This is a genomic window from Neobacillus niacini, assembly GCF_031456445.1.
Lineage (GTDB): Bacteria > Bacillota > Bacilli > Bacillales > Cytobacillaceae > Neobacillus > Neobacillus niacini_I.
In genome coordinates this window covers 1-50,128 of record NZ_JAVDUQ010000041.1, presented here as the reverse complement: position 1 = coordinate 50,128, position 50,128 = coordinate 1, and the positions used below count along the sequence as shown (strand labels likewise).

Below are 50,128 nucleotides of genomic sequence, written 5' to 3'. Positions count from 1 at the left end.
GAAACTCCCTTTCTTTTCCCCTTTTATGAAAAAACCTGCTCAGGCGGGCATTGAAACTCCTTTTCTTTTCCCCTTTTATGAAAAAACCTGCTCAACCGGGTAATGAAACTCCCTTTCTTTTCCCCTTTTATGAAAAAACCTGCTCAGGCGGGCATTGAAACTCCTTTTCTTTTCCCCTTTTATGAAAAAATCCGCTCAGGCGGGCATTGAACCACCCTTTCTTTTCCCCTTTTATGAAAAAATCCGCTCAGGCGGGCATTGAAACTCCTTTTCTTTTCCCCTTTTATGAAAAAATCCGCTCAGGCGGGCAATGTAACCCCCTTTCTTTTCCCCTTTTACAGAAAAATCCGCTCAACCGGGCAATGTACCCCCCTTTCTTTTCTCCTTTTACAGAAAAATCCGCTCAGTCGGGCAATGAAACTCCTTTTCTTTTCCCCTTTTATGAAAAAATCCGCTCAGGCGGGCATTGAAACTCCCTTCTTTTCCCCTTTTATGAAAAAATCCGCTCAGGCGGGCATTGAAACTCCCTTTCTTTTCCCCTTTTATGAAAAAACCTGCTAAACCGGAGCAATGAAACACCCCCAACCTTAAAAACAAAAGAACGGCCCCCTAAAATGGAGCCGCCCTAATCCAACAACCTTATGCTGTTGTATAAACCTCTTCTTTATTTTCATGACGAATCGTTGCTTGTGCTGCAGCTAATCGTGCTAGCGGCACACGGTACGGTGAACAGCTCACATAATCCAAGCCAGTTCTGTAGCAAAAATCAATCGAGCTCTTTTCACCGCCATGTTCACCACAAATACCTGTTTTCAAGGAAGGCTTTGTGCCACGGCCAAGCTTCACGCCCATTTCAACCAATTTACCCACGCCGTCCTGGTCAAGCACAGCAAACGGATTCTCCGGAAGCACCTTATGCTCAATATATGCCTGCAAGAACTTACCCTCTGCATCATCACGGCTGTAGCCAAAAGTTGTTTGCGTTAAATCATTCGTTCCAAATGAGAAGAAATCCGCTTCCTCTGCAATCTGATCTGCCGTTAATGCCGCACGTGGAATCTCAATCATCGTACCGATTGTGTAATCAAATTGTTTTCCAGTTTCCTCTTGAACACGGACCCCAGCATCAACCACCAATTGACGCATTTCTTTCAATTCGTTCACATGTCCGACAAGCGGAATCATAATTTCAGGCTTTACTTCCATTCCCTTGTCAGCAAGCTTGGCCGCTGCATAGAAAATCGCTTTTGCCTGCATTTCGTAGATTTCCGGATAAATCATCCCCAAACGGCAGCCGCGGTGGCCGAGCATTGGGTTGAACTCATCCAATTGGCGAACCTTTTTAAGCAATAATTCTTTTCCCTTCAACTCAGCTGATCCCGGATTTAAAATTTGCAGCTTCGTTACTTCCACTAAAAGCTCTTCTTTATCCGGCAAAAATTCATGTAATGGCGGGTCAAGTAAACGAATCGTAACCGGATGCCCTTGCATAGCTTCAAAGATTCCTTCAAAATCGCCCTGTTGCATTGGTAATAACTGATCAAGAGCTTCCATACGCTCAGCGTAGTTCTCTGCCAAAATCATTTTTTGCACAATTGGAATTCGCTTCAGATCCATGAACATATGCTCAGTCCGGCACAATCCGATTCCTCCTGCACCAAAGTCAAACGCTTTTCGAGCATCCTCTGGATTATCCGCATTCGCACGCACACCGATTTTGCGTTCTTGGTCTGCCCATGCCAATAATAATTGGAATTCATCAGATAGTTCAGGATCGATCATTGGAATTTCACCCAGCATGATCTCACCTGTTGAGCCATCAATCGTAATCGTTTCACGATATTTTACTACCGTTTCACCAACTGTAAATTGCTTCGCTTTTAAATCAATTTTCAATGGCTCACAGCCGCAGATACAAGCTTTCCCCATACCCCTTGCCACAACGGCTGCGTGGCTGGTCATGCCGCCGCGGCTTGTTAAAATCGCCTGAGAGGCAACAATACCGTGAATATCATCCGGTGTCGTTTCCGGACGGACAAGAATCACTTTTTTACCTTCATTGCCAAGTTGTTCAGCTTCATCTGCATCAAAAACTACCTGGCCTGTTGCCGCACCTGGTGATGCCGGCAAGCCTTTTGCTAACAATGTACGTTGGTATTTATCATCAATGCGGCGGTGCAACAATTGGTTTAGCTGATCTGGATCCACGCGAAGCAACGCTGTCTTTTTATCAATAATTCCTTCTGACACCATTTCAACCGCAATGCGGATGGCTGCCTGCGCTGTCCGTTTTCCGTTACGAGTTTGCAAGATAAATAGTTTGCCGCGCTCAACGGTAAACTCAATATCCTGCATTTCTTGGTAATGCTGCTCCAAGCGAATACAAGTTTCAGTGAATTGCTGGTAAACTTCCGGCATTTCGTCCTTTAGTGTCGCAATTGGCTGCGGTGTACGAATTCCAGCCACAACATCTTCACCTTGTGCATTGATTAGATATTCTCCGTATAGAACATGTTCACCAGTTGAAGGATTTCTTGTAAACGCAACCCCTGTACCCGAGTCGTTACCCATATTTCCGAACACCATACTTTGAATATTAACAGCAGTTCCTAAATGATCCGGGATTTTGTTTAAGCGGCGGTAGACAATCGCACGCTGATTATTCCAGGAATCGAACACGGCATTAATCGCTAAGAAAAGCTGCTCTTTTGGATCCTGCGGAAACTCTTTTCTCTTATGCTTTTTGACGATTGCTTTATACCCGACAATGACTTCCTGCCAGTCTTCTGCACTCATTTCAGGGTCAGAGGTATAGCCTTTATGCTCACGAACTTCTTCTAAAAATTGTTCGAAATAATACGTATCGATATCTAACACAACATTGCTGAACATTTGAATGAAACGACGGTACGAATCATAAGCAAACCGAGGGTTGTTCGTTAACTTTGCCATACCCAAAACGGTTTCATCATTCATACCAAGGTTTAAAACCGTATCCATCATTCCCGGCATCGAAAATACAGAACCGGAACGTACAGAAACGAGTAATGGATTTTGCGGATCACCCAATTTTTTTCCCATTTTTTCTTCCAAACGGCTAAGCGCTTCTAAGCTCTGAGCCTCTACTAAAGCAGGAATTTTTTTGCCAGATTCATAGTATGCATTACAAGCCTGTGTAGAAATCGTAAATCCATAAGGAACCGGAAGACCAATTCGCGTCATTTCCGCTAAATTTGCGCCTTTTCCTCCCAGCAATTCTTTCATATCGCCATTTCCCTCATGAAACAGGTATACGTATTTTTCCATCGATTAAAAGCTCCTCTCTTTTTTCAAAATATCTAAAATAAGACCGGCTGTTTCCTCTACTGCCTTATTGGAAACATCAATAATCGGGCAGCCTACACGTTTCATAATTTTTTCCGCATGCTCTAGTTCGTCCAATATTCGTTCAAAGCTCGCATAGCTGGCCTTCGAACCAAGTCCTAGTGCTTTTAAGCGTTCTTTCCGGATTTCATTTAATTTATCCGGAGAAATAATTAAGCCAATACAATTACGGCGTGGTATTTCGAATAATTCGTCTGGCGGCGGAACCTCTGGAACCAATGGAACATTCGCTACTTTAAAGCGTTTATGAGCTAAATACATGGAAAGCGGTGTCTTGGATGTTCTTGATACGCCTGTTAACACGATATCTGCCTTGGTAATTCCCCGAGGATCACGTCCATCATCATATTTAACCGCAAACTCGATGGCCTCAATTTTCCGAAAATACTCCTCGTCCAATTTTCTCATCATCCCCGGCTGGTGATGCGGAGTTTTATTAAATCTGGTGGTAAATGCATTTAATAAAGGGTTTAATAAATCGACTGCATAAATCCCCTCTTCCGCAGCCCGTTGATCCAAATAATCCTTTAAGGCAGGAACAACAATGGTATAAGCGATGATGGACTGACCCTCTTTTGCTAATAAAATAACATCCTCTATATCTTCAAAATCCTCCACATAGGAATTGCGGCGGATTTCCACATGACCCCCATTAAATTGTGTTGCCACCGCTTTGACCACAAGCTCAGCTGTTTCACCAACTGAGTCAGATACAACATAGACCACTTCTTTCTGCTCCAAAATTCCTGCCACTCTCCTCAATCAAGTTTTTGTTCCATTATTTCAAGGTATGCCCGTGTAATTGTGGTCTTCGTGATCCGACCTACCAGTAAATATGTATCATCCTCCATTTCCTTCACAACAGGTAAGGAATCAATATGATTATTAATCATCTTTTTTGCTGCTTCGAGTAAGGTTTCCTCCGGGTGAATCGTGACGATGTTCGGCATGCGTGTCATGATGACACTAACTGGCAACTCATTGAGGTTTTGATTTCCGATCGCTGTTCGAAGCAAATCCTTCCGAGAAATGACCCCTGCTAAGTTTCCATCTTCATCCACCGCATAAAGTGTGCCGACATCCTCTAAAAAAAGCTGAACTATGGCGTCGTAAACAGAGGTTGATTTTTCGACAACAATCGGATGGGCTTTAAAATCACTTACCTTTTGATGTAAAAACTTTTCAGCATGCTGCTTTACTTCTAATTCCTGATTATAAAAATAACCAACCCGGGGTCTTGCATCCAAATTGCCGGACATTGTTAGAATGGCTAGGTCTGGCCTTAGTGCTGCCCTTGTTAACGATAGCTTCTCGGCAATTTCTTTTCCGGTAATCGGTCCGCTTTGTTTCACAATTTGCAAGATTTCATCCTGCCGTTTTGTCAGTTTAATAACTTCCGCCCTCCTCTCAAAAAATAGGTACTATTCTGACGGAGTTGTTTAAATGTGTTATACTTATTTACATATAGTATATTACATTTAGTAAAAATGCGAAACATTAATTTATACTTTTTTTCGACAAAATTCAAAACAATTGAAAATTTTTCATTAAAAAAGCTCCCTTAAAGAGGTGAGCTCACTTTTGACAAACCGGGCAATAGAATGATTTTCTTGATGATATGGTTGTTTTTTAATCGGTGTCTGAAAGCGAAAACAAGGTTAATTTTCACGATCATAAGCCTTGCAAAACCAATAAAAATGAACGCAAAAAACCGGATTTTCCTGGAGAGACAAAATCCGCTTGAAAGCCAAAAAAATGTCCTTCCAGCAAAACTCTGGAAGGACATTTTTTCTAACCGGATCCGGTTTTCTTCTATTTAATAATGCTCTTCTTCAAACGAACATTCTTTAAGCGGGATTACCTTTGTTTTATGCGCAATTTTATATCCAAACCATACGACTAAAAAGATTGGTAATCCAATATAAGAGACGGCTGCACCGTACCAATCAATTTTATCTGCCGTAAAGGCTTGATAGTTTTGGCCAAGAATAATAATGATACACATCGCCAGTGCCAGCAGCGGACCTAATGGGAACCATTTCGCTCTATACTTAAGTTGATTTAGGTCTCTTCCCTGTGCAATATAGGCTTTTCTAAAACGGTAGTGGCTAATCGCAATACCGAGCCAAGCAATAAACCCGGTTAAGCCGGAAGCATTTAATAACCAAGTGTACACTTGATCCCCAAAAATCGACGTTAAAAAGGCCAAAGCCCCGATAATAGTCGTTAAAACAAGGGCATTCATTGGAATACCGCGCTTGTTTACATTTTGCAAAAATTTTGGTGCCTGGCCATCCTTTGCCATCGACCAAAGCATCCGTGTTGCGGCATATAATCCAGAAGATCCACAGGATAAAACGGACGTTAAAATAACAGCATTCATGACTGAAGCGGTAAAGGCAATACCTGCTTTCTCAAATACGAGAGTAAACGGACTCACCGCTATGCTATCAACATCTCCGCCTAATAGCTGAGGGCTTGTAAATGGAATGACGAGACCAATAACGGCAATGGCGCCAATATAGAATAATAGAATACGCCAAAATACTTGTCGGATGGCTCTTGGTACGTTTTTACTAGGATTTTCACTTTCCCCCGCGGCAATCCCGACTAGTTCCGTTCCTTGGAACGAAAAACCGGCGATGAAGAAGATACTTAATATTGACATAAAGCCGCCATGTACGGGGGCATCTCCGATCGTAAAGTTTTTAAACCCAAGAGACTCGCCGCCAAAAATACCGAAAATAGTCAGTAAGCCGACGCCAATAAAAACGATAATCGTAATTACTTTAATTAATGCAAACCAATATTCTGACTCACCGTAACTTTTAACGGATAAGGCATTTAATAAAAACATAAGTCCTAAAAACAGTACGCTCCACACGATGCTTGGAACATCCGGAAGCCAAAATTTCATTATAATAGCGGATGCGGCGATTTCAACTGCAACGGTTACTGCCCAGTTAAACCAATAATTCCACCCAAGTGCAAAGCCCAATGCTGGATCCACAAATCGGCCGGCATACGTCGCAAAGGATCCGGAAACCGGCATGTGGGTAGCCATTTCCCCAAGGCTTGTCATTAAAAAATATACCATAATTCCAATTAATCCATACGCCAGCAGTGCACCACCCGGTCCCGCAGTATGTATAGAGGCACCTGTCGCCAAAAAGAGACCAGTCCCGATGGATCCGCCAATCGCAATCATCGTCATGTGACGTGCTTTTAGATTACGTTTAATGGTGATTTCTTCACTATTATGAAATTCCTCTTTTACCTCTTTAATAATTGCCATCCACTTCCCGCCTTTACTATCGGAATATAAGTTTAATATTTTATACCTTTTACCCTATTATTTTTCCTTCATGATCCCTTCCTTTCTATATTTTTAAATTGATTGGGTTATAAAAAAACCGGACAAGACATCAATCTTCAATAAAGGGGTTCGACTTACGAATATTCCTTACGAAGTGTCCAATGTCTGTCTGGTTTTAAATAAAATGATGTAAAGGGACCACTCTTTTTCACCGTATGTAATCGCTTACTTAATTAACGACAGTAAAACGAAATTCCCACCGTCCTCATCCATTATTATATGGACTGAAAAATATCGTGTCAAGATAACTTTGTAAATTTTCAAAAAAATAAATATATTAAAAATACTATTTGACTATAAATTATATAAAAAAAAGATAGATAAATAAAAGGGCATTACATATTAGTCATATTTATCTTTAGGTTAGGTAAGTGTAACATTTGATTTTTAAAGGACCACAACATTTTATATATGTCTAAAATGTTGCGGTCCGATTTGTTTTCTATACGCACACGATAGCGAGTATTCGGGAGAAAATCGTATTAAACTGAGGGAGTTTAAGTGTTATCTTTCACAAAATATTAAATAAAATTTAATTCTAAAAATTCATCAGTTTCTATAAAACCAAACTTCTTATACACTGGTCTACCCATTTTTGATGCTCCAAGCCAAATTTTCGAAATACCTGAATTCTTAACTTCATCAACTAATTTAGTTAACAGCTTTGTTGCGATTCCTTGCCCACGATAATTTTTATTCGTATACATATTTGCGAAATATGCTTTTTTTCCAGTCTTATTGGTATAACTAGGTGGAAATTCATAAAAAATTACTGCACCACAAGCTATTATTTCTTCATTATCTTCCACTAGCCATTGTATTAAAGTACCATCGCTTAGTTTATTTTTAAAGAAAACAGATAGGTCCGTATCAATATCTATATTCGGTTCTATCCCCTCATCAACTAATTGGTTTTTTCTTAACTCAACTAATTTTTCAATATCATCGATATTTGCTTTACGATATATCAACTTCTAACAACTCCTTTATAAAATCTCAACTGACCAGTCAATAGTTTATTTAATCTCTTATTTTACCATTGTATCTTAAAAAAAATCCTTCGTTTAAATTCAAACGAAGGTCGAGATGGAATAAATTCAATTAAATCTTATTACTTTCTTCGTGCAGATAAGAAAACGTTTTGTGCCGCTCTCACTCCCGCACCAGGTTCAAATGGATAGGAAAAATCCTGTAATCCTGCTTCGATAAGGGAAACAGCCTCAAGAATATCGCTCGGGAAGCAATAGCCCATATGCCCAAACCTGAATATTTTACCTTGCAGATGGCCAAGCCCGCCGGCAAAATCAAGATGATATTTCTTCTTTAAATGTCCTAAGAAGGTGGAAAGTTCCAATCCTTCTGGTGTTTGGATAGCCGTGATCGTTGGCGAGGCAAACTCATCACTTGTCAATAATCCAATTGAAAGGGCCTTCATGGCTTCACGTACCATATTTTTCATTACTTCATGTCGTTCGATGGTTTTTGAAAATCCGCCCTCCTCTTCAATTAAGTCACATACTGCTGAAAGTCCCATAATCAATGAAATCGCAGGTGTGTTAGGTGTCATCCCTTTTGAAGCCCACTCACGATAGCTCATTAAATTTAAATAATACGAGGGTGTCCGATTTGTCTCGATCACTTTCCAGGCCCTTTCACTTACGCTTAAAAGAGCTAGACCCGGTGGAAGCATAATCGCTTTTTGTGATCCTGTCACGAAAATATCGATGCCCCATTGGTCCATTTCGGCAGGGGCACCGCCAAGACAGCTCACTCCATCGACAATAAAAAGAGCATCAGTATAAGTGCGCACCACCTCGCCCAATTTATCGATAGGGTTTAAGATCCCGGTAGAAGTTTCATTATAAGTCGCAAAAACGGCTTTAATGTTGGATAAAGGCTTCAAAAATTCAATCAGGTCTACTTCCGTACAAGCCTCGCCCCAATTCTTTACAAGCTTATGTACATGAAAGCCGTATTTCTCACAAATTGAAACGAAGTAATCACCAAAGGCGCCAACCGTGATGACGACTACTTCTTCTCCTGGAGAAACGGTATTTACCGCTGCCGCTTCTAACGCAGCTGTCCCCCCTGATGGCAGAAGCAAGATATCTTGCTTTGTCCCGAAAATAGGTTTCACACGGTGAGTTGTTTCTTGATATAAATTGACGAATTCCTCCGTACGATGGCTAATCATATCCTGGGCCATGGCCAGTTCTACTTTTTTAGGAATTGGAGTTGGTCCAGGATGTCTTAAAATATTCGGATACATACATTTCCCCCCGTTTTATAAAGATTATACTTCAGCAAAACTCTTCCCATTGAAATAATAATCAGACTCTTTAAAAGTACTAAAAGCAACTTCCACTTCCGGGATCCCGAGTGACTGAACCTGTTTCGTTACAATATTCGCGAATGCGTCCCGAATTTCCTGCCCCCGTTCAAACCATTTCACTTCAATAAATGGATATCCCGGCACCTCATTTCCATCAAAAACAAAGGTAGATTGGACAATCTCCAGCGTAAAATTGTCCGTTCCGCAGGCACAAAGATCTGCTAATTCCTGTACAAGTGGTTTACTAATGGTTTTAACTTGCTCAACTGTTATTCCTCGAATAAATAAATGTGGCACTTCAAATCCCCTCCCGTTTTTTGTAATCTCCTCCGATTATAATCGTTCCATTGCTTGTTTCCAATTATCTCGTCTTCGACTTCCATCACTTTAAAAAATGAATGAATACAAATTTTTGAACCTCTCATGACTGAAGTCACGAGATTCCTGCTTCATTGGGAACTGCACCACACTATATAGCGTCTTACACTCCCTCCATTGCCCAAAAGCTCGACAAACAGCATCTTGAGATGCTGACAGGCACAACCCGTAGTTCCTACGGTGGGGAAAAAATACATATGTTAATTAAAAATTAGGCTACTTCTGAACTAGCATATAGTTCGTTTAAAATACGAATACCTTCTTCTTTAATATTTTTTGCAGCATTCACATCTCTGTCATGTTTCGTTCCGCAATTTGGACAAATCCATTCTCTATCAGAAAGAGATAACATCGTGTTCTTCTCATGACAACCATTACATTGCTTAGAAGAAGCAAAGAAACGGTCCACAGGAATGACTTTTTTATTTGCCCAATCAGCTTTGTAGGAAACAAACGTTTTAAACATAGACCAACTAACATCTGCAATACTTCTCGACAACTTTTTATTTTTAATCATACCTTTTACATTTAAATCTTCTAAAACAATGACTTGGTTTTCGTTCACTAGTTTACGAGATTCTTTATGTAAAAAGTCTTTACGCATATTGGCAATATGCAGATGTAATTTGCTGATTTTCTTTTGTAATTTCTTATTATTGGATGACCCAATCTTTTTGTTTTTTAACTGACGTTGTAGCTTCGCTAATTTCTTGAGTTTTGTTTTTAAAAACTTTGGATTATCTACTTTTTTACCATTGGAATCGATATAAAAATGTAATAATCCTAAGTCCAAAGCAATAATTTGGTCATCAGGAATTTTAGAAAAATCACTTGTTTCATACAAACGATAATTTCTACTATTTTTAATGAAACGTAGTATTGACCACTACTATGATATTTAATGGTTGCGGTCTTAATTTTGGCTATTAAACCATTTTGAAACATCTGACGATGTTTCTTGGAAAGATGAACTTTCACTTTCCCTAACTTTGGTAATTGAACCATTTGTTTTTGAATATCTAATTTAATATTTCCATTGGTTTCTTTGGTTGTATAACCTTGTTCAGATTTATGTTTGGATTTGAATTTTGGGAATCCATTTTGACCTTTAAAAAAACGTTGAAAGGCATCTTCCACAGATTCCATTGCTGTTTCTAAAGCGAATTTATCAGCTTTTTTCAACCAATTAAACAGTGGATGTTCTTTTAAGCCATTAAAAGACTTTTTAAAATCACCCACACTTAATGTTTCATTAGTTAGTCGATACACTTCTTTTCGTTCGCCTAAGTAGAAATTGAAGGCAAAACGAGAACATCCAGCTGTTTGATGAATTTGTTCCTTTTGTTTTTTGTTTGGTTCTAATCGGAGTTTGAGCCCATAATGGCGTAAAATTTTACCTTCTTTAGCTAATTCTTCATTCTTTTCTTTGGTTGTTTTTCTTTTTGCCATTTGACTCACCTCTATTTGTTAGGAATATTTTACCAAAAACCAGAACGCTTGTCCTGTAAAACGCTTTTTATTTTCACAAAAAATATGCCCTAACTCACGACTGAAGTCACGAGTGTGCGGGCATAAATCATCAAAAAACAATAAAAGATAAATTAAAATTAATTTTCAAAAAATAATCGATATGTTTTTTATGAAAAAAGTAACAACTATCGGAGAGGGAGGGAAAAACAACGGCTAACCTTTCTATATTTTTCCAATAAGAAAACCAGAGGAACCGTCCCCCTGGTCACTTTTCCCTGCTGACTTTGATGATTTCTCCGATAATTCCGATAGCAATTTCTTGTGATGTTTCTGAGCCAATTTTCAATCCGATTGGAGAATGGACCTGTTCCAATTGTTCTGGCGTGACCCCTTCACTTTTTAGTTTTTCAAATACATGGATGGCCCTACGTTTACTGGCGATCATTCCAATATAGGCACACGGAAATTGTAGTGCAGTTTTTAAGGAAATATCATCACAATCTTTTGTAAAAATCGCCACATAGGACTTTTCATTTAGATTGGCTGCGAGCAAAGCCTTTTCAATATCTTCATTCACATAAAGGTTAGCCGCATGAGGAAAGCGTTCCCTTGTACAATAACCCACACGATCATCGACAATGCAATAGGGATATTCAAGGAAATCAGCAAGCTTTGCCACCGCGTAGCCTAAATGACCGGCTCCAACCAGAACGAGTTCTGGCCTGCTGGTATACACTTCAATAAAAATCCGTAACGTCCCGCCACAATCCATGTCGATCCCGTCTTTTGCGTATTTATTCAATTTATATTCAACGATTTTCGATTGGCCATTTTGGATCGCCTTTACACTTTCTTTGATCACATAGTGTTCAGCCAAGCCCCCTCCGACAGTCCCTTCAATCGTACCATCACGGTAAACAATCATTTTTCCTATATGCCTGGGAGTGGAACCCTTTGATTCAATAATCATGGCTAAAGCAAAGGTTTCATTTTGACGTGTCAACAAGGCTACTTTTTCCATCAGCTGCATGAAGATCTCCCCCCCTTTTTAAGAAAGTGAATTCGTATGATCGTGCTTCAGGCTAAGAAAATAACGTAAAAGATTTAACGCTACGGTTTTTCTGTAAGCCGCAGTGGAGCGTTGATCGTCGATTGGCCGAATAATCTTTTCGAATGCTGCCACTATCGTTGCGATGTCTGCATCTGCCAATGGGATCGTTTTTCCAACCACCATCTTCTCAATATCAAGGGAACGAACCATCGTTGGTCCGACCGCCCCGAAGACCAAGCAAATGTCATCGATTCGATTTTTGTTTATCCTAATGAAACCCGCAAACGATACTTTGGCAATGGCATCTGCATTCCGGTTGCCGACTTTCTCAAAAACAACCTGAGCATCTTCTTCTAAAACGGATGGAAGAATAATCTCCGCTACGATTTCATTGTGAAAGCGTTGAATCCGTCGTGGACCTTGAATAAAATCAGCAATCGTAACGATGCGATTCCCATTTACGGAGCGCAACAGAAGCTTTGCATTGTATACATATAATAAAGGAAGCGTGTCACCGGCTGGAGAGGCGTTGCAAATATTACCACCTAATGTTCCTCGGTTTCGAATGGCCGGGGCAGCAATGGTTTGAATGGCTTTCTTTAAGACAAAAGGAATTAAAGGATGTTCAAGTAATTCACTATAGGTACAGCAGGCCCCGATGTGGAGATCCTTGTGATTTTGATGTACCTGCTTTAATTCGGAAAGATGATCAATAAAAACAATCGGTTTCGGGATTTTCGGAGGGACTCCCCTACCACTTTTATGAAGAACCATGACATCGGTGCCGCCGGCGATGATGGCACAGTCTTCTCGATTCAATTGGCTCAAGGTTTGGTCTAAACAATCGAAACGGTACGCGGCTATTTTTTCTGCCATAAGCCGTCCCCTTTTTTAGCTGCTAGGTTAATCGCATCTACAATCATATTGTAGCCTGTACATCGGCACAGATTTCCGGAAATTCCTTCACGAATTTCAGCCTCTGAAGGATGAGCATTTTTTGATAACAAAGCTGCACTTGCCATAATCATCCCCGGAATGCAATAGCCGCATTGCACTCCCCCGGCAATAGAATAGCTTTCATCTAAAATCTTAAATTGCTCCGTTTCAATTATACCTTCGATCGTTTGAATATCGGCGCCAGCAATCGAGCCAATGGGAATAAGGCAGCTGTTTTGCAGGAGGTTATTCACAAAAACACTGCAGGCTCCGCACTCCCCTTCACCACAGCCTTCCTTTGTTCCGATTAACCCAAACTCATCTCTTAATAAATCTAGTAATCTTACTGTAGCAGGGGCGTCAGTCTCTACCGTTCTTCCATTTAGTGTAAATTTAATCAACCCTCTTCCCCCTCTTTCTTCCAAAGACTTTCAATAATAACTTCCGGTGTAATCGGAATTTGCTGAAATGAAGTGTTTAGAGCATCCTCAATCGCCGCTTGGACTGCTGGAGCGCCGCCGATTAACGTCAATTCACCTGCGCCCTTCGCCCCGTAAGGACCATCAGCATAAGGGTTATCGAAGACCTTACTTTCAATTGTAACAACGTCCAATGAAGTCGGTGGACCATAATCCGATATGCTTTTTTGTTGGATTCTGCCTTGTTTTGACGTCATCTTTTCTAGATAACCGTACGCTAACCCTTGAGCCAAACCGCCGTCAATTTGGCCTTTCATAATCCGTTCATCGATGACCTTCCCCACTTCATAATTGCCGTACACTTTTTCTAACTTTACATTTCCTGTTAACGTATCAACTTCTACTTCAACGATATTGCCCCCCCATGAATAAGCCGGGTAGGCATCGCCAGTGAAGTTTTTCTCGTCCCAAGGAATCATTTCACGGTGAACATAATTCTCGACTACTTCCTGTTCGACCCCTATTTGCCACAGTGCCTTCAGTTTTTTTGCGGCCCGTTCAAGCAATTTTCCTACAATCATCGTCGTCCTAGAGGCAACGGTCGGACCGGAGTCGGGCACCTCTTTTGTATCGGGAATCGGGTACAAAACTCTATCAAACGAGAGGTCAAGTTCTTTAGCGACAATTTTACTAAGAGTTGTATATATTCCTTGTCCCATATCAGAATTGGAGATTTTTAGCATTACCTTGTCGTCGTTTGATTTAACGAGTTTCACCGTTGCTTTAATATGATCTCTTTCGCCACTGCCCGTAAAGCCACAGCCGTGGAGGAACAACGAGGTTCCGATACCTTTTTTATAGCGCTGGCTTTGTTGATTTAAACGCTGAAACTCCTCTTTTTTCTTTTTGTAGTCGGATTTGTTTACCAAATCCTCAATCATTTCTTCCATTAATATTGGGTCACGGAATTTTCCTTTGGTAATGGTGGGGTCACCTTGTTTGACGAGGTATTTTCGTTTATATTCAAGTGGATCGATGTTTGCCAGTTTACTAAGATGTCCCATATGACTTTCGATTCCGGCAAAGCTTTGTGGCGCACCAAATCCTCTGAAGGCGCCATTCGGAACGGTATTCGTTTTTAAGACAAAGCCTTTTGCATGAAAATGCGGAATTTTATATACTCCGGCACTGTTTAATAATGCACGCTGAAGCACGACAGAGCTCAATCCCTCATTCGCTCCGCCATCGAGAAAGAGGTCGACACACATGCTCAAAATATTTCCATCTTGATCTAGGGCCGTTCGATATTTGATCTTGGCTGGATGCCTTTTTGTCGTTACCAGCATATCCTCTGAACGGTCGAACACGAGCATCACCGATTTTTTGACCGCTTTTGCAGCAACGGCAACGTGACAAGCCATCATCGAAGGAAACTCTTCTTTGCCGCCAAAACCTCCACCGGTAGGGCTTTGAACCACTCTGACTTCATCTTCACCACAGGCTAAAGCACTAAGCAATGCATTTTTTATATAATAAAGACATTGCATCGATCCCTGGACGACAATTTCATCCTCCTTATAAATGGCGAGCATTCCTTGTGGTTCTAGGTAGACATGCTCCTGATAACCCGTATCATATTCTTCTTCGATTATTTGAAAGGCTCCTTGCTCGATTGTGGAAATGGTCTCCAGGCTTTCCCCAAATTCATAGCTAGCCAAACTTGCGGCTGCTGATTTTTGTTTAATTGCTTCCTCTAAAGTATAAATCGCCTGATGTTCTTCAAATTTGATCTTCACTTCAGTTAACAAACTGTACAGAATATCCAGGTCTTTTCCAACGAGCATGAGTATCGGCTCTCCAATATAATGGACCCACTCATTGGCAAAAATGGGCTGATCTTCTTTGATAATTTTTACATAATTCGGACCGGGGATATGCTCTGCTCCAACCGCTTCATAGCCGTCCGGAAGGTTTGGTAAATGAATGGATATGATTTTTCCGTAAGCAATGGGCGACCGAAACAAAACACCGTAAACTATATTTTCCACTTTCACGTCACTTATATAGGGCAACTGGCCCGATACTTTACCTTTATGGTCCTTTTTGGGCACTGAGGTGCTTATGTCTTTGAGACTCATTGCAACAACACCCTTCGACTCGTTTTTTAAAAGGGGACATATGATGAATAGAAAACCTCTTCCTACGATTTTATAAATGAAAATAATATTTTATGATTAATTTTATTCAAGAATTTCGTAGTTTTTCATTGTATTTTTATTTAGGGGAACTAGAGAAATTTAAGCTTGATAATAATTAATGGCTTTTTGGAAATCCTCCAGCGTATCAACATCCATTAGTACTCCCGGATCATCTACATTCATGTATTTCTTTTCGAAACCGCCCAGGACCTCACGCAAATTACTTTCTGGATTAGTTTCGAGAATTTTCTGTTTCACTTCGCTTGATAATTTGATGGGGTGGCCACCTTTATAGTTAAAGCTGGGAATAACTACGTTCCCTTTGTTTTCTGCTATTAGCTGAACAGTCTCTTTTTTAACAAGCGGACAATCTCCGGGGGTTATAAAGAAGGTTGGGGCATTTACTTCGTTGCAGCCCTTTTGAATGGAACGAAACATTCCCTGGTCAAAGTCTTCATTATAAACAAAATTGATCTGAAAAGAATAGGCATTCTTACAGCTGATTTTTGCGATTTCCTCTTGGATGATTTCCGACTGAAACCCGGCTACGACGATGACCCTGCTGCATATTCCTTCAAATTTAGAGATTGTTTGCTCCAAGACGGTCATTTGCCCCAGTGGCAACGTCAACTTAAATGCATTCGCTCGGCTGGAGTATCCAGCAGCTAGGATGATGGCTTCCATATTTGTCACCTTCTACCGATCAGTAATTTTAACCCTCTATCAGTCTTGTGAGTTTATTCCAGCATTGTTGTTTACATTCCCTATTATATGGAATGCCAAAGTTTGGCATGACTCTGGAAAATGAATGTTGTATTTAAGGGGCTTTTTAAAAGAGCAATTTCACATAAAAAAACCATCCATTTTTAAAAAAAACTTAGAAAAATAAATTGTGACAATTATCAAATTACCCCCCCTCAATAAAGAAAGCAAAATCTCCCCGCTGGCTGAAAAAGAAAAAAGCGAACTCCTTAAATGGAGCTCGCACACTTTGGTCATTAAATAATTATATTTATTCAGCATTCTCTATATTTCGGATAAGTGACTTTAACTATTGCTTGTGGGGTCATTTTCAACATCCGTATTTTTTGTACCTTTACTTATATAAGGTTTTGCACTCTTTTTTTTGTTTGCACTAGCTTGCCAACGATTCCAACCTTTTTTGTCTGTTCCTCTCCCTGTTCCACCTTTTCCTTTTGCTTTCCTCATAAATTCACCCTATTATTCCTCCTTTTAATCATTTCATAATCCTTTCTTTTTTCTGAGAGGACGTGGAAGTTTTTTTCCGTTTACCATTTCCCCTTTTTCCCCCAAAGTCCCTATTCCCTTTATAGTTTCTCCTTGGTTTCTCTTGTTCCTTTGGTTTATTGGCATATCGCGGTGCCTCGGAGGTTAGCTGAACGGGAACATCCCTCTGTTCCTTCGACAACAATTTCAAAGCAATTGAAACTAATGCTATTGAATCGTATTGATCGAGCAATTCGCTTGCAGCTTGCTTAAACTGTTTGTAATCCTCCTCTTCAACCAATTGAATCATCTTTTCTACTGCCGCTTTCTGAATAGACTCCATTGCCTCTGCTACTGTCGGTATTGATTTACGCTCGATATGCCCTTTCGATGCTTTTTCAATACTGTGAATCTGCCCCTTTTCCCTCGGTGTCACAAATGTAATAGCTAACCCTGTCTTACCTGCTCGCCCCGTTCTGCCGATTCGGTGAACATAACTTTCCGGGTCTTGAGGAATGTCAAAATTGTAGACGTGGGTAACCCCTGAAACATCAATTCCCCTCGCAGCCACATCGGTCGCAACTAAAATATCAATGTTTCCCTCACGGAATTTATTCATCACAACATCCCGCTGTCGTTGATTTAAATCTCCATGCAAGCCATCAGCAAGATATCCTCTTTTATTCAATGCATCACTTAATTCATCCACGCGTCTTTTTGTTCTTCCAAAAATCACCGCTAATTCTGGGTTATCCACGTCAAGCAGACGGCAAAGCACTTCAAATTTATCTCGTTCATTAACCTCATAATAAATTTGCTTTACAGTTGGCGAGGTAACTTCCTTCGCTTTCATCTTTACTAACTCTGGGTCGTTCATAAACCTTTCCGCAAGATTTTGTATCGGTTTGGGCATGGTTGCAGAGAACAGCAAAGTTTGTTTTTCTTTTGGGGTCTCTTTGAGGATTCGTTCGATATCCTCCAGAAAGCCCATATCTAACATTTCATCCGCTTCATCCAAAACCACCATCGAGATGCGGTCTAACTTCAGCGTTTTACGTTGAATGTGATCCAAAAGTCTTCCAGGTGTTCCCGTAATAATGTGAGGTCCCTTTTTTAATGCCTTGATTTGACGATCTATAGACTGCCCTCCATAAATAGGGAGAGAAGTTATGCCCATGTATTTCGATAGCCGATTGATTTCTTCTGAAACTTGAATAGCTAATTCTCTTGTCGGTGCAATTGCAATCGCCTGAACATATTTTTTGTTTGTATCCACTTTCTCCAAAATCGGAATCGCAAAGGCAGCCGTCTTTCCTGTACCTGTTTGTGCTTGACCAATAATATCCTTACCGGTCAAAGCTACGGGAATGGCTTTCTCTTGAATAGGAGATGCCTCTTCAAATCCCATATCCGTAATTGCTCTTTGAATAGGTTCACTAATGCCCATTTCATGAAATGTTGTCATACCCAAAACCCCTTCTTTGTGTTTACTATTTTTATATTGGACTAAACTCCTTAATTGAATGCACATATGAATTGATATTATACTTCAATATCTCGTTCATAGTTGAAATTTATAGTTTTCTTCATCTGTGGCTCCAATAATGAATATAGCTGTAAGCACACTTATTGATAGGCTCTGATATTGTTGTTTTTTCACCAAAACAAAAAGACCATAGTTGGTCTTTTTGTATGTCTTATTCAACTAACTCCCATTAGAAAAAGGAAGTATTTTAAGAAGCCTGTTCTTTAAGGATAGTACCACTTTAGTTAAAGAGAGTATAGGATTTAAAGTATTACACCTGAAAAATCCCCTTTTAATACTTCTTTTTCATTCTGATTTTTGCATAAAAAGGATGCAATAATAGCTGTTCTATTATTTTCTTGCCTTTCGTATTTTTCAATTATAACTTCACAAATGATTGTATCTCCCGTAAACACAGGTCTTAAAAATTCAAAATTCATTGTACGTGCCAGTACGTTATAATCCCCACCTACTTTTGTTGGTAAAGTTGACGTTAATAACCCTTGAACGACAAGTCTCCCCTGTTCATCAGGGGTTATATGATGAATCCCTTCGTCACCTGAAATCTCTGTAAATAATTCAACATCCCTAACTGTAAACATCCGTTCAAACGTAATGATATCTCCTACTTTTAATGGCATATAAATTTCCCCCTCAATGTTTTATACTGTTTGGGCAATAGAAATCGGAATATTAAAAAAATATAAAATAATATTCAACTATCCCGCTTTGTAAGTAAAAAAGAGACTGATCGTCAGTGAAGTATGGGTCTGGAGTTATGTGAGAAAATCTTGAGGTTTCCAATCTCTTGGTTTTATGTTCTTACTCATCCATTTCTTTTGTGGTGCTTGGTGTAGGGTGACTGCGATTAAATGATTATTGTGCCAGCTTGCTGCACCGGAACGAATCATTTCATCGAGAAGGATTTGAATAAATTCTTCTGGCTGATGCTTGAAAGAGTAGCGTGCAAAATCTTGGAACCAACCACATTTTAGTAGGTAGTTATCGATTTCTTCTTTTGCCAATCCATTTTTTATGATTAATGTGAATGAAAAAATCCTCTTGATCGCATGCCATGAAATTTTTTCTGGCATCGTGAGCCACTTTTCATACCGGTTCCTTGCTGCATCAATGGCAGCGAGAGGATTCTCGATTTGAGGTCCGTGTCCTGAATATGCCTGCCCGATCCGGAGCATGGACAACCGATCTAAACTTTCAATAGAACGTTGGATGGATGCAACACCCTCTCGAAAAATATTTAACCATCCGATATCATTTTTGTGAAAAAGATCTCCGCTAATTAATATCTCTTCTTCTGGTTCATATAAAGAAATATGCCCCAACGTATGTCCCGGTGTGTGCAAGACTTTCAAAGTTTTACTTCCTGTATTAATCTCATCGTTATCTTTGAGCTTTTTATCGACTCGATAAGGTTCTACAGGCTGATCTAACCAATCTGCACAACAGGCTTCAGGGTCACATCCATTAATTAAATCAGCATCCCATTTGTGTGCAGCAATTTTAACACCATAATTTTTTTGAAGATGAAAATTGCCTCCTACATGGTCACTATGATAATGCGTGTTCACAATAAGGTGTAACTCTTCTGGTGATACGCCTGCTTCTTTCATTAATTGTTCTGTTTCTTTCGTATCACTCCCAAAACCAGTGTCAATAAGGATTGGGAGCTGATCCTTAATCAAGATCATGTTTGCGCTTGGGAATTTTCTTTCAAAGAAAATAATATTGGATGTTTTCATAAGCTTTTCCTCCTAAAAATCAAAACTCCTCCTCAATTTATATGTGACAAATATTCAAATGCGGTTGTTCCGTATACGCTTTTAAAGTGTTTATTTAAATGAGATAAATCAACAAAACCACAATCCGCTACTACTGAATAAATGTCTCCATTTTTTTCTATTAACTGCTTTGCACGTTCTATTTTGCAGTTAAGAAAATATTGGTATGGTGAAATTCCGGTATGAGACTTAAATAATCTGATAAACTGAAATTTCGATAAATTAAGTTCGTTACATATCTCGTCAAGTTTAAGTACATTTCCTAAGTTGGCATGTAGCATCTCTTTTGCTTTTCTAATTAGAACATTATCTTTCTTCTTATCGATAGAAAGATTAGTTTGAATAAGGCTATCTGTGAGGGATAAGAGTAATTCACTGCACATTGCCTCATCTTTTTCACATAATATTGCTTTAGCAAGACTTAATATTCTTTGTTCAAGTCTATGATCATACACAATAGGGGTCGGAAAAAGCACTATATCCTTTTTCTCCATAACCTCTAAAAGCAATTGCGGCTCAATATATAGCATAACATAATCAAGTCCTGCCTTATGATCATGTGCCATTCCGTCATGTGCCTGTTCGGGATTAAAAAGCATTACACCATTTTGATAGGATAATTGTAAGCTGCCATCCAGGTTATATTGTTGAATACCACGCAAGGTTACCCCAATTGCATACTCCTGGTGGGAATGCTTTTTATAGGTAAAATCAGTCATACTTGCTGACAAGGCAGTAACACCTGCTGATTTTTTATAGATAAATTTATCCATTAAATTCACCTCTTATTTAACTTCCCTACAACCATATCATTATTCCAGAATAAGCTAAAAACAAAGCCATTAATATATTAACAATCTTACTATGATTCTGTAAAAACTTCTTAAAGATTGAACCAAAAAGAACCCATGTAATAAATGCCAAGAATCCAATAAGCGTTATGGTGAAAACACTTATAGTCACCGCAGGCATTGCGGTATAGTGCGGCATAATAAAGCTAGGAATGACAGTCATGGTAAAAAGGAGCACCTTTGGATTTAAAAACTGCATAAGGAAACCTGATTTAAAGGTACCAGATTGGTTTACCGTTGGTTTTGATGTATCCGCTTTGTAGATTTGATAAGCAAGATAGAACATATAAAAACTTCCGATGATCTGCATTACAATCAAAATTTTAGGTATGATCGTTATCAGCAACGTATTCAACATAGCGGAAATAACTAGTAATATACCAAATGCAATCGTTGCTCCGTAGGTATATTCCAGTGCCTTCTTCGTCCCCAAATGATGCACGGTGGATAATATGACGATATTAGTTGGCCCTTGTGTAAAAGTAACAATAATACAGTAAATTAAAAAAGATGTAATATTCATGAGGAAAAACTCCTTTCAAGTATTCTCATGTAATAATACATCTTCAAATTAAATGCCTATAGTATATTATTGCAGGATTATTCGGTAAAGTTTACTCTACAATCTTACCCAATATATATATCTGCTATTGAATAGAGTGCTGCTTTCCCAGCCAGCATGACTCGTGTATCTTCCTGCTTACAATAAAGCGTACCGCCTCTATTGGATAACTGTCTTGCTACCATTTCACGTTTCTCTAATCTGTCTGCCCAAAATGGAATTAATCCGCAGTGGGCAGAGCCGCATACTGGATCCTCATTTACTTTTAATTTTGGAAAAAATGCTCTTGAAACAAAATCATAATTACTTCCTTTGGCAGTAACAATTACTCCAAGACCCTCTGGCAGCTTTTCTAGTTTTGAAAAGTCAGGACTTATATTTTTTACCGCTTCTTCTGATTCTAATACAAGTAGTAAATCTCTATTCAGATAAGTTTCTACCGGTGTGGTTCCCAAAGCATCAATCATTTGTTCAGTAAGAGGTATCTCCTTTGATGAAACAGTTGGGAAATCCAGTTCATATAAATCGTCTCTTCTATTTACATAAAGTGCCCCGCTCATCGTCTCGAATTGGATGGTTTCTAATTGCTTTTCAAAGTAGTTCATAATGACAAAAGCCGTTGCTAATGTTGCATGACCACAAAGGTTGATTTCTCCTCCTGGTGTAAACCATCTAAGCTTATAGTTTTCCGCACCTTTTACTGCAAATGCCGTTTCAGAAAGGTTATTTTCAATCGCAATCTTTTGCATGATCTCATCAGGAAGCCATTCCTTCATAATACAAACCCCAGCGGGATTTCCCTCAAACACTTTTTCAGCAAAAGCATCAACAACAAAATATTTCATAATTTTTCCTCCTAGATTAATGACTTTTATGTGAATCCTGCCTTTTAGCAAGTTGTAATTAATTTATTGCTTGCCTCCATAAAGACTTCTCAGTTCCTCTTCCTTTATCGTAAAAGAATGTTTCTCTTCAGGAAAACGTTTTTTCTTCACATCAGCAGTATAAGCTTGAATTGATTCCAATATAATCGAATTCAATGAATGATATTGTTTGACAAACTTAGGGACCCGTTCAACGCCATAGCCTAAAATGTCATGATAGACGAGCACTTGGCTATCCACATCCAATCCAGCACCGATTCCAATCACCGGAATCGAAAGTGCCTTGGTTACTTCTACAGCTAGTTGTCTTGGAACACATTCCAGAAGAAGCGCAAATGCCCCTGCCAATTCACATTTTTTAGCATCTTCCAGCAATTTTTTAGCTGATGACGCCTCTTTACCCTGAACCTTATATCCACCTAGAACTCCGACAGATTGCGGTGTTAGCCCAAGGTGGGAGCAGACAGGAATGCCTGCCCTTGTTAAGGCGGCGATATGGTCTATGACTTTATCGCCGCCTTCAAGCTTTACAGCATGGGCACCGGTTTCATGAATTAATCTCCCCGCATTGATTAATGTATCTCTAATGGATAAATGATAGGTTAAAAACGGCATATCCGTAATGATTAAGGTATCCTTTGCTCCTCGTTTAACAGCTTTTGTGTGATGAATCATGTCATCAAGTGTAACTGGGATTGTTGATTCGTAACCTAGGACCACCATTCCAAGCGAATCCCCAACCAAAATGACGTCAACGCCCCCCTGTTCTGCGAGTTTTGCAGAAGGATAGTCATAGGCTGTTAACATGACAATCTTTTCATTGCTTTGCTTCATCTTCAAGAAATCTGTAGTTTTTTTCATCATATTCCCTCCTTTAATTTGGGGAGAGGTTAAACAATTCGAAGAGCTAATAAAAAAATCCTTCTGAAGGCAGAAGATCTAAAATACTCTTTTACATGTTCCATTCCTCTGTCCCGGTCCGGCAATCGGATCTAGGCAGAAATCATTTATTTTATGTAAGTTGCCATCAAGGTGCAGTTCTCACAGATACTGCCCAAGCAAATTATATCTCTTAAAATTTAATTGTTTATAGTATATTATTGCAGGATTATATAAAACTGCTGAAAAGTTAACTCTACACATTTAGCCTTAAGAGGTTCAGCCTTTTTCAGTTTTTATTTTCATAGGAGTTGAATGACAAAAGAGGACAGAAATTCTGTCCTCCTGCTTTTACTAACAGGTTCTGTTTTAGGGTGCAAAACAAGAAATAAATATCAAATTAGGCTCTAATTTATCAATTAAATAAGTAAAATAAGCGGAGATTTTTCGGTTAGATGCAGAATGAAGCTCGTTTCGGGGTATATAAGGGGAGGTTTTCCGGTTATGCAAAGGAAAATCTCCCCTTTTAGAATTTTTCGAGTCAATAGGCGGATTCTCTCCGCCTATTGAAGCTATTTTTAATAATAATTACTAAATAAGCGGAATTTTTCCGTCTATTTATCAGATCGGGCGCTTAACCTTTACATCGGTTTTTTCTTTTGTAAGGTAACGATCACGACACCTATCATAATGATGAAACCACCAATAAAAAAGTTCACGTCTAATTTTTCTTTTAACAAAAGCCATCCTAAAAAAGAACCTACAAGTGGTTGGAAAAAGAAAAACAATGAGCCGATTCCAGCATCCATTAAATCCATACCTTTATTCCAAAGAAAAAATGCTCCAGCAGTTGAAACTACTCCAAGATAAATAACTCCTAAAATGATTAGAATGTTTTGATAATATACATCATTCGCTTGAAGTTCCCATATCATTGCCGGTGTAGTAAAAATAAGTGCAAATAATACAGCATAAGTCGTTATTGTTAAGGAAGAAAGACGTTTAGAAGCAACCTTTACATAGACTGATAATAACGCCCAAGTGACTGCGGCTCCCACCAATATGATACTTCCTGTTAAGTAAGTTCCAACCTTTGTATCCCAACCAATTACAATAACAACTCCAAATGTAGCTAATAAAACAGAAATAATCTTTCTAACGGTCAGTTTTTCCTTTAATATAAATTGTGCAAAGACCACAATAAAAGCTGGTGTAGCGGATGTAATCAAAGCTCCAGTGTGTGCATCAGATAATTTTGTGCCAATGAATTGGAAAGCAATTGATACGAAGTACCCTATAAAACCAATCCAAGCTAATAGGAACCAATCACTTTTCTTAATAACGGTGCGATTACCATTTTTTATTTGAGTCATTTTTAATACAATATACAAAAAAACAAACGCTATAACATACCGTACCCATACCAGGGTTAACGGTGGAATATAATCTAATACATATTTACTGATTACATACATACCGCCCCACATACTTGCGGCTAAAGATAAACAGATTGCTCCAATTAAATTTTGCTTCATTATAATACCTCCGTCTTTTTAAAAGGGAATTTAAATGAACTTTCCCTAAGACGAGGCATGACTTTAATCGTAACAATTCATCCCTCGACTTAGGAATGAATAGCTGGTTGGTCATTTTCAAAAACATCTAAATATAATCTCATTACTTAATCCCCCTTGTTTATATTTTCTTAATTTTAACATAATTCCATATTGGTTATAAAATAAAAAAAGAGCTATCTTTAGTAGCTCTTAAAAAGTAATGAAAAATTCGATTAAAGCTTCTCACCATTTGTTGCAAAAACGTTTTATACCAATAAAATGACTTTTTCTTCTTGCGTTCTAATGTTCCAGAGCCATAATCGTCCTTATCTACATAAATAAAGTCATAACGCTTACTCATCTCACCAGTTGATGCGCTATATTTTTCCTTTTATTCTTTGATGAATTCTTCTGTACTTCTTACTGTATCAATTGGGCGAACTAATTTTTCTATTTCTGCACGTTTAGGCTCTAAGAATGGTGGTAAAGATAATTTTTCCCCAAGCGTTTCATAAGGTTCGTCACCCATAAAACCAGGACCATCTGTAGCGAACTCAAATAATATTTGCGGTGCCACTCTTGCGTACAATGACTCAAAAAAGTGACGATTTACATAACCAGATGTATGGAATCCAAAACTATTCATTCGTTCAATCCATTCTTCTAAAACAGAGCGATCTTCTACACGGAATGCCGCATGATGAACCGTACCAAATCCTTGCCGGGCTTCAGGAAGAATCGCATTATACTCTACAATAACAGAGGCACCATTTCCGCCATCCCCCACTTCAAATAAATGGAATGACCCTTCCTTATCTGTCTCTTTAAATAATAGAACTTTTTCCATCATTTCTTTAAAGTAATCAAATTTCGCAATACGAACAAAGACAGGTCCTAAACCAGTAATCGCATATTCTAATGGAATTGGACCTTTCTGCCAAGGTGTCCCGGATTCCACCCCTTTATTGAATTCGTCTGAAATCAATTGATAGTTTTGATCATCAAAATCAACGAAAGAAAGAGTTTTCTTGCCAAATTGCTCCTTAATACCAGTATGCTTTACTTCTAGGCGCTCAAAACGTTTTACCCAATAGTCTAGTGCAGCATCACTTGGTACACGGAACGAAGTCTTTGAAATTTCGTTTGTACCATGTACACCTTTCGGAATGCCAGGGAAGTCAAAGAAAGTCATGTCTGTGCCTGCACTGCCTTTATCATCTGCAAAGAATAAATGATAGGTTTGAATATCATCTTGATTTACGGTTTTTTTAACTAAGCGCATACCTAAAACATACGTGAAAAATTCATAGTTCTTTTCCGCACTGCTTGTAATCGCTGTTACATGGTGTATTCCTTTTATATGGTTCATTATATATTCCTCCTAGAAAATCAGATTTAATTTAAAATTAATGGACGTAATTTTTCTTCAATCTCTTTTCGTTTTGGTTCCAAAAATGGTGGAAGTGCCAGTGTTTCTCCCATTGTTTCCATTGGTTCATCTGTCGCAAATCCTGGTTTATCCGTTGATAATTCAAACAATATGCCGTTTGGTTCCCTGAAATATAATGCCTTAAAGTAATACCGTTCCACTTTCCCTGAATTCGGTAACCGGTACTCTTTTAAACGCTCTGCCCATTGTTCATATTCTTCCTCATTAGGAACACGAAAGGCAACATGGTGAACACCTCCGCGACCTAAGCGAACTCTTGGCAAATCGGTCCTTGTTTCAATATGAACTTCCGCACCACTGCCGCCTTCGCCCGTTGCATAAATCAAGATATCAGGATAATCCCCCTCAAGTGATGGATAGGAACCGACAAATCGAAAACCCATTACTTCTGTTAAAACACCGATCGTTGGTTCTGCAATGGAGACTGTAAGAGTTACAGGTCCTAAACCAATAATGGCATGTTCCAATGGAATGTCATCCCTTTGCCAAGGAACCCCTGCTCGCACACCTTTTTCATCGTTATCGGCTACAAGGATTAAACGAGTCCCCTCGAAATCTCTGAAAGCCAATGTATCACGATTTGCTCTTTTTTGAATATCATCATGTTCAACCTCGTATTGTTTAAAACGATCTTTCCAAAATAACAATGAATCCGAATTTTTCACCCTTAGTGATACAGTAGAAATATCTGATGTTCCCCTGTATGTTTTTCCAAGATGAGGAATGTCAAAGAACGTCACGTCAGTCCCTGGGGTTCCTTCCGCGTCAGCATAGAAAAGATGATAAGATTCTGTATTATCTTGATTGACGGTTTTCTTTACCAATCTCATTCCTAAAATTTTTGTATAAAATTCATAATTTTTTTCCGCTTTTCCTGTTAATATTGATACATGATGTAGTCCTAAAAGTTCCATCTCCTAATCACTCCTGTCACAAGATTAATTACGTTCTTTTGTTCGCTTATAATGAGTAAAAGTACTTTAGAATAAAAATGCATCTAAAGCATATTGGCCAGGACCCACTAAAGCTATACCGATTGCCACTGCAAGCAAAGTTAAGTTATACTCATAACCATTTGATGTTGCCCATATTCCGTTTGCACCATGCACTTTCGCGATCGCCATTACCATTGTTCCCGCAATCATAATTCCTGCAAGTGGTGTTAATAATCCCAAAGCAAACAATGTACCCCCAACAAGTTCTGCTAATCCTGCAAATAGAGCCATGGTTATCCCGGGCTTCATGCCAATGGATTCAAACCATCCACCGGTTCCTTTCAATCCATATCCACCGAACCAACCAAACAATTTCTGAGCACCGTGTCCCATGAACAATACTCCAATTACCAGACGAATGATTAATAATCCAATATTTATCATCTTTATTTCCTCCTTGTATTTTATCTCGAATTCGAGATATAATTCTAAAAAAAATTGCGCTTATTCAATCAGAATTGCTTTAAATTTTTACATTAATATCCGAAAGGGCAAATATTGCATTTCCCATTCAGTAATTTCATCCCCCCTTAATAAATCTTGAATTTAATTATCTTGAATATGAGATAATAATAATACTTATAAATTTTTTTGTCAATAACCTTTTATTTTTAAGGCTCTAATATTATTCATTGTTGATAAAAGAAATACACCATAGGCGGGCGGAATCCTCCTATGGTGAGTGAAGTGAATATCTTTTTATCATTAAGCTTATTTTATTAGAAAGAACAAGGATCCCCTTAAAGAATATTCCTAGCAAGAAAGTTGTTGCTCAGGAGTATACATGTAGTTTCTAATTAAAATAGTTACCAAACTTAGGATCAATGATAGGATACCGACCAATACGACATATTGTGTACCCATTCCTGATATAAATACCCCGCCTGCTGCTGCACCTAATGTTGTTCCTACGTTACAGGCTGATATAAATAAGCCATTGGCAAAATCAGGTGCTTCGGGAGCTGAAGACGCAATCAAATATTGATTAATATTTGCCATTATTCCTCCAGCCAATATTCCCCAAATTAAAGTTATTATTGCCATAGGTATCATAAACTGTCCTGTGAAGAAAAAAATGATGTAAACAGCACCCAATAACACAGGAAAAGATACTACAGATTTGGTGGCACTATGCGTAAGCAACTTTCCTGCAACAATGTTTCCAATCATATTGGCTCCACCGAAGATGAATAACGTTAAACTTATGGTATTCGGAGACATATTCGTTACAGTTTTTAGATATTCAGCAAGATAACTATAAACGCCAAAGATTGCTGAGTTTAACAAAATGACGGTAACAATGGAAAGCCATATAATAGGTTTTTTCAATACGGAAAGTTGTGTTCCATAAGAAAGTCTTTCTTCCACTGGCATAGTTGGTACAAAAATCAATGTAGCAATCAATACAACAAGATTAACAATAGCAAAGAATGCCATCGCCATTTCATACGAAACGGCACTATCAATAAAACTTGCGATCGGTACGCCGGCTACCATACCAGTAGATACGCCTATAAATACTTTAGAAACAGCTTTTGGAGCCTCTTCTTTACTTACCGAGGAAGCAGCTACTGTAAATGCCAAAGAACAATAAATTGGATGAAAAAAGGCTGGAATGATACGCGCAATTAATAGAATGGTAAAGTTAGATGTGAATATGGATACAATGTTTCCCAAAACGAAAACACCTAATACAAGTAGCATGACCTTCTTACGATTGATCCCGGAAAACAATAACGGCATCGTTGGTCCGGATACAGCAATAGTCAGAGCAAAAAGACTCACAAGCAATGCTGCTTTTGATATGCTGACATGAAAGTGATCAGCAATAGAAGGCAATAACCCAATAACCCCCATTTCGGTATTTAAGATGCCGAATACTCCTATAGTTAATATGAAAATCAACAAATGATTTCGTTTAGTCAAAAAAACAACTCCTTTAATTATAATAAGCATTAAATATAGGAGTAAGTATAAACGTTAGAGTTAACTCTAAATCAAGGAGAATGTTCATGAAACATTTTTTGACAAACAGAGCCACCAGTACTTCATATAGACATGTATGAAATACTGGTGGCTCTCCTCTGTTAATTAGGATTGGAAACCTCTATTTTATCATTTTTATGAATATCTTCTGTTCCGGCATCCACTGCAGTCTTATAATATAAGCATTTATGCTCGATGACTTCCATGGTTTTTTTTAGTTCTTCCATTTGTGCTTCTACATTCGCTTTTCGCTCCAGAAACATTTCATATCTTCGTTGCAAGGTGGAGTCCCCTTCAGAACACCAATCAATGAAATTTTTAATTTCCTTAATAGGCATCCCGGTGGATTTCAGACATTCAATTACTTTTAAAGCACCGATATCGGATTCTTTAAACAATCGTGTTCCGCTGGGTGTCCGTTCTACAAAAGGCATAAGTCCCTCCTTGTCGTAGTAACGCAAAGTATATACTGTAAGATTCAATTCTTTTGCAACTTCGCTGATCGAATATGTCTTCATCATCTATCTCCTACTCTTTATGATATAGATTTCGAGTTAACTCTATGTTTCGATAGCATCCTATCATGCTGTATGCAAAATGTCAAAGCTTAACAAAATCATTTTGTGGAATTCTGCTTATAATCTTATCGCTTGACCTAGAGTTAACTATAGGGATTATTCTAGTTTTTGCAAGAGAAAATAGAGAGAAAAGAATCAAGGGGAAATTATACAATTATACCTGGAACAAGCGCATTCTCTTGAAAAAATTATTGGAGGTTTTATTCATGATAACTGCAAAAGCACGAGCTGTCGATGGTCCAGACAAACCGTTTCGAGTGGCTGAAATTAAAAGACGCGATCTTGATTCGCATGATGTTCTGATTGAAATTAAATATGCCGGCATCTGCCATTCTGATATCCATACTGCTCACGGTGAATGGGGTCCCGTGAACTATCCACTCGTCCCTGGCCACGAGATTGCAGGAATTGTTACAGATGTAGGAACAGAAGTCTCGAAGTACAAGGTCGGTGACCGCGTTGGGGTCGGATGTATGGTTGACTCCTGTGGCGATTGTGAGAACTGCCGTGAAGGAGAAGAACAATACTGTCTCAAAGGAAATGTCCCTACCTACGCTGGTGTCGACAAATACGGCGAGCCTACTCAAGGTGGCTATTCTACCCACATTGTTGTAACGGAGGACTTCGTAGTCAGAATTCCTGATAGCATAGAGCTTGACGCCGCAGCACCATTACTTTGCGCTGGGATTACAACCTTTTCGCCACTACACCATTGGGGAGCTGGCCCAGGTAAGAAAGTAGCAGTTGTTGGTATGGGCGGTCTTGGTCATATGGCTGTCCAAATTGCACATGCCTTGGGTGCCGAGGTAACCGTTCTGTCACAAACATTGAAGAAAAAGGACGATGGTCTGGCATTAGGCGCAGATCATTACTATGCTACAAGTGACCCGGAAACGTTCGAGATAATGGCCGGAACCTTTGACTTAATGATTAACACGGTCAGTGCGAAGATTGATTTGGATGCCTATTTAGGTCTGCTCACTCTTGATGGTACTCTGGTAAACGTTGGTGCTCCTGCAGAACCGTTGTCATTAAACGTATTTAATTTAATCGGTCATCGCCGTACATTTGCAGGTTCAATGATTGGAGGCATCCGGGAGACTCAGGAGATGTTAGACTTCTGTGCAGAACATAACATTGCTCCTAAGATCGAAGTCATTTCAGCCGATCAAATTGACGAAGCGTACGAACGCGTATTAGCTTCAGATGTGAAGTATCGATTCGTGATTGACATCAGCACAATGTGAGTTGCGTAAATGATAAAATCTAATGGTAATTTCGAGGGTGTCCAAAAAGCCTAGCTTTTGGGGCACCTTTTTATATAGGGGTGCTTCAAAGGATTCTGATGTATATTCCCAAAACCAGAGGGACGGTTCCTCTGGTCTTAACTCTTGTGTATTTTCCCCTTCTTACTTCCCACTATTGTATTTTTACCAATCTTGTTTGAGCTTGAATGGATTGATAAAGAAATTCCATATTTCCACTATACTTTATCGTGTTTGACAATACTGTACTATGATTAGAATAGGAACTGATGGATACACCGTTTTCAGATGAACGGTAAATGTTACTTTTGGTAATTAGTGCAGAAGAATGGGAATACACTTGGATGCCGTGTTTTTTTGACTTATCCAGTTTGTTTTGGTCCACTGTGTTTTTTGTTGAATAATACTTAATCGCAATTCCAGAACTTCCTGAAGAATAAATTTTATTTTTAATCATTTTATTATCACTCTAAGCAAATCCCTTTTAAAGATGTGTTTATGGTATTATTCTTGATATTATTCATCACGGAACCTCCACTGACACCAATTCCGTATTGACTACTATCAGAAATCTCATTATGATCAACCGTAATTCTGGATGAATTAGAACCAATTGAAATCCCGTTTCTCCCGCTACCTTTAATTGTGTTTTGAATTAAATTGCTAGAATTAGAATACCAGCTAATACTGATCCCGTTTTCCTTGCTTTTACTAATTTTGTTCCCCGACATTCTTGCAGCCGAGTGGTCATAAATAAAGACCCCATTTTTAGTACTTAAAGAAAAATATTATCATTAACCGTATTTCTTGTTGAAAATTCACATATGTAAATGCCATTTTGCCCTGAAGAAGTAATCTCATTTTGATTCAATTGATTCTCTTGAGAATAATCATTAATCAGATACCCGAGCCCTTTAAAGAGCTAATCTTATTGCTCAAAATTTTATTCTCATTTGCATATTCGAGAAAAATACCATCTGGCTTATGTGAATTATTACGATCCTGCTTAATACTATTGTAGATAATCAGAAAAAATAAGGACCCGTTTTAGGTCCTTTCATTGAGTTCATTAGCAATTAAGATATTAAATTAATTTTTAGAATAAATTTCAGTGAACAACACATTACGTTTTTGACATTTTACATAAGGAATAAATCCTAATCCGTCACCTTCGCACCTATAATTTTTCCAGATTTTATCCAAAGATTCTAAATGGTATCATTATAGTTCCACACCCTACCACAAGACCGTAAAAATACATAATGTGTGGACCTTTTGGAAAAGGTGCTGATATGTAAAAATGTTAGCAAGGGGATGAATCCAGTGTTTAACGATTTTAAGCTAACGGAAGGCCGTCCAGTATATATTCAACTTAAGGAATATTTAAAAAGAATGATCACCAACGGGTATTTGCTAGAGCACCAAAAGCTTCCATCCACTCGTGAACTTAGCACTTTATTATCCATCAGCCGAAACACCGTTTTAACGGCTTATGCGGATTTGGAACAAGAAGGCATGATCTATGCGATAAAAGGAAAAGGAAACTTTGTAAGTCATGTTGAGACCTTCAAATCCCCATCCATCCAGTTGAATTGGACTGAAAAAATCAATGAGCAAACCTTTTTGGTGGAAGAATTGGACCTCATGAAGCATGGAGTGCGCTGGAATAAAGAAATGATCTCATTTACTAGTATCGCACCCGATGAAAAGCTTTTCGATGTAGAAAATTTTAAAAGGGCTTTTTTAAATCGGATGTCCATGGAAGGAGACATTGTTCTTAACTATGGATATGCAAAGGGCTATAAACCACTTATCGAATACCTGCTTCACTACATGGAAATTAAAGGGGTAGACATTAGAAATAAAGATGTTTTAATTACCAATGGCTTCACGGAAGGACTGGATCTCCTTTTATCCTCTTTAAATAAAAAGAACGGCCGTGTTATTTGTGAAAATCCAACCCATCATTCTGCCCTTAAGCTCTTTCGATTACATGGCTTTGAAATCGATGGAATTGAAATGGAGAATGACGGTGTCAATGTGAGGAAGCTAGAAACAAATTTATCAAAAAAGGAATATGATTTTGCCTACTTCATTCCCTCTTATCATAATCCAACTGGAATCGTAACATCCTCTGAAAAAAGGAAGGAAATCATGGAGCTGTTTTCCGCCTATCGGCTTCCGATCGTTGAAGATGGATTTAATGAAGAATTACGTTACTCAGGGTCACATTTGGCACCCTTGGCTGCCTTTGCCGGACTTGGCAATCATGTCATTTATATTAGCAGCTTCTCTAAAATTCTTTTTCCTGGCTTACGGGTTGGGTGGATTTTAGCAGACAAAGAGTTGATTTATTACTTGGAAAGTATGAAGAGAGCTCGAACGATTCATACGTCTACTTTAGACCAAGCGGTGTTATATCAATATTTGAATGATGGTTACTTTGAGAAGTATATAAAAAAAGCGAAATCAGTCTATAAGAAAAAGTATGAATTAGCTGTTCATTATTGTAAGCAATTCATTCCTTTTAAACGAATAACGGGTGACGGTGGACTCCACCTTTTTATAGAACTAGAAAACAACATTAATTCACGGGTGCTTTTAGAAAAATGTTATCAAAACGGAGTTGTTTTTTCTCCAGGCGATGTTTTTTACACGGACAGTAGTGGAAGGCATACGTTACGATTGGGATTTTCTCGGCTGAAAGAAAAAGAGATTATTCAAGGAATTAAGATCATCGGTGACACGATAAAAAATCATTATGGAGGCTAAAAAAATGAGAGTTGGCGTCATTATGGGAGGGGTTTCTTCCGAGAAGCAAGTTTCGCTCATGACAGGTGAAGAAATGATGGTGCATTTAGATAAAAATAAATATGAAATTGTACCGATTCAACTTGATCACAAAGAAGATTTAGTGGAAAAGGCGAAAAATCTTGACGTTGCCCTGCTGGCGCTGCATGGCAAGTACGGTGAGGACGGCACCATTCAAGGTACCCTTGAAACCCTTGGAATTCCTTATACAGGGAGCAGCGTACTATCCAGCAGCTTATGCATGGATAAGAATATCTCGAAAAAAATCATCCGTTATGAAGGGGTGCAAACACCGGATTGGATTCACCTTACGAACATGGAAGAACTTAATATGGCTGAACTAGACAAGATGGGTTACCCATTAGTTGTGAAACCTAATTCAGGTGGTTCGAGTGTAGGAGTAAAAATTGTTTATGACCAAGACACGATCAAGTCTGCGATTGCGGAAGTATTCAAATGGGATACCGAAGTGGTCATCGAAAAGTGTATAAAGGGCGAGGAAATCACTTGTTCTATATTGGATGGAAAGCTTTTACCGGTGATTTCCATTCGTCATAAGGGAGAGTTTTTTGATTATACCTCGAAATATAATGATGTGGCTACCATTGAAGAGGTGATCCAGCTCCCACCCGAAACACAAACCCTAGTCTCTCTTGCTGCAATGACTTGCTATAAATCATTGAAATGTAGTGTTTATGCCCGAATCGACATGATGATTCAAAACGGGATCCCTTATGTGTTGGAAGTTAATACATTACCTGGGATGACGAAAAATAGCCTGCTTCCAAAAAGCGCACAATCAGCGGGTATCCCTTATCATAAGCTACTTGACCTGATCATTGAAAATTCACTTAAAGTGAGAGCAATGGAAGGTATTATAAAGAGATGATAAACATTGACTAGAAATTCCATGGGGAGGATTCTGATGGTTTTTTCCAAACGAAAAAAACCAGAGGAACCCTCCCTCCCCTTTCTAGTAAAACAAGGGCAATACTTATAAGTTATGAAACTCGAAGACATAAAAAAGACCATCTATTGACAGTCCTGCTTAATGCCTACTTTTCCAATCATCATAAAAATCCTTAATGGTTGAATGGATTCCATTTAGAGTCATTAAAATTAAGTAGAGCATCATTACCGTAGCAATTTCCTTTGTAAAAAATGCAATAATTGCAATAACAACTATCCAAAAGTAAAACATCGTTTTATTCATTTAAAAAAATCCTCGCTTCCCTTTATTTCTATCCAAATTTTAACACAATAGTAAACATCACCTTCGTCCCAAGCGTTACTGCGTTTTTTCGTATCCCGCTTACCTTCCTGTCTTTGCGTAGTATTCGCGGCATACGATTAAAGCATAGTAGCTTATGCTCAGGTAATGATAATATATAAGGATTTAAATAGCCTTTTTTCCATTGGTTTTCATTAATCGAAAAATTACAATTCTTAATTGAAATAGTTAAATACCTTATTATTAGAAGTGTAATTACAAAGGAAAATCCTCTGAATGTTAAACCGAGAAGAGAGAATGATTTCTTATCTTTTAATAAATGTACAATAAATACAATTCCAAAAAATATCCATAATATTTCACTTATAATCAACATTGGTGCATTAGATACACTTTCTATTTCTTGATGTACTTCAATAACTCTTGTAATACTGGGCAACTCCAATTTCCCCCTGAGATTTCATTTAATTTTCATCCTGTTTCCCTTTTGTACAGCAATTAAAAAATACCAACCTCCTATAAATTGAGATTTGTGGAAATCACTTCCCAAAATTCACTTTAATTATATAGTTAACCATTTTCTATTAAAAAGCAATTCCTTTCAAAAAATATAAATTACCCTACATGGTTTCCCGCCAAAGACTCCTTGCTCAATTATAATGTCTATTTAGCAAAAAACGTCTCACTTAATAAAGAAACGCTCCAGTTATTTATATTAGAATTTTTATTTTTTAATAATCTGATTAAGCTAATGAAATGTACCATCCTTGACATAGTTTTTACTAATGAATGACATACAGTTTACCTCTTCGTAGGTTCTGAATGATCAAAGAATAACGGTCATTTTCTAAACAATTAAGATTATTAAAAGAGATACAAAACAAAGCATTCAATTTATGTATGAAAGGACTTGAAGCCTCTAGTGGAAAAGACTTTATCAAGTATTTAGTGAGGAGGTCGGAAAAAGTATAAATTTAACAGTCTGGGTAGGACCAGGACATGTACAAGATTTTGTAAATGATATTCCGAATTGTATGGTTATCGGTTCTGAAAATGTTGAAATAACAAAAATGATTGTTCATGAGCTTAATAGTGATTTAATCAAATTTTATTATAGTCAAGTCCTTATTGGCAATGAAATAGGGCGGCAACAAAAAATGCTATGTGAATTGTAGCAGGCATGTTATTCCGTATGGTTTTTACCAAAATTGGGCTTTTTTCATATCATCGATCAGGCAGAAAAGTAGTGATAAAATATAATTTTTACAAAATTCAGATATTGTCTTATTATATTTATAAGTGAATGTGTATAAAAATAACGGAGGCAAAAAATGTGAACAAGAAAAATAAGGTTGTTAGCTTAAAAAAGTATAAAAAAATGAAAAGAAAAAGAAAAAATATTGAATTGTTTGTGGTTATCCCAGTATTTCTAACAATTGTTTTTGCCTTGTTTGCATCACATTTTTTTACACTGAATAGCAACCTGGAAATTCAAACATTTACTGATACTCATGCAAATTTCCGTAAATAAAACTCTATGAGTATATCTTTACTTTTTCCATTTTCGGAGTCTGGGGCAAAAGTAATTGCCTAAGTTCTAGGGATCTAAAACCAAGTTAAAGTGTTAACGCACTGTGGGTCTGGCAGTAGCTACAATTGATAGTTTTATTGAAAGAATTCAAGACATACCAAGGGTTCATAAATGATTTTTAGTCAAAGGTTGAATAATAAAAATATAGGGTAAGTAAAAAACCATAGAACATTTGAGTAAACAAAGTTTCCATGGTTAATACTGAAGTTAGATATTTAAAATAACATTTTCAAATATTTTTCGAAGTTAACTCCTTCTACACTAGGAACTTGCTCTTTGGAGGAATCCTGGATGGCCGCTGTCAGAAATGCCTCTGCAAGCTGTACAGATTTTTCCAAGCTCTCCCCGCGCATCATGCTTCCCATAATCACAGATGCAAATAAATCACCAGTACCAGAATAGCTTTTACCATTATACTCCTTCGCACGATAAAAGGTATTGCTTCCGTCCAAATACATATTTCCGATATACTGCTTATCTGAATCTGCTGACGGTGGATTAATTCCAGTAATAATAACCTGAGCACCAGTTTCTTGCTGCAAAATATCCCCAGCCTCTTCGACGGCTTTTAGATAGTCCGTTTCATTTGAATAGCGATGCAGTTTTTCATAAGACTTTCCGGATAATAAACAACACTCCGTAACATTTGGTGTAATCACATCTGCACGCTTCACAAGTTCTCTCATTAGTACCAGCAATTCATCGGTAAAAAGCTTATAGACTTCTCCTAAATCCCCCATTACCGGATCAACAAGTAAAATGGTTTCGTTTGAATGAAATTTTTCTAAAAAAAGAAAAATATTATGAATTTGCTCTTCACCGGTAACGAAGCCTGTATAGATTCCATCAAAGGTAACCTTAAGCTTGCTCCATTCCTCTATGAAATATTTCATTTTAGAAGTAAAATCTTCACAAAAAAAACTTGGATAACCAGTTTGCGCCGTCAATATTGCCGTTGGTAAAGGACATGCCTGTACGCCCATTACCGAAAGAACCGGAATCGCAGCTGTTAATGAACATTTTCCAAAAGATGATAAATCCTGTATTACCGCAACTTTTTTCATCATAACCTCCATAAGGCTGTCCGTCTTAAACTTTATTCATATTACCACAAATAAAGAATCTGGAAAATCCCCAAAGGATACTAAAAGAGTTTTGGGCAGCTAAGAGAGGCTATTGGTGCCCCTTCCTCAACACTATTAATTTCGACATTTCCCTAACTGACCTTATAGTTTTTTAAAAAATTGGCGCTTTTATAAATACCAGTCATTTGCTAAAATCATAGAAAATTCCGTTAAGAAGGGTTAGAGATATGCAAAATACACAAATTTATTCAAAGCCAGGTTATAAAACTTTTGATTTAATTATTACCGCAATGTTGATTGCACTTGTTTTCCTATCTACTTTCTTTTTGAATATTAAACTGCCAATTGCTGCAAATGGAGGTTTAGTTCATCTAGGGACAGCGATGCTTTTCATTGCCTCGATCTTATATGGTCCTAAAAAGGCATCTCTTGCTGGCGCGATCGGAATGGCATTATTTGATCTAGCCGGAGGCTGGGCGTTGTGGGCACCGATCACCTTTGTGTCGCGTGGTCTACAAGGATATATCGTTGGTAAAATTGCTTGGTCAAATGGCCGAAATGGGAATAATATTGGTTTTAATTTAATTGGAACAATCGTTTCAATGCCCGTTATGATCGCTGTTTATTACATTGGTGAAGGGATTCTATACGGTAATTGGGTTGCACCTGTAGCGTCGATACCTGGAGACCTCGTTCAAAATGTATTAGGAATTATTATTGCACTTCCAGTTTGTGTTGCATTGAAAAAAGTTTCTTATTTTAAGCGATAAAATTAACACAAAAAGAGGATGTTCCAAAAAGTCTTAAATCTAAGTGCCTGACCCCCAGCGAGCTAAAGCGTTAACGCAATAGTCATTTTGTTGAAAAAAATAGTGCTACGGGTTTTGGCCCGGCTAATCCAAGTAAGTTGGGGTTTTCCTAAAAAACTCAATCCAGTCGACACGAGCATCAGCTATACGTTCATCAAATAAAAACCCTTGCAGGGCAAGGGTTTTTATTATTATGATTCAAAAAATTTTTCAATAATGGTAATTTGCTCCCCGGTATTTAATGCAGGGGCATGGCCTAATTTCGGGATGGTGACCATTTGACAATTCGGTTTTTCCCTCATTTTTTCAGCGACATCAAGCGGCAATACATCGGAGATCTCTCCGCGAATAAGTAATACTTTGGCCTGAACGGCTTCCCAATAGTTCCAGAGATTTAAATCTTCAACGTGCTGGAATTGCAGTGCAATGTTCGGATCATAATCCGGACCGACACCGCCTCCATCTTTTCTCCTGCAGGAAAACCGGGTAAAATCCATCCAATCCTGCTCATTAGAAAGACCGAATGTGGCATAAATGGTTTGAAAATAGGTTTTTAATTCGCTAACGGTTTTAAATTGCGGTGGAACTGCAACATAGCTAATAATCCGCTTAATCCCTTCAATATTTTGAACCGAATTTTCCAGCGCACCTGCGCCGATGTCATTTAGAACTAAATGGGTGATGCGCTTTTGCCACTCCGGGGTGCCGGCAATCCGCATGCCGATTGCTCCCCCCATGGAAGTCCCTATCCAACGGACTTGTTCAATTTCTAACCGATCCAGAAGACCAATGGCCAGGCTACTGTATACTTCAAAGCAATAATCCTTTTCAGGGGAAGAACTCCACTGGCTCCATCCGCGCCCGATCGTATCAGGACAAAGAACATGGTATTCTTTTTTAAGAAAGCTTGCGATTTTGTCGAAATCCCGCCCATTCCGGGTTAGGCCGTGCCAGCAAACAATGGTTGGGTTGTTTGGATCCCCCCATTCAGTAAAATGGACTTCCATACCATGAATCGTTTCAAATCTGGTTTTAGGAGAAAACATACAGATACCTCCCCTTTATTAATAGTTTCTCCATCAACCTATATATTCGATTCTTTGTGAATGTATTCCTACAAGTTAACCTATGAATTTATTATAAAAAAGAGCTAGAGGGGAAATGGAATCTAGATGAAAATTTGTTAAGAAACGTATTTCCTGTAACATTGTAGGTCATAGTAAGTGTGCTTCAAGTTTTTAATTAACCTTTCAATCTTAAGAAAAAAATATAATCTGTAGACACTCCTTCATATCCTAGCTGCCGTATCATCGTTGAAATATTCCCTCTATGGTAGGTTCCATGATTGGTAATATGCCGAATTAACTCATCAATACTATTTTGGAACTGTTCTCCTTTTGAATTTTCGTACTGTACATTTTGTAAAAAATCATAATGATTTATAATAAAACCTTTCATATTATCGTGAAGTTCAAGAAAATATTCTTTTGTTTCTTCAATTCCTTTCAAATCAATGGTTTTGGTTAAAGACTCAGGGTTGAACCTTTTAAACCATTGTTGATCAATGTTAAAAATATGATTAAATGTTGCAGAAATCGAAGGAAATGTTCCGTTAAGCTGTTTTGTATACGTCCCAGCTGGAAATTCTTTCATTCGATTTAATAATTTTAAATTTGCCCAGTTATGGTAACAAAGCAGCTGTATAGACTCTTCCATCATATTTGAACCTCCGTGCTATTTTTATAATTTGATATTTTTATGGAGTTTTGTTTTAGAATTTAGAAGCACTTTTCATTAAAGGCGGGAAAAACAAAGCGAACAAAAGAACACCAATTGGTATACTAATCCAGATATCCTGAACAATCAGGATGTTATTTTCGAGGAACACATAATAAAACCATACACCATATGGAATAATGAATAAGATCGAAGTAATGACACCAGGTGTATATCTTTTTAAAAATAGGGACTGGCCTATATGGGTAAAGGAATGAAGAAAGAACCCAGCAAATAACCCTAAATACAGCCACTTATACCATTCGTGAAATCCATTCAAAAATACAAGTATCGTAGCAAGTGAGATTAAAATAAACTCAACATATACAACCAATGAAAACTGATTCGTTTTCTTGGCAAAATTCTTTTCAAAAAAGGTACTAGCCCTTTGCGGAAGAATGTTAATAAGATCATCCATATTTTTAGAAACCCACTTTTCAACTACGATAATTTCCTCGAAGTCATGGATGCCGAAAATGATTGGAAACAACCAAATAAGAAGAACAGTCAATTGATCGATAGGAATCCCTCCAATTCCCTGCGAGATAAGCAAGTATTATTCAACTAATTTCTTGAGACTAGTCGGCTTTCAACATAATTAGATACCTCGATTAAATTCATGTCGGGGTCCATGAAATAAACTGAATGAATTTTACCTACAGCTCCTGTACGAACAACAGGACCTTCTAAAATACTGATATGGTAATTCTCTAGTTCTTGAATGACCTTTTTGATTGGAGTATCCGTTATAAAACACAGATCAGACGAACCGGATGTCGGTATGTTCGCCTTTGGTTCAAATTCATTTCCTGTTTGATGGAGATTTGTTTTCTGAGATCCAAATTGAAGAGCTTTTCTGTCCTCACCAAATATTTGGACCTCCATCCCCATTACTGTTGAGTAAAATTTACATGTTTCTTCAATATTTTTAATATACCTAGATTGTTATCCTTTCATTCCAAATTTATTTTGCAAATCATCCACAAGTTTTTGGTAGTAACTGTCACTTACAAAACCTTTTGCCCCTCGAAGAATTTTCGTAACAAAGTGCATTGGCGGGGCCACTTCCCCTGCTTTATCAACGACTAAAAACGTTAAAACATTTCTATAGGTTTTTCCATCAATCGTTACATCTATAAAAGCAGGCCGATAAATGTGGGCAGCCACACCCTCTCTTCGATACAAGTAGGTTAATGTATCACGGGAAATGCGATAGACTTTCCCTTCCACATACTCAACCGATTCAATTAGATCCGCCCTCCCCCCATCATATGCTTTTCTCGTATACGCTAAGCAATAATTCTTCGCTACACCTTAAAAATAAATTACTGATGTTTAACATTATACCGATCATTCACATTTTTTGGTTTTATTTTTTATTCCACAAAATGGCCCCGTTTGCGGAAGACTGATCTTATTGAAAATCAATAGAATTCTGCAAAAGGTCTAATTAAAAATTTAAACTTCCACAAAAACCGACAATGATCGAATATTTCATTTAGTAGAATAGTAGTACGAATTACCTATTTTTTAAAAAATTGGTAACTAATAACACAATATTAATTGTTTATGATCATATGATGTTTATAGCGGAAAGTCAGGTATAGGGGGATACTTTATGGAAAGCACGACAAATAATCAAGAAATTGAGAAACAACGCGTAAAATCAGCTATGTGGTATGCAAACTGGAGGTTTATTACAACAATCATCATCCTTATTATTGCGCTCTTCATTGCAGCAGACAGCTACTATCAGGCAAACCATTTTAATTCACAAATCAAGATTAATGGCATCAAAGTCGGTGGAATGACCTCTGATCAGGCACTAAAAAAATTAAAAACAACCTTATTAAAAAATGTAGTCTATGTTGGAGATCAACAAATTATAGATGGAAAAGACACAAAGATGGTATTTTCGGATAAGGATCTGCCAGATGTCAAAAAATTATTAAAGAGCCAATGGACTTTTTTTCCTTCTTCAAAAGCGAAAGATTTTACGTTAATACCCAGCAATCAGGATCAGTATCAAAACCAGACGTTGAAAAAACAGGTGGAAGAAAAGCTACTATCCATGAATAAGGTTTTAAAAGCGCCACAAGATGCGGTGGTTCGTTTGAAGCAAGGCAAAATTATTGTCGCAAACAGCATTCCTGGAGAGCAGTATGATGTCGCCAGCCTTTTGAAGGACTTCGAAAGGCACAAATATATGAGTGAGATCCGTCTCAATCCAGTATACATACAGCCAATTAAAGAAGACAGCGAGTTTGTAAAAAATCAACAGAAAATGTTTGAAGAATTCCTTTCTCAGATCGTCGGTTACAAGGTGCAGGATAAAGTTTTTACCTTAAAAGCGAGCGAATTAATTAAAAATGCATCTATTTCAAAAGATTTACAGATTAAGATGGATGATGCGGGTGATATTAAAAAAAGAATAGCCAACATTAACAATGCCCAATCCACATTAAATAAGGATTTTACATTCAAGACCCATTCAGGTTCGGTGATATCGGTTAAAGGTAAAGGCTATGGCTGGGCCATAAAGGTTGAAAAAGAAATACCTCGTATTATGAAAGCTTTTGAAAATGGGAAGAAATCAGTTTCCGCCTCAAATATTTACGGACATGGCTGGAATGATGAAGGCTACGGATATGACACAATCGCCAATAATGGTATTGGCGATACGTATGCTGAAGTCTCCATTGCAGAGCAACGGATTTGGATATACAAAAATGGAAAATTAATCGTCACAACGAATGTGGTTACTGGTACACATAGTACCCATCATGATACATCACCAGGCGTGTGGTATATACTCTATAAGCGATCCCCTTCCGTATTAACGGGCAGAGAAAACGGAAAAATCACTTATCAAGTAGATGTTAACTATTGGGCTCCTTTTACAAATGACGGACAGGGGTTCCACGATGCCAGCTGGCGAGGCAATTGGGGAAGAATGGCCTATCTTACAGATGGATCACATGGCTGTGTCAACACACCGCCAAGTATTATGAAAACTGTGTATGACAATCTCAGCCCCTATGAGCCGGTTGTTATTTATTGAAGTATGGAAGGATACCCAAAAAATATAACCTTTTAGGAGCAATTGGCTCTTTCTTTTTAAAGAATGATTGGTTTGGAAAATTAATATACAAGAAAATAAAAAACTGTAGAAGGCAACGCCCAATGGGTTAGTTGCCTTTTTTTAAAACCTGTTGCGAAATACAATCCACATGGCTTGAGTGTTGGTCGCAGACATATTGATGTAGTGGTGTTTACCTTTTTAATTTTCTATAAAAATTCTACAACAATCGCGCTCTTTAATGGAATAACTAAAATATGGGCAATCGCTCATAATGAACCAGCTCCCCATTTTTTCGCAAACCCGATACATCTTTTCGTTGTACGGTCATCTTCGTATGCATCTGCTGTACTGGGGTTCAACATTATAAAAACTACCTTCTTAGAGTTATAAATGTCCCAAGTCCTTATCAATGAATAACGATATATTCCTTTCAAAACGGCATCCTTATGCATCAGAAACACCTTTTCTATAGTCTTATATACTGTAATAGCATTAAATTAATCCCTCAATAGCCTTTAAGCCCCTTGCAAATGTGTTCACTTTTGATTGTAAATAAATATGTATAATTAAAATCCACCTTATATTACTACAAATGTATATGTCTTCTTTCGTTTTCAAATAAAAATATCCAACACCTTTAATTAAAGATGTTGGATGACTTATGTAAAATATTAAAGATTTGAAACCATTTCCAGAAAATCTAACACTCTAGCTTCTACGCATTTATCTTGCTTATATAGTTTTCACATAACATTATGCCGACACTTACAACAACAACGGAGTGGAGTACAATCCATACTTCTATATTTAACTATTTTCCTCGCTAAGGAGTAGTATATGTTTACGAACTTGGTTCGAAGACCAAATTTAGAATAAAATATTCCTAAATAGTTTCAACTGGTATACCGTTAATACATTGACTAATAAATGAAAACCACTTTCCTTCAATTTCATTTTCAGTATCCATTTCTTTAATCTGTTCATATGTTAAGCTTTTAGCAACATGATTATTCAGTTTTTTCTTTACATTACTCTCTCCATATCGAGTTAGACTAGCCACTAAATTAGGCACATCATCATTAGGACCAAAAACCAATTCAGCTAACCCATAAAACCCTTTTATAGCATCAGGATGAATATAATTTTCAATCTCTCTTTTTGTCGTTAAATAAGCTACCGAACCATCATTTCTTTCTCTAACTTTTTTACACCACTTCTCATACTTAGGTTCTTTACCTTCTTCCACAATATCTCTGTCATAAATATGTATCTCGGGGACATTTAATTGTTTCAAATATTGATTTTCAACCCAACCTCTTAATGTATCTCCTCCACAAGGAATAATCACTACATCATCAGAATTAGATAAATCTACAATTTGAGGATTTTCTCGGGCAATTATCGAACTTAATATTTTTAAAATACTTAAATCATTAGGTCCCTCAACAAACACAGCTACCTTTACTCCTCTACTAATAGGTGATGCAAATACACCTAGCGTTTCAGCTATTTTAGAAAATCTAACAAGGTTTTGGGCTAAAATTAACTTTTTAATTTATCTAGTTTCTTTCTTTTTTACTAATCTGACCAGTTAGTGATACAAGAAAAAAAGCCGTAGCTACGGCTCTTTGTTTCGCTAAAGCACCCGTTACTTTAAGTGTAATTCTTCACAATCTATAACCTTTAATATTTTGCACTTCTAAAACTCTTACTAACAACGAAAATTAAAATAAATAAAAAAAGTGGTAGTTCTATTGATAATCTACCGCTAACTTAATATCGCAGTTATTTTGATTTAATTCCTGCACCACAAAGAGGTATTATAATTTTTTCATCTGGTACTTTCTTATATTTTAAATAACCTGCATAGTTTGCAGCTGTTGTTACTTCAACATAGAAACCTTTATCAGCAAGCATTGCCCGTGCACTCAGAATTTCATCCTCCTTAATGTCAATAAATAAACCATTTGTTTCACGTACCGCTTCTAAAATTTGTCTTGAGCGTGCTGGGGCTGCAATGGCAATACCTTCTGCTAAAGTACCTTTATTGGTTACAGGTTCTGCTATATCTAGTCCATTTTCATATGCACTCATAAGAGGTGCACAGTTTACTGCTTGGATTGCAACAATCTTAGGCATTTTATCTATTAATTTATTTTCAAATAACTCTTTAAAACCATTGTACGCACCAAGTACAAGTGTACCATTACCAACTGGGATGATTAATGCATCTGGCACTCCTTTTAATTGCTCGTAGATTTCATAAGCGTACGTCTTAGTTCCTTCATAAAAATAAGGATTATACACATGACTTGCGTAAAAAACTTTTTCGTCGACTACTGCTTTTTGCGCCGCAGCTGCAACGTTTTCTCGTGTACCATGAATTTCTTTAATCGTTGCTCCATAGGCTTTTATTTGAGCGATCTTTTTCGGTGAAGTTTCATCACTTAGATAAATATCACACGCAATATTACAACGTGCTGCATATGCCGCAATGGCTGTTCCTGCATTACCACTACTATCAGCAATTACCTTTGATACCCCTAATTCCTTCGCCTTCGTCATCAAAACAACGGCTCCTCGATCTTTAAAGGATAATGTAGGCATCATATAATCAACTTTTACATACGTATTTGGCTCCATAGGATCTAGAACGATTAAAGGTGATTGACCTTCACCCATTGTCACGGATTCCCATGTCTTAGAATCTTTTGCAAATGGCATGGATTCAAAATAGCGCCATAATGAGTTTGGATAGTTATTCCAAGCAGCAACATCAACTTTTGGGGTATCTTTTACTATGTTTAATACTCCGCCACATTCACATTTCCATATAGTTGGTGTAATATCATGCTTTTTGCCACAACTGATACAAATAAATTGTTCCATCATTTATTAATCCTTTCAAATAATTTTTTATAGGAATTAGATTTTTTTATATAAGACAGGTAAAAAAATATAACTAAATATATGCAATGGCATCAATTTCAATTTTGAATCTAAAATGTAATTCATTAGTTGGTACCACGGTACGAGCAGGTTTATGTTCACCGAAAAATTCCTTATAAACAGCATCTACTTTATCCCATAATTTCACATCTGGAATATATAATGTCATACGCAAAATCTGCTCTTTTTTACTTCCAGCTGCTTCTACAATCATTTCCACATTTTTAAGTGCTTGTAATGTTTCTTCTTCAATGGTGCCAAATTTCTTTTCACGGGTTTCTGGATTAATGGCAAATTGTCCTGAGACATAGACAGTATTCTGATGAACTGTTGCTAATGCATAGTGTCCATTTGATTTTAAATTTCCTACTTCAAAGATGTTTTTCATTTGATTCTCCTTAACTTGATTTATTTTTGATTTCATCCAAATAACTATAAACTGTTACTTTGGAAATTCCTAACAAAGATGCGACCTTCTCAACAGATCCTTTCATTAAGAAAATGCCTTTTTCGTCCATAAATCTTATTAATTCAATCTTTTCATGGCGTTTCATGACTGGATGTACACTGTTTTGAATGATTTGTTTAATCAATTGATCCACTATTCCTTCAACATTTTCAATATCATCATCTGATTTTGTTTCATTCTCTTGAACTTCAACTTGTGTTGAAAGAAAAGTATTCATAAATTGTTGCATTTGATTCAGTGCTTCAACATCAAAATTTATGCAGAAAGCGCCAATCACTTTTTGCTTGGAATCACGTATTAATGAAGTCGAAGAACGAATAGTACGCTTATCTTCTGTTACAAATGTATAACCTGCAAGATAATCTTCTTTAAAGTCTTCTGATCGTAATACAGTCTTCACTAGGTGATCAAATGATTGACCGATTTCTCTTCCTGTAACATGGTTATTTACTGTAAACATTACAGATGCTTGAGGGTTCGTCAAATCATGAATAACGACTTCACAGTTCGGTCCAAACATCTTTGCAGTAGATTTTGCTATAGGGATAAAACTCTCTAATACTTTCTTACTCTCTTCCATGTCTAACTACCTCATTTTTTAAAGTCCATTTAATTATATATTTTTTTATATAGAAGTAGCAATATGTAGATTTTTTTATATAATTTTAAAAAATTCCTCTTAAGGATGAGCAAATCACCTAAAAATGAATATCCCCTCAGAGTTAGTTGATTAGATAGGCTATCTTTAACTAAACTGCCCAGATATCCCAATAAAAAAGCTGTCAATAATGACAGCTTTGCTCTTCAACTCTTGCACCCGTTAGCTTAAGTGTAATCCTTCACAAACCTGCCCCTTTATTTAATTAACTAAAATCCCTGAAAATCTCCGAATATCGGTTGTAATAATGAATTGATAAGTGTCAATTTGTCAAAATACAAAATAATTCCCATAACTATCATAATTACCCCGCCAATTTTCATTACAGTGCTGCTGTATTTTTTTAACCACGATAATTTAGTAATGAAAAATGCCATTAAAAGAAACGGAATACTAAAACCTAAAACATAAGCTGTCATATACCATAGACCCTGTGATGGATTTGCACCTACAAGTGCTAATGTAGCTGCTAAAATTGGACCCATACAAGGTGTCCAACCTACTGCAAAAGCTAATCCAATTACCACTGAACCTAAATAACCAGCTGGTTTATTTTGAATGTGTAGTTTATGCTCCTTCATCAAAAACTTTGGTTGGAGTAACCCAATAGTAATTAATCCAAAAACGACCATTAAAATAGCACCAATTTGTCGAATTAAATCTCCATATTGAAAATACCAAGTCCCTAATAAAGTCTCACTTCCTGTTGTTCCGAATCCAAGCACTAAATAAATTATTGAAAATCCAAACAAAAAGAAAAGTGTATGAAAAATTGCTTTACGTTGTCGTTTTAATTCACCACTTTGTATCTCTGCTACACGCATTCCCGTAATATACGATAAAAATGCAGGATAAAGAGGAAATACACAAGGCGATATAAAAGCTAATGCACCTGCACCGAATGCAAGTAAAATAGAAATGTCCGCCATCAACGCACCCCTTATAATAATGTTAATTTTTAGCAATTCTAGTATAACATACCTTTTTCTTAAACTCCCTCAGTTTAATACGAATGCTAACCTGCCCCGTTAGTAGAACAAGAAAAAGAGCCGCAGTTACGACTCTTTGTTAAACTCAAGCACCCGATAGTTTAAGTACAAAACTTCACAATCTTGGATTACTTTCAATTTGACGAAAAAGATTCATTACAGATCTTTCCAAAAAGTGTAAAATATAGACTGATAGAAAACAAAGGAGTTGTTCAAATTGTTATCATTTTATTATCAACGCTATAAGTTGTGGTTTTGGCTTATTTTGTTCTTAGCTTTTGAAATAGGGGCAATTTCTAAATCCTTTTACTCTCCATTGTGGGAAGTTTTACTCAACGCTGTTATAGGCTCAATTTGTGTAGGGATATATATTCGCTTAAGGTTTCTCAAACAAAAGCAAAAATGAACCTAAATTAAACTGTACTATATAAAAACCATTCTTCAATTAACCTGCCCGTAAGCTTAAGTGCAATGCTTCACAACCTTATATGTATATCCACAATAAAGGGATGAAATCATTTCGATTTCATCCCTTGAAATTTTTTAATTCCATTGTACAAATGACGGGATCCGTAGATATCCAGCTTTAGTGAGATTCCTATACTTCACACGGCATTTTATCGGTTCGATAAACGTAAATTTATCATCCTCTGAAACGACTTTCTTCATTCTATATAGGTTTTTACGTTCAGCCAGTGGCATAAATTCCATTAAACCAGCTGGTTTTCCCTCCAGAAAGTTTAGCAATACCCCAAATTCACCTTTTCTGAGCCCCATAATCATCACTTCATCATATTGATAATTAATCACCTTAAGCCATGATTGACTACGTTTTCCTACCTCATAACGTGAATCCTTACGCTTTTGAAGTATGCCTTCTAAACCTTGCTGTCGGACCAAATCAAAGTAAGCAGAACCATGACCCTCTATATATTTAACTTTTACTACTAAACTTGTATCTTGAGTAATTATTTCGTCTAGTAGCTGCTTCCTCTCCATCAATGGCAGAGAAGAAACGGACTTACCTTTATATTGAATGACATCAAAAACAACATAACTTAACGTGGCATTCTCTAAATGGGTTCGTCTTGACAGAAACCTCGCCATCATGGCTTCAAAATCAGGTTTACCGTATCGATCAGTAACGATAATCTCTCCATCCAGCACTATCCCATCAGGGATATCTATATTTAATAATTCCGGAAACTTAGCCGTAACCTCATTGTTGTGGCGAGTATAAAGCTTCACCTTATTATCAAACTTGGAAAGGATTAGTCTTATTCCATCCAGCTTTAATTCCGTAATATATGAATCATCTTCAAACGGTTCATTTGTTTTTTGTAATAGCATTGGTGCAATAAACACTTAGACCACCTCAATATAATTGTACGATACAATTACGATGGATTCATTGGTAACAAATTTACATAAATGGAAGTCTCAACTTTGGCCTAAAAAACAATTCTGATAAAGGCTCTCTTTTTCATACAGATAGGTAAGGGTTTGAAGTTATCGCTCCCTTTTCCCCCCGTCCACACCGTACAAGCGACTTTCACCGCATACGGCGTTCCAACTAT

The 50,128-nt window shown here is 37.5% G+C and carries 52 protein-coding genes and 1 pseudogene; 7 read left to right on the top strand and 46 right to left on the bottom strand.

Annotated features, from left to right (window positions below; genetic code table 11):
• Window positions 1-285: 285 nt before the first annotated feature.
• Complete coding sequence (locus J2Y67_RS24130; protein ID WP_310178081.1) at window positions 286-561, top strand: hypothetical protein; 276 nt, start codon at window positions 286-288, stop codon at window positions 559-561.
• Between the two features lie 78 nt (window positions 562-639).
• Here J2Y67_RS24130 and ppdK read toward each other — a convergent pair whose 3' ends face one another.
• The 29 genes from ppdK to J2Y67_RS23985 all read right to left on the bottom strand — a co-directional run bounded on the left by ppdK (window position 640) and on the right by J2Y67_RS23985 (window position 29,776).
• On the bottom strand, window positions 640-3,306 hold the full coding sequence (gene ppdK, locus J2Y67_RS24125; RefSeq protein WP_310178074.1) for a pyruvate, phosphate dikinase: 2,667 nt from the start codon (window positions 3,304-3,306) through the stop codon (window positions 640-642).
• Window positions 3,307-3,309: 3 nt separating this feature from the next.
• Window positions 3,310-4,125 (bottom strand): pyruvate, water dikinase regulatory protein, encoded by an 816-nt coding sequence (locus J2Y67_RS24120; RefSeq protein WP_310178087.1) that lies wholly within the window; start codon window positions 4,123-4,125, stop codon window positions 3,310-3,312.
• Between the two features lie 17 nt (window positions 4,126-4,142).
• Window positions 4,143-4,769: a helix-turn-helix transcriptional regulator gene (locus tag J2Y67_RS24115; RefSeq protein ID WP_310178085.1), complete on the bottom strand. Its 627-nt coding sequence runs from the start codon at window positions 4,767-4,769 to the stop codon at window positions 4,143-4,145.
• A gap of 431 nt (window positions 4,770-5,200) precedes the next feature.
• The gene (locus J2Y67_RS24110; RefSeq protein ID WP_310178073.1) at window positions 5,201-6,679 is read right to left on the bottom strand and encodes an amino acid permease; all 1,479 of its coding nucleotides are present in this window, start codon (window positions 6,677-6,679) and stop codon (window positions 5,201-5,203) included.
• Between the two features lie 602 nt (window positions 6,680-7,281).
• Window positions 7,282-7,731 (bottom strand): GNAT family N-acetyltransferase, encoded by a 450-nt coding sequence (locus tag J2Y67_RS24105; RefSeq protein WP_310178072.1) that lies wholly within the window; start codon window positions 7,729-7,731, stop codon window positions 7,282-7,284.
• A 140-nt stretch (window positions 7,732-7,871) separates the two neighbouring features.
• Window positions 7,872-9,029 carry a pyridoxal-phosphate-dependent aminotransferase family protein gene (locus tag J2Y67_RS24100; protein WP_310178070.1) on the bottom strand — a complete coding sequence of 386 codons (1,158 nt, stop codon included), beginning with the start codon at window positions 9,027-9,029 and terminating at the stop codon, window positions 7,872-7,874.
• 24 nt (window positions 9,030-9,053) lie between these two features.
• A complete protein-coding gene (locus J2Y67_RS24095) occupies window positions 9,054-9,389 on the bottom strand; it encodes a DUF1904 family protein (protein WP_310178068.1) in 336 nt (111 codons plus the stop codon).
• Window positions 9,390-9,681: 292 nt separating this feature from the next.
• On the bottom strand, window positions 9,682-10,314 hold the full coding sequence (locus J2Y67_RS24090) for an RNA-guided endonuclease InsQ/TnpB family protein (protein ID WP_310178065.1): 633 nt from the start codon (window positions 10,312-10,314) through the stop codon (window positions 9,682-9,684).
• Window positions 10,254-10,919: an RNA-guided endonuclease TnpB family protein gene (locus tag J2Y67_RS24085; RefSeq protein ID WP_310178063.1), complete on the bottom strand. Its 666-nt coding sequence runs from the start codon at window positions 10,917-10,919 to the stop codon at window positions 10,254-10,256. The genes J2Y67_RS24090 and J2Y67_RS24085 overlap by 61 nt, the downstream gene beginning before the upstream one ends.
• A gap of 286 nt (window positions 10,920-11,205) precedes the next feature.
• Entirely contained in the window at window positions 11,206-11,970 is a 765-nt protein-coding gene (locus tag J2Y67_RS24080; RefSeq protein WP_310178061.1) for an XdhC family protein, read from the bottom strand.
• A gap of 18 nt (window positions 11,971-11,988) precedes the next feature.
• On the bottom strand, window positions 11,989-12,867 hold the full coding sequence (locus J2Y67_RS24075) for an FAD binding domain-containing protein (RefSeq protein WP_310178059.1): 879 nt from the start codon (window positions 12,865-12,867) through the stop codon (window positions 11,989-11,991).
• Window positions 12,852-13,328, bottom strand: coding sequence for a (2Fe-2S)-binding protein (locus J2Y67_RS24070; RefSeq protein WP_310178058.1), 477 nt, complete (start codon window positions 13,326-13,328; stop codon window positions 12,852-12,854). The genes J2Y67_RS24075 and J2Y67_RS24070 overlap by 16 nt, the downstream gene beginning before the upstream one ends.
• Entirely contained in the window at window positions 13,325-15,484 is a 2,160-nt protein-coding gene (locus J2Y67_RS24065) for a xanthine dehydrogenase family protein molybdopterin-binding subunit (RefSeq protein ID WP_310178056.1), read from the bottom strand. Before J2Y67_RS24065 ends, J2Y67_RS24070 begins: the two co-directional genes overlap by 4 nt.
• Window positions 15,485-15,643: 159 nt before the next feature.
• The gene (locus J2Y67_RS24060) at window positions 15,644-16,228 is read right to left on the bottom strand and encodes a nucleotidyltransferase family protein (protein ID WP_310178055.1); all 585 of its coding nucleotides are present in this window, start codon (window positions 16,226-16,228) and stop codon (window positions 15,644-15,646) included.
• A 363-nt stretch (window positions 16,229-16,591) separates the two neighbouring features.
• Window positions 16,592-16,753: a DUF3934 domain-containing protein gene (locus J2Y67_RS24055; RefSeq protein ID WP_310178053.1), complete on the bottom strand. Its 162-nt coding sequence runs from the start codon at window positions 16,751-16,753 to the stop codon at window positions 16,592-16,594.
• A gap of 28 nt (window positions 16,754-16,781) precedes the next feature.
• Window positions 16,782-18,236, bottom strand: a complete 1,455-nt coding sequence (locus J2Y67_RS24050; RefSeq protein WP_310178051.1) for a DEAD/DEAH box helicase — start codon at window positions 18,234-18,236, stop codon at window positions 16,782-16,784.
• Window positions 18,237-18,559: 323 nt separating this feature from the next.
• Entirely contained in the window at window positions 18,560-18,937 is a 378-nt protein-coding gene (locus tag J2Y67_RS24045; protein WP_310178048.1) for a hotdog domain-containing protein, read from the bottom strand.
• Window positions 18,938-19,072: 135 nt separating this feature from the next.
• On the bottom strand, window positions 19,073-20,056 hold the full coding sequence (locus J2Y67_RS24040) for an MBL fold metallo-hydrolase (RefSeq protein ID WP_310178046.1): 984 nt from the start codon (window positions 20,054-20,056) through the stop codon (window positions 19,073-19,075).
• 32 nt (window positions 20,057-20,088) lie between these two features.
• Window positions 20,089-20,868, bottom strand: coding sequence for an AraC family transcriptional regulator (locus tag J2Y67_RS24035; protein WP_310178045.1), 780 nt, complete (start codon window positions 20,866-20,868; stop codon window positions 20,089-20,091).
• Window positions 20,869-20,893: 25 nt separating this feature from the next.
• Window positions 20,894-21,469, bottom strand: a complete 576-nt coding sequence (locus J2Y67_RS24030; protein ID WP_310178043.1) for a LysE family translocator — start codon at window positions 21,467-21,469, stop codon at window positions 20,894-20,896.
• A gap of 104 nt (window positions 21,470-21,573) precedes the next feature.
• Window positions 21,574-22,353 carry a PhzF family phenazine biosynthesis protein gene (locus J2Y67_RS24025; protein WP_310178040.1) on the bottom strand — a complete coding sequence of 260 codons (780 nt, stop codon included), beginning with the start codon at window positions 22,351-22,353 and terminating at the stop codon, window positions 21,574-21,576.
• A gap of 63 nt (window positions 22,354-22,416) precedes the next feature.
• Window positions 22,417-23,253 (bottom strand): 3-methyl-2-oxobutanoate hydroxymethyltransferase, encoded by an 837-nt coding sequence (gene panB / locus J2Y67_RS24020; protein ID WP_310178039.1) that lies wholly within the window; start codon window positions 23,251-23,253, stop codon window positions 22,417-22,419.
• A gap of 659 nt (window positions 23,254-23,912) precedes the next feature.
• Window positions 23,913-24,806, bottom strand: a complete 894-nt coding sequence (locus J2Y67_RS24015) for a DMT family transporter (RefSeq protein WP_310178037.1) — start codon at window positions 24,804-24,806, stop codon at window positions 23,913-23,915.
• 196 nt (window positions 24,807-25,002) lie between these two features.
• Window positions 25,003-25,188, bottom strand: a complete 186-nt coding sequence (locus tag J2Y67_RS24010) for a family 1 glycosylhydrolase (RefSeq protein WP_396954135.1) — start codon at window positions 25,186-25,188, stop codon at window positions 25,003-25,005.
• A 30-nt stretch (window positions 25,189-25,218) separates the two neighbouring features.
• On the bottom strand, window positions 25,219-26,196 hold the full coding sequence (locus J2Y67_RS24005) for a ring-cleaving dioxygenase (protein WP_310178036.1): 978 nt from the start codon (window positions 26,194-26,196) through the stop codon (window positions 25,219-25,221).
• Between the two features lie 26 nt (window positions 26,197-26,222).
• Window positions 26,223-27,191: a ring-cleaving dioxygenase gene (locus tag J2Y67_RS24000; RefSeq protein WP_310178035.1), complete on the bottom strand. Its 969-nt coding sequence runs from the start codon at window positions 27,189-27,191 to the stop codon at window positions 26,223-26,225.
• A 66-nt stretch (window positions 27,192-27,257) separates the two neighbouring features.
• A complete protein-coding gene (locus J2Y67_RS23995) occupies window positions 27,258-27,656 on the bottom strand; it encodes a DoxX family protein (RefSeq protein ID WP_310178034.1) in 399 nt (132 codons plus the stop codon).
• A gap of 369 nt (window positions 27,657-28,025) precedes the next feature.
• Complete coding sequence (locus tag J2Y67_RS23990; protein ID WP_310178032.1) at window positions 28,026-29,198, bottom strand: MFS transporter; 1,173 nt, start codon at window positions 29,196-29,198, stop codon at window positions 28,026-28,028.
• A gap of 161 nt (window positions 29,199-29,359) precedes the next feature.
• Complete coding sequence (locus J2Y67_RS23985) at window positions 29,360-29,776, bottom strand: MerR family transcriptional regulator (RefSeq protein ID WP_310178030.1); 417 nt, start codon at window positions 29,774-29,776, stop codon at window positions 29,360-29,362.
• Window positions 29,777-30,042: 266 nt separating this feature from the next.
• On the opposite strand from J2Y67_RS23985, the gene J2Y67_RS23980 reads away from it, so the two are divergent.
• Window positions 30,043-31,083: an NAD(P)-dependent alcohol dehydrogenase gene (locus J2Y67_RS23980; RefSeq protein WP_310178084.1), complete on the top strand. Its 1,041-nt coding sequence runs from the start codon at window positions 30,043-30,045 to the stop codon at window positions 31,081-31,083.
• Window positions 31,084-31,255: 172 nt separating this feature from the next.
• On the opposite strand, the gene J2Y67_RS23975 is transcribed toward J2Y67_RS23980, so the two are convergent.
• Both J2Y67_RS23975 and J2Y67_RS23970 read right to left on the bottom strand, forming a co-directional pair.
• On the bottom strand, window positions 31,256-31,558 hold the full coding sequence (locus tag J2Y67_RS23975; RefSeq protein WP_310178027.1) for a right-handed parallel beta-helix repeat-containing protein: 303 nt from the start codon (window positions 31,556-31,558) through the stop codon (window positions 31,256-31,258).
• Window positions 31,559-31,565: 7 nt separating this feature from the next.
• Window positions 31,566-31,865: pseudogene (locus J2Y67_RS23970) on the bottom strand (right-handed parallel beta-helix repeat-containing protein); the annotation flags it as partial.
• 550 nt (window positions 31,866-32,415) lie between these two features.
• On the opposite strand from J2Y67_RS23970, the gene pdxR reads away from it, so the two are divergent.
• Window positions 32,416-33,873, top strand: a complete 1,458-nt coding sequence (pdxR, locus tag J2Y67_RS23965; protein WP_463675872.1) for a MocR-like pyridoxine biosynthesis transcription factor PdxR — start codon at window positions 32,416-32,418, stop codon at window positions 33,871-33,873.
• 4 nt (window positions 33,874-33,877) lie between these two features.
• Window positions 33,878-34,801, top strand: coding sequence for a D-alanine--D-alanine ligase (locus tag J2Y67_RS23960; protein WP_310178023.1), 924 nt, complete (start codon window positions 33,878-33,880; stop codon window positions 34,799-34,801).
• 159 nt (window positions 34,802-34,960) lie between these two features.
• Here J2Y67_RS23960 and J2Y67_RS23955 read toward each other — a convergent pair whose 3' ends face one another.
• Window positions 34,961-35,125, bottom strand: coding sequence for a hypothetical protein (locus J2Y67_RS23955; protein WP_310178021.1), 165 nt, complete (start codon window positions 35,123-35,125; stop codon window positions 34,961-34,963).
• Between the two features lie 28 nt (window positions 35,126-35,153).
• Window positions 35,154-35,582: a hypothetical protein gene (locus J2Y67_RS23950; RefSeq protein WP_310178020.1), complete on the bottom strand. Its 429-nt coding sequence runs from the start codon at window positions 35,580-35,582 to the stop codon at window positions 35,154-35,156.
• 894 nt (window positions 35,583-36,476) lie between these two features.
• Between J2Y67_RS23950 and J2Y67_RS23945 the strand changes: the two genes are divergently transcribed.
• Window positions 36,477-36,674 carry a hypothetical protein gene (locus J2Y67_RS23945; RefSeq protein WP_310178018.1) on the top strand — a complete coding sequence of 66 codons (198 nt, stop codon included), beginning with the start codon at window positions 36,477-36,479 and terminating at the stop codon, window positions 36,672-36,674.
• 275 nt (window positions 36,675-36,949) lie between these two features.
• On the opposite strand, the gene J2Y67_RS23940 is transcribed toward J2Y67_RS23945, so the two are convergent.
• Window positions 36,950-37,798 (bottom strand): pyridoxamine kinase, encoded by an 849-nt coding sequence (locus J2Y67_RS23940; protein ID WP_310178017.1) that lies wholly within the window; start codon window positions 37,796-37,798, stop codon window positions 36,950-36,952.
• Between the two features lie 248 nt (window positions 37,799-38,046).
• Here J2Y67_RS23940 and J2Y67_RS23935 point away from each other — a divergent pair, with 248 nt between their 5' ends.
• Complete coding sequence (locus J2Y67_RS23935) at window positions 38,047-38,589, top strand: ECF transporter S component (protein ID WP_310178015.1); 543 nt, start codon at window positions 38,047-38,049, stop codon at window positions 38,587-38,589.
• Between the two features lie 230 nt (window positions 38,590-38,819).
• On the opposite strand, the gene J2Y67_RS23930 is transcribed toward J2Y67_RS23935, so the two are convergent.
• The 5 genes from J2Y67_RS23930 to J2Y67_RS23910 form a co-directional block, all read right to left on the bottom strand.
• The gene (locus J2Y67_RS23930) at window positions 38,820-39,674 is read right to left on the bottom strand and encodes an alpha/beta fold hydrolase (protein ID WP_310178014.1); all 855 of its coding nucleotides are present in this window, start codon (window positions 39,672-39,674) and stop codon (window positions 38,820-38,822) included.
• A gap of 196 nt (window positions 39,675-39,870) precedes the next feature.
• Window positions 39,871-40,347, bottom strand: coding sequence for a DinB family protein (locus J2Y67_RS23925; RefSeq protein ID WP_310178012.1), 477 nt, complete (start codon window positions 40,345-40,347; stop codon window positions 39,871-39,873).
• A gap of 52 nt (window positions 40,348-40,399) precedes the next feature.
• On the bottom strand, window positions 40,400-40,894 hold the full coding sequence (locus J2Y67_RS23920; RefSeq protein ID WP_310178010.1) for an HXXEE domain-containing protein: 495 nt from the start codon (window positions 40,892-40,894) through the stop codon (window positions 40,400-40,402).
• Between the two features lie 74 nt (window positions 40,895-40,968).
• On the bottom strand, window positions 40,969-41,328 hold the full coding sequence (locus J2Y67_RS23915; protein WP_396954136.1) for a VOC family protein: 360 nt from the start codon (window positions 41,326-41,328) through the stop codon (window positions 40,969-40,971).
• A gap of 21 nt (window positions 41,329-41,349) precedes the next feature.
• Window positions 41,350-41,634: a gamma-glutamylcyclotransferase gene (locus J2Y67_RS23910; protein WP_310178004.1), complete on the bottom strand. Its 285-nt coding sequence runs from the start codon at window positions 41,632-41,634 to the stop codon at window positions 41,350-41,352.
• A gap of 388 nt (window positions 41,635-42,022) precedes the next feature.
• On the opposite strand from J2Y67_RS23910, the gene J2Y67_RS23905 reads away from it, so the two are divergent.
• Window positions 42,023-43,465 (top strand): L,D-transpeptidase family protein, encoded by a 1,443-nt coding sequence (locus J2Y67_RS23905; protein ID WP_310178003.1) that lies wholly within the window; start codon window positions 42,023-42,025, stop codon window positions 43,463-43,465.
• A gap of 287 nt (window positions 43,466-43,752) precedes the next feature.
• Here J2Y67_RS23905 and J2Y67_RS23900 read toward each other — a convergent pair whose 3' ends face one another.
• From J2Y67_RS23900 to J2Y67_RS23870, 7 genes are all read right to left on the bottom strand, one after another.
• Window positions 43,753-43,938 (bottom strand): DUF1643 domain-containing protein, encoded by a 186-nt coding sequence (locus J2Y67_RS23900; RefSeq protein ID WP_310178001.1) that lies wholly within the window; start codon window positions 43,936-43,938, stop codon window positions 43,753-43,755.
• A 431-nt stretch (window positions 43,939-44,369) separates the two neighbouring features.
• Window positions 44,370-44,939 (bottom strand): hypothetical protein, encoded by a 570-nt coding sequence (locus J2Y67_RS23895; RefSeq protein WP_310177999.1) that lies wholly within the window; start codon window positions 44,937-44,939, stop codon window positions 44,370-44,372.
• Between the two features lie 332 nt (window positions 44,940-45,271).
• Window positions 45,272-46,375, bottom strand: a complete 1,104-nt coding sequence (locus tag J2Y67_RS23890; protein WP_310177997.1) for a threonine synthase — start codon at window positions 46,373-46,375, stop codon at window positions 45,272-45,274.
• A 73-nt stretch (window positions 46,376-46,448) separates the two neighbouring features.
• Window positions 46,449-46,823, bottom strand: a complete 375-nt coding sequence (locus tag J2Y67_RS23885) for a RidA family protein (protein WP_310177995.1) — start codon at window positions 46,821-46,823, stop codon at window positions 46,449-46,451.
• Between the two features lie 10 nt (window positions 46,824-46,833).
• Entirely contained in the window at window positions 46,834-47,484 is a 651-nt protein-coding gene (locus tag J2Y67_RS23880) for a helix-turn-helix transcriptional regulator (RefSeq protein ID WP_310177993.1), read from the bottom strand.
• 287 nt (window positions 47,485-47,771) lie between these two features.
• Window positions 47,772-48,491, bottom strand: a complete 720-nt coding sequence (locus tag J2Y67_RS23875; RefSeq protein ID WP_310177991.1) for a cytochrome c biogenesis CcdA family protein — start codon at window positions 48,489-48,491, stop codon at window positions 47,772-47,774.
• A 603-nt stretch (window positions 48,492-49,094) separates the two neighbouring features.
• Window positions 49,095-49,916, bottom strand: a complete 822-nt coding sequence (locus J2Y67_RS23870; RefSeq protein WP_310177990.1) for an ATP-dependent DNA ligase — start codon at window positions 49,914-49,916, stop codon at window positions 49,095-49,097.
• Between the last annotated feature and the right edge of the window lie 212 nt (window positions 49,917-50,128).

Coding starts and splice junctions, on each gene's coding strand:
- J2Y67_RS24130 (WP_310178081.1), top strand. CDS start 286: ATGAAAAAATCCGCTCAGGCGGGCAATGTAACCCCCTTTCTTTTCCCC.
- ppdK (WP_310178074.1), bottom strand. CDS start 3,306: ATGGAAAAATACGTATACCTGTTTCATGAGGGAAATGGCGATATGAAA.
- J2Y67_RS24110 (WP_310178073.1), bottom strand. CDS start 6,679: ATGGCAATTATTAAAGAGGTAAAAGAGGAATTTCATAATAGTGAAGAA.
- J2Y67_RS24100 (WP_310178070.1), bottom strand. CDS start 9,029: ATGTATCCGAATATTTTAAGACATCCTGGACCAACTCCAATTCCTAAA.
- J2Y67_RS24085 (WP_310178063.1), bottom strand. CDS start 10,919: ATGGCAAAAAGAAAAACAACCAAAGAAAAGAATGAAGAATTAGCTAAA.
- J2Y67_RS24080 (WP_310178061.1), bottom strand. CDS start 11,970: ATGCAGCTGATGGAAAAAGTAGCCTTGTTGACACGTCAAAATGAAACC.
- J2Y67_RS24075 (WP_310178059.1), bottom strand. CDS start 12,867: ATGGCAGAAAAAATAGCCGCGTACCGTTTCGATTGTTTAGACCAAACC.
- J2Y67_RS24065 (WP_310178056.1), bottom strand. CDS start 15,484: ATGAGTCTCAAAGACATAAGCACCTCAGTGCCCAAAAAGGACCATAAA.
- J2Y67_RS24060 (WP_310178055.1), bottom strand. CDS start 16,228: ATGGAAGCCATCATCCTAGCTGCTGGATACTCCAGCCGAGCGAATGCA.
- J2Y67_RS24055 (WP_310178053.1), bottom strand. CDS start 16,753: ATGAGGAAAGCAAAAGGAAAAGGTGGAACAGGGAGAGGAACAGACAAA.
- J2Y67_RS24050 (WP_310178051.1), bottom strand. CDS start 18,236: ATGACAACATTTCATGAAATGGGCATTAGTGAACCTATTCAAAGAGCA.
- J2Y67_RS24045 (WP_310178048.1), bottom strand. CDS start 18,937: ATGCCATTAAAAGTAGGAGATATCATTACGTTTGAACGGATGTTTACA.
- J2Y67_RS24040 (WP_310178046.1), bottom strand. CDS start 20,056: ATGAAAACATCCAATATTATTTTCTTTGAAAGAAAATTCCCAAGCGCA.
- J2Y67_RS24035 (WP_310178045.1), bottom strand. CDS start 20,868: ATGGATAAATTTATCTATAAAAAATCAGCAGGTGTTACTGCCTTGTCA.
- J2Y67_RS24030 (WP_310178043.1), bottom strand. CDS start 21,469: ATGAATATTACATCTTTTTTAATTTACTGTATTATTGTTACTTTTACA.
- J2Y67_RS24025 (WP_310178040.1), bottom strand. CDS start 22,353: ATGAAATATTTTGTTGTTGATGCTTTTGCTGAAAAAGTGTTTGAGGGA.
- panB (WP_310178039.1), bottom strand. CDS start 23,253: ATGAAAAAAACTACAGATTTCTTGAAGATGAAGCAAAGCAATGAAAAG.
- J2Y67_RS24015 (WP_310178037.1), bottom strand. CDS start 24,806: ATGAAGCAAAATTTAATTGGAGCAATCTGTTTATCTTTAGCCGCAAGT.
- J2Y67_RS24010 (WP_396954135.1), bottom strand. CDS start 25,188: ATGAGTAAGCGTTATGACTTTATTTATGTAGATAAGGACGATTATGGC.
- J2Y67_RS24005 (WP_310178036.1), bottom strand. CDS start 26,196: ATGAACCATATAAAAGGAATACACCATGTAACAGCGATTACAAGCAGT.
- J2Y67_RS24000 (WP_310178035.1), bottom strand. CDS start 27,191: ATGGAACTTTTAGGACTACATCATGTATCAATATTAACAGGAAAAGCG.
- J2Y67_RS23995 (WP_310178034.1), bottom strand. CDS start 27,656: ATGATAAATATTGGATTATTAATCATTCGTCTGGTAATTGGAGTATTG.
- J2Y67_RS23985 (WP_310178030.1), bottom strand. CDS start 29,776: ATGAAGACATATTCGATCAGCGAAGTTGCAAAAGAATTGAATCTTACA.
- J2Y67_RS23980 (WP_310178084.1), top strand. CDS start 30,043: ATGATAACTGCAAAAGCACGAGCTGTCGATGGTCCAGACAAACCGTTT.
- J2Y67_RS23975 (WP_310178027.1), bottom strand. CDS start 31,558: ATGATTAAAAATAAAATTTATTCTTCAGGAAGTTCTGGAATTGCGATT.
- pdxR (WP_463675872.1), top strand. CDS start 32,416: ATGAATCCAGTGTTTAACGATTTTAAGCTAACGGAAGGCCGTCCAGTA.
- J2Y67_RS23960 (WP_310178023.1), top strand. CDS start 33,878: ATGAGAGTTGGCGTCATTATGGGAGGGGTTTCTTCCGAGAAGCAAGTT.
- J2Y67_RS23955 (WP_310178021.1), bottom strand. CDS start 35,125: ATGAATAAAACGATGTTTTACTTTTGGATAGTTGTTATTGCAATTATT.
- J2Y67_RS23940 (WP_310178017.1), bottom strand. CDS start 37,798: ATGAAAAAAGTTGCGGTAATACAGGATTTATCATCTTTTGGAAAATGT.
- J2Y67_RS23935 (WP_310178015.1), top strand. CDS start 38,047: ATGCAAAATACACAAATTTATTCAAAGCCAGGTTATAAAACTTTTGAT.
- J2Y67_RS23930 (WP_310178014.1), bottom strand. CDS start 39,674: ATGTTTTCTCCTAAAACCAGATTTGAAACGATTCATGGTATGGAAGTC.
- J2Y67_RS23925 (WP_310178012.1), bottom strand. CDS start 40,347: ATGATGGAAGAGTCTATACAGCTGCTTTGTTACCATAACTGGGCAAAT.
- J2Y67_RS23905 (WP_310178003.1), top strand. CDS start 42,023: ATGGAAAGCACGACAAATAATCAAGAAATTGAGAAACAACGCGTAAAA.
- J2Y67_RS23900 (WP_310178001.1), bottom strand. CDS start 43,938: ATGCATAAGGATGCCGTTTTGAAAGGAATATATCGTTATTCATTGATA.
- J2Y67_RS23890 (WP_310177997.1), bottom strand. CDS start 46,375: ATGGAACAATTTATTTGTATCAGTTGTGGCAAAAAGCATGATATTACA.
- J2Y67_RS23885 (WP_310177995.1), bottom strand. CDS start 46,823: ATGAAAAACATCTTTGAAGTAGGAAATTTAAAATCAAATGGACACTAT.
- J2Y67_RS23880 (WP_310177993.1), bottom strand. CDS start 47,484: ATGGAAGAGAGTAAGAAAGTATTAGAGAGTTTTATCCCTATAGCAAAA.
- J2Y67_RS23875 (WP_310177991.1), bottom strand. CDS start 48,491: ATGGCGGACATTTCTATTTTACTTGCATTCGGTGCAGGTGCATTAGCT.